The sequence below is a fragment of the Aquibium sp. A9E412 genome (assembly GCF_030398335.1).
In the GTDB taxonomy this organism is placed as follows: domain Bacteria; phylum Pseudomonadota; class Alphaproteobacteria; order Rhizobiales; family Rhizobiaceae; genus A9E412.
Window position 1 is genome coordinate 1 of sequence record NZ_JAOAOP010000013.1, and the last position, 55,733, is coordinate 55,733.

Here is a 55,733-nt window from a genome sequence, read left to right on the forward strand (position 1 = left end):
GGCCGGCCGCTCGTCATCCGCGCCGACGACTTCCGCTACCGGCGCTACCGCCAGCGCACCGAATCGACGGCCATCTTCGCCGTCGACGCCTCCGGCTCGACGGCGCTCGAGCGGCTCGGCGAGGCCAAGGGCGCGATCGAGCTCCTGCTCGGCGACTGCTACGTGCGGCGCGACCATGTCGCGCTCATCGCCTTTCGCGGCGCGCGCGCCGAGATGCTGCTCGAGCCGACGCGCTCGCTGACCCGCGCCAAGCGCTCGCTGACCGGGCTGCCGGGCGGCGGGCCGACGCCGCTCGCCGGCGGCATGATGCGCTCGCTCGAGCTCGCCGCCCATCTGCGCCAGAAGGGCCAGGCGCCGCTCGTCATCCTGATGACCGACGGGCGCGGCAACGTGGCGCTCGACGGCAGCGCCGACCGCGCCGCGGCGCGGCGCGACGCCGAGCGCGTGGCGCGCCAGGGTGCGGCGCTCGGCGTGCGAACGGTGCTGATCGACATCGCGCGCCGGCCGCGCGAGGAGGCGCGCAGCCTCGCCGACGCCATGCACGCCGACTACTGCCTGCTGCCGCGCGCCGACGCGGCCGCCGTCTCCGGCCTCGTCGCCGGCTATCTCAGGGCCGGCTGAGCGTGGCCGGCGCCTCCAGCGCGCGGCCCGACTGGGAGACCGACGGGCGCGACTGGCCGAACCGTTCGGCGAGCCGCTTCGTCGAGGCGGCCGGCTACCGCTGGCACGTGCAGCGCGCCGGCGCGGCGGCCGCTCCGCTCATGCTGCTGGTGCACGGCACCGGCGCGGCCACCCACTCGTTCCGCGACCTCTTGCCGCTTCTCGCCGCGCATTTCGACGTCGTCGCCTTCGACCTGCCGGGCCACGGCTTCACCGCGTCGCTTGGCGGCGACGACCTGTCGCTCGCCGGCATGGCGGCGAGCGTCGGCGGCCTGCTCACCGCGCTCGACGTGGCGCCGGCCTTCGCGCTCGGCCATTCGGCCGGCACCGCAATCCTCATCCAGATGGCGCTGGACGGGCGCATCGCGCCGGCCCGCCTGTTCGGCCTCAACAGCGCGCTGCGGCCGATCGAGGGCAACGCCTTCTTCTCGCCGATGGCCAAGCTGCTGTTCCTCAACCCGCTGGTGCCGCGGCTCTTTTCCTGGCGCGCGCGGCACGGCGGCGTCGCCGGCACGCTGCTGTCGGCGACCGGCTCGTCGGTCGATGCGGCCGGTCAGCGCCACTACACCATGCTGCTCGAGCACCCCGCCCATGTCGCCGGCGCGCTCGGCATGATGGCGCGCTGGGACCTGGTGCCGCTGGTCGAGCGGCTGCCGCGGCTCGCCGTGCCGCTGACGCTCATCGTGGCGGAGGACGATCCGATGGTGCCGGCCGAGGTGTCGCGCCGCGCCGCGGCGCGCGCCGCGCAGGGCGAGGTGGTGGCGCTGACGAGCGGTGGCCACCTCCTGCACGAGGCCGAGCCGGCGCTGATCGTGCGTCTCGTCCTGCAGCGCACCGGCGCGTCGGCGCGGCGTGCACAGGGCGACTTGCGCTAGAACAATTTACAGTCTTAACTGTCAACGAATGATGACAGTCCACGTCCCTTCCGCCACGCTTCCCGGCGCCACGGACCGCCGCCCGCACGCGGTGGTCATCGGCGCCGGTTTCGGCGGGCTGGCGGCGGCCGTCCGGCTCGGCGCGCGCGGCTACCGCGTCACCGTCGTCGACCGGCTCGAGCAGCCCGGCGGCCGGGCGAGCGTCTTCGAGCAGGACGGCTTCCGCTTCGACGCCGGCCCGACCATCGTCACCGCGCCCTTCCTGTTCGAGGAGCTGTGGGCGCTGTGCGGCAAGCGGATGGCCGACCATGTGACGCTGAAGCCGCTGTCGCCGTGCTACACGCTGCGCTTCGCCTGCGGCGAGAGCCTCGCCTGCCACGCCGAGGCGGCGGCGATGGAGGCGGAGGTCGCGCGCCTCAGCCCCGGCGACCTGGCCGGCTACCGCCGCTTCATGGCCGAGAGCGAGGCCTGCTTCCGCACCGGCTTCCAGGGCATGGTCGACCGCCCCTTCCCGACCCTTTCCAGCATGCTGCGGGCGCTGCCGGCGCTGCTCGCCCGGCGCGCCGACCGCTCGGTGCACGCGCTGGTCGCGCGCCACGTGCGCGACGCGCGGCTGCGCATGGCGCTCAGCTTCCATCCGCTGTTCATCGGCGGCAACCCGATGCGCACGAGCGCCCTCCTCAGCCTGATCTCCCATCTCGAGCGGCAGTGGGGCGTGCACTACGCGATGGGCGGCACCGGCGCGCTGGTGCGCGGCCTGGTCGACCTGGTCGCCGGCCAGGGCGGCCGGCTGCGGCTTTCCACCGAGGTGCGCGAGATCGTCGTGCGCGACGGCGCGGCGCGCGGCGTGCGGCTTGCCGGCGGCGAAACGCTTGCCGCCGACATCGTGGTGTCGAACGCCGATGCCGCGTGGACCTACCGGCATCTCGTGCCGGCCCGCCACCGGCGCCGCTGGACCGACCGGCGGCTCGACCGCGCCGCCTACTCGATGAGCCTCGTCGTGTGGTATTTCGGCACGCGGCGGCGCTACGAGGAGGTCGGCCACCACACCATCATGATGGGCCCGCGCTATGGCGGGCTGCTCGCCGACATCTTCGACCGCAAGGTGCTGGCGGAGGATTTCAGCCTCTATCTGCACCGCCCCTCGGCCAGCGACCCGTCGGTCGCGCCGCCGGGCTGCGACGCCTTCTACGTGCTGGCGCCGGTGCCCAACCTCGACGCGGAAATCGACTGGCAGAGCGCCGCCGAGCCCTACCGGCAGCGCATCCAGGCGCATCTCGAGGCCAACCTGCTGCCCGGCCTCGGCGCCGAGCTCGCGACCTCGCGCCTGATGACGCCGCTCGACTTCCGCGACCGGCTGCTGTCGCTCAAGGGCGCGGCCTTCGGCTTCGAGCCGCGGCTCACCCAGACCGCGTGGTTCCGGCCGCACAACGCCAGCGAGGAGATCCGCGACCTCTATCTGGTCGGCGCCGGCACGCATCCGGGCGCCGGCATGCCCGGCGTGCTCGCCTCCGCGCGCATCCTCGACACGGTGCTCGACCATGCCGGCGCCGTACGCTGAGCCGCGGCCGCTCTCGGCCGCCGATCGCGCCGCCTGCCGCGCGGCGATCCGCGCCGGCTCGAAATCCTTCCACGCCGCCTCGCTGCTGCTGCCGCCGCGGGTGCGACCGGCCGCGCGCGCGCTCTATGCCTTCTGCCGCGCCTCCGACGATCTCGTCGACTGCGAGGCCGGCCCGGGCGGCGCCGTCGCCGCGCTGCGCGCGCGGCTGGCCGCCATCTATGACGGCCGGCCGGCCGATCTCCTCGCCGACCGCGCCTTTGCCGCGGTGGTCGCCGCGCACCGCATCCCGCGCACCCTGCCCGAGGCGCTGATCGAGGGCTTCGCCTGGGACGAGGCCGGCCGCCGCTACGACACGCTCGACGCGCTGCTCGCCTACGCCGCGCGCGTCGCCTCGACCGTCGGCGTGATGATGACGCTGATCATGGGCCGGCGCGAAGCGGCGGTGCTGGCGCGCGCGGCCGATCTCGGCCTCGCCATGCAGCTCACCAACATCGCCCGCGACGTCGGCGAGGATGCGCGGCGCGGCCGCGTTTACCTGCCCGCCGCGTGGCTCGCCGAGGTCGGGCTCGACGCCGAGGCGCTGATCGCCGCGCCGCGCCACGGACCGGCGCTCGCCGCCGTCGTGCGGCGGCTGGTGGAGACGGCCGACGGCTTCTACGCCGCCGCGCTCGGCGGCGTCGCCGGCCTGCCGCTCGGCTGCCGGCCGGCGATCCGCAGCGCCGCGCTGATCTATCGCGAGATCGGCCGCGAGATCGCCCGCGCCGGCTTCGACAGCGTCGGCGGCCGGGCGCGCACCGGTACGCTGCGCAAGCTCGAGCTGATGGCCTATGCGACGGCCACGCCGTTCCGCTTCGTGCCGGTCGGCGCGGCCCCCGCCCATCCGGCGGTGCGCGCGCTGGTCGAGGCGGCGGCCGAGCCGGCGGCCGACGCGCCGCGCGGCTTCGACGCCCGGTTCGGCCGCTTCATCGAGCTGATGCACGCCTCGGAGCTGCGTCAGCGGCAGTGGACGGCGGCCGCGCGCGGCCGGGCCTGAGCCGGTGTTCGCGCAGTATTTCGGGCTGATCGAGGCGGTCTTCGTCTTCGGCCTGGCGCTCGCCTTCTATGTCTGGCAGATGCGCAGCCTGAAGCGCGACGTGCGCGCCCGCGAGGCGCGCGAGGCGGCGGCGCGGCGCACGACCGAGGCGGCGCGCGACGAGGCCAAGGACCCGGACGAGTCACACCGCGCGTGAGCCGGTCCGTCGCGGCATGCGGAAGGGCAGCATCAGCTTGACCAGCGGCGAGCCGAAGCGGTGGCCGGAAAAGCTCTCATGCATCATCGTCACCGGCTCGCCGAAGAGCCGCGTGGCGACCAGCGAGCGGGTGTAGAACGGCCCGTCCTCCAGCGTGCGGCGCACCGCCGGCAGCGCGCCGGCATCGCCGTGGCCGTAGCGCGCGACGCCCCAGAAGCCGGCCGCAAGCCGCGTGCGCACCGGCGCGTCGACCGGTTCGGCCTCGCCGCCCGGCGGCACGCGCAGCGCCAGGCAGCGGCGGTGGCCGGTCGCCTCGGTCGTGTCGTAGACGATCGCCGCGCCGCCGTCGGCAAGCCGCGCGCGCGCCCAGTCCCAGCGCGCGAAGCCGGTCTCGAGCGGCGCCTCGCCCCAGTTGCTGTCGAGATAGCCGTGGCCACGCCAGCGCGGCCCGTCTGCGCCGCAGTCGAGCGCGATGTCGGCTGTCGGCGCCACCGGCCACCAGCGGTGCCGGCCCGCCGCGTCGATGTCGAAGACGCGGCCGGTGACGGCTCGCGGCGTCACGCGGATCGTGCCGCGCATGCGCCGCGGCCACCACTGGCGCGGCGGCCGGGGCAGGCTCACCTCGTCGAAGGCGACGGTCAGCGTCGTGCCGTCCCAGGCAAGCGCGCTCGGGCCGACGCGGAACGTGCCGGCGTCGCGCGCCAGCGCCGCCCGGCCGCGCTCGGTCATCGACCAGCGGTCGGCGCCCGGCGCATAGAGCGCGACGTTGATGCACACGTGATCGTCCGGCCGGCGGCGACCGGCCCAGGCATAGTAGGGCGAGAACACCGAGCCGACGAAGGCGATGACGGTGAGGCCGTAGCGGCCGCACGCGCTCAGGCCGTCGACGTACCACCAGAGATAGCCGCCGGGCGGAACCGCGGCGTCGAAGCGCGGTCCGCTGCCAGGCGCTCCGCCGCCAGCCAGCCGGAAAGCGCGGCCATCGGCACGCCCGGCCCCGGATGCACGCTGCCGCCCGCCAGGTAGAGGCCGGGCAGCCGGCTCGCCGCTCCCGGCCGCTGGAAGGACGCCATCCAGCCATGCGCGGCGCGGCCGTAGAGCGCTCCGCCGGTCGCCGGATAAAGCCGTTCGAAATCGCCCGGCGTCGTCGCCGCCGGCGGCGCCGCCGGCTCCAGCGTCAGGCCGCAGCGCGCGGCCTGGGTCAGCGTCCTGTCCAGCCATCGTTCGGTCTCGCTTGCATCGTCGGGGCGCCGGTCGCCGTCGGCCGGCGCGTTGATCAGGCAGAAGAGCCGTTCGCCGGCGGCCGCCCCCGGCGCCTTGGCGTGCCGCGTCTGCGGCCGGCCGGCATCGTCGCGGTCGGGCGCGCACAGATAGACGGTCGGCCGGTCCGGCACGCGGCGCCGGCGGAAGATCGCCTCGAACTCGGCCCGGTAGTCGTCCGAAAACAGCACCGTGTGGTGCGCCGGGGTGAAGCCGCGCGCCCGGCCGGCGAAGGCGAAGGTGACGGCCGACAGCGAGCGCGCCGGCGGCGCAACCGGCTTCAGCCCGGTCGCCAGATCGCCGAGCCGGCCGGCGGCGAGCGCCGAGACGTCGCCGTTGAAGACGACCGCGCCGGCGGCCAGCTCGCTGCCGTCGGCAAGCCGCACGCCGGCGGCGCGGCCGCCGCGGACGGTCACGGCGGCGACCGGGGTGCGGCAGCGGATGACGACGCCGAGACGCTCGGCCACGCGCGCCAGCGCGGCGGCGAGCGCGGCCATGCCGCCCTCGACCAGCCACACGCCGGCCTGCTCGACATGGGCGACCAGCATCAGCGTGGCCGGCGCGGCGAAGGGCGACGACCCGCAATAGGTGGCGTAGCGGCCGAAGAGCTGGCGCAGCCGCGGGTCCGTGAAATGCGTGCCGAGCGCCGACCACAGCGTCGAGAACGGCTTGAGCGCCAGCATCGCCGGCAGCCGCGCGGCGCCGACGCGCGCAGCCAGCTCGAACGGGCCCGGCCGGCTGGCGGCGATGTAGCTCGCCTCGAGCGTGCGGTAGATGCCGGCCGCCTCGGCGCAGAAGCGGCGATAGCCCTCGGCGTTGCGCCGGTCGGAGAAGGCGGCGATCGCCGCCGCGCTGCGCTCCACGTCGGCGAAGAGATCGAGCCGCGTGCCGTCCGGCCAGGCGTGGCGGGCAAGGGTTGCGGCCCGGGCGATCGCGAGCTCGGCTTCCGGCGTCGTGCCGGCGGCGGCGAGGATGCGGTCGAACACCCACTTCATGGTGAACACGGTGGGGCCGGCATCGACCGGACCGGCCGGCGTGTCGCGGGTGCGGACCTTGCCGCCCGGCCGCGCCCGGCTTTCCAGCACCAGCACCTCGAAGCCGCGCGCGGCCAGGCCGATCGCCGCCGTCAGCCCGGCGACGCCGGCGCCGACCACCACCACCCGGTCGCGGTTTCGCACCGCCTGCATCGTCGGGCCAGCCTCCGCGTTGACTTTTCGTCCACCTGTGTCAATCTAATTTTACACTGTTGCTTGTCGATGTAAATTGACGCTTCGCCGGGAGGACGCCATGGAGACGCAACGCATCGAGCGCAGCCTTGAGCGGGCGGTCGCCTTCGCCACGCCCGGCGGCGCGCCGCCCAAGCTCGCCGCCGCGCTGCGCTACGCGGTGTTTCCCGGCGGCGCGCGCGTGCGGCCGCGGCTGTGCCTGGCCGTGGCCGGTGCGTGCGGCGACCCGACGCCGCAGGCGGCCGACGCGGCGGCCGCGGCGATCGAGCTCCTGCACTGCGCCTCGCTGGTGCACGACGACCTGCCGTGCTTCGACGATGCCGGGCTGCGGCGCGGCAAGCCCTCGGTGCACGCGGCCTATGGCGAGCCGATCGCGCTTCTGGCCGGCGACGCGCTGATCGTGCTCGCCTTCGAGACGATCGCGCGCGAATGCGCCACGCTGCCGGCGCGCATGGGGCCGCTGGCGGCCACCGTCGCGCGCGCGGTCGGCATGCCGCACGGCATCGTCGCCGGCCAGGCCTGGGAGAGCGAGGCCGACATCCCGCTCGCCGAGTACCACCGCGCCAAGACCGGCTCGCTGTTCACCGGCGCGGCGGCGGCCGGCGCGATCGCCGCCGGCGCCGACCCGCAGCCCTGGATGGCGGTCGGCGGCACGCTCGGCGCCGCCTACCAGGTCGCCGACGACCTGCGCGACCTCGTCGCCTGCGACGGCGAGACCGGCAAGCCGTGCGGCCAGGACGCGCAGAACGGCCGGCCCAACGCGGCCGCCGCGCTCGGCGTGGCGGGCTGCGTGGCGCGGCTCAACGACCTGGTCGAATCGGCGGCCGCGGCGATTCCCGACTGTCCCGGCGCCGGCATGCTCAGCGAGCTGATCCGCAGCGAGGCCAAGCGGCTGATGCCGGAGAAGCTGGCGCTGAGCGCCGCCTGAGGCGATGCTTCCGCGCGCCGGACCGATCGCCAGCCGGCCGCCGGCCGACGGCCGCACGTCGTCGCTCGGCGCGCGGCTTGCCGCCTGGCGCACACGGCTCGTCGGCGACCCCGCCTTCCAGCGCTGGGCGGCGCGCTTCCTGCCGACGCGCGGCCTGGCCCGGCGCCGCTCGGCGGCGCTGTTTCGCATCACCGCCGGCTTCGCCTACACGCAGGTGCTCGCCGCCTGCGTCGCGCTCGACCTGTTCGGCCAGCTGGCCGGCGGGCCGCGCAGCGAGGCCGCGCTCGCCGCCGCCACCGGCGTGCCGCGCCGGCGGCTGCAGCAATTGCTGGCCGCGGCGCAGGCGCTGGAGCTGATTCGCGCCGGCCGCGACGGCACATGGGCGCTCGCGGATTTCGGCGCCGTGGTCGCCGGCAATCCGGGCATCCGCGCCATGATCGGCCACCACGCCATGCTCTACCGCGACCTGGCCGATCCGGTGGCGCTGCTGCGCGGCGAGGCGGGCGAGACGGAGACGGCGCGCTTCTGGGCCTATGCCGGCCGGCGCGAGGCGGCCGACACCGCCGTCGACGACGACGCGGCGGCGGCCTATTCGCGGCTGATGCGCGCCAGCCAGGACCTGGTGACGGCGGAGGTGCTCGACGCCTACCCGCTCGGCCGGCATCGCGTGCTGCTCGACGTCGGCGGCGGCGACGGCGCCTTCCTGGCCGCGGCCGGGCGCCGGCACTCCCGCCTCGCGCTGCGGCTGTTCGACCTGCCGGCGGTCGCCGGGCGGGCCGAGGCGCGGCTCGCCGCGGCGGGGCTTGCGACGCGCAGCGCGGTGACCGGCGGCAACTTCTTCACCGACCCGCTGCCCGGCGGCGCCGATCTCGTCACCCTGGTGCGGGTCCTGTGCGACCACGAGGACGAGGCGGCGCTGGCGCTGCTCGGCAACGTGCGGGCGGCGATGCGCGGCGGCGACACGCTGCTCGTCGCCGAGCCGATGGCGGCCGGGCGCGGCGAAGGCGACGCGCTCGCGGCAGCCTATTTCAGCGTCTACTTCCTGGCCATGGGCGCCGGACGCAACCGCAGCCCGCAGGCGCTGATCGCGCTTCTGCGCCAGGCCGGCTTCGCCTCGGCCCGGCTGCGCGCCACGCGCAACCCGCTGTTCGCCCGGCTGATCGTCGCCCGCGCTTGACCGGCGCGGCCCGTCCTGTGTGTAAAAATAAATTGACACTTAGTAATGTCCATTTAGGATTACAAGCGAGAGGCAAAGGCCGGCGCCCAATGCCAGGCGGGCCTGAAGCGAAGCGATGAACACAACCGCAGTAGTGCTCGACAAGCCCCGCAGCATCGGCCTGGAAGGCCTGACGCTGCTGGACGCCGGCGAGCGCGACGTCGTCATCGACGTTGCCTGGAGCGGCATCAGCACGGGCACCGAGAAGCTTTTGTTCGAGGGCGCCATGCCACCCTTCCCCGGCATGGGCTATCCGCTGGTGCCCGGCTACGAGGCGGTCGGCCGCATCGCGCAGGCCGGCGCGCAGTCGGGCCGCAGGGCCGGCGACATGGTGTTCGTGCCCGGCGCGCGCTGCTTTCGCGGCGTCAACGGGCTGTTCGGCGCCACCGCCTCGCGGCTGGTCGTCGCCGGCGAGCGCGCGGTCGTCGTGCCCGAGCCGCTCGGCGAGGATGCCGTGCTCCTGGCGCTCGCCGCCACCGCGCACCACGCGCTCCGGCTCGACGGCGCGCCGCCGCCCGATCTCGTCATCGGCCATGGCGTGCTCGGCCGGCTCCTGGCGCGTGTCGCGCTGGCGCTCGGCTTCGCCGCGCCGACCGTGTGGGAGCGCGACGCGGCGCGGCGCGACGGCGCGCGCGGCTATCGGGTGATCGACGGCGCGGCGGACACGCGCAGCGACTATCGCGCCATCATCGACGCGAGCGGCGATCCGCATGTGCTCGACACCGCGATCGCGCATCTGGCGCCGCGCGGCCACATCACGCTGGCCGGCTTCTACGGCGCGCCGCTCGGCTTCGCCTTTCCGCCGGCCTTCATGCGCGAGGCGCGCATCGCGATCGCCGCGGAGTTCACGCCCGACGACACGCGCGCCGTTCTGGCGCTGGCGGCCGACGGACGCCTGCGGCTCGACGGGCTGATCACCCACCGCGCAGCGGCCGCCGACGCACCGGCCGCCTATGCCACCGCCTTCGGCGACCCGGCCTGCGTGAAGATGGTTCTGGACTGGAGGACGAGCGCATGAGCGAGGCAATGGCCGACTACAACAGCCGTGCCGCCTACGAGCGCCTGCGCGAGGAGGCCGCCTTCGAGCCCGACCCGGTGCACACCGGCGAGCCGGCCCGGCAGACGCAGATCATCGCCATCTACGGCAAGGGCGGCATCGGCAAGAGCTTCACGCTCGCCAATTTGTCCTACATGCTGGCCCAGACCGGCAAGAAGGTGCTGCTGATCGGCTGCGACCCCAAGTCGGACACCACGTCGCTCTTGTTCGGCGGGCGCGCCTGCCCGACCATCATCCAGACCGCCTCGACGAAGAAGGAAGCCGGCGAGGAGGTCGCCATCGGCGACGTCTGCTTCAAGCGCGACGGCGTCTTCGCCATGGAGCTCGGCGGCCCCGAGGTCGGCCGCGGCTGCGGCGGGCGCGGCATCATCCACGGCTTCGAGACGCTCGAGAAGCTCGGCTTCCACGACTGGGACTTCGACTACGTCCTGCTCGACTTCCTGGGCGACGTGGTGTGCGGCGGCTTCGGCCTGCCGATCGCCCGCGACATGTGCCAGAAGGTCGTCGTCGTCGGCTCCAACGACCTGCAGTCGCTCTACGTCGCCAACAATGTGTGCTCGGCGGTGCAGTATTTCCGCAAGCTCGGCGGCAATGTCGGCGTCGCCGGCATGGTGGTCAACAAGGACGACGGCACCGGCGAGGCGGCCGCCTTCGCGCGCGCCGTCGGCATCCCGGTGCTGGCCGCCGTGCCGCAGCACGAGGACATCCGCCGCAAGAGCGCCAACTACCAGATCATCGGCCATCCGACCGGCCGCTGGGGGCCGCTGTTCGAGGAGCTGGCGACCAATCTGTGCGGCGCGCCGCCGGTGCTGCCCGAGCCGCTGTCGCAGGACGACCTGATCGGCCTGTTCGACACCGAGCAGACGGGCGGCGACGTGGTGCTCGAACCGGCCACGCCGGAAGACATGTGCCCGGCCGCCGCGCTCGACCGCGCCTCCCTCGAAGTCATCTACGACACGGTGTGACCGGTGATGGACGACCCCCGCCCCGCCCGTGATGCCGAACGCCCGGATGCCGCCGAGCCGGAGAGCGCGGGTGCGGCCGACGGGCTCGGCTGCCACGCCGGCGCGGAGCGCATGAAGGCGGCCGCCCGGGCCGCCGGCAAGGCGCAGATGCTGGAGCGCTTCGAGGCCGACTATCCGAAGGGGCCGCACGACCAGCCGCAGTCGATGTGCCCGGCCTTCGGCTCGCTGCGCGTCGGCCTGCGCATGCGCCGCGTGGCGACCATCCTGTCGGGCTCGGCGTGCTGCGTCTACGGCCTCACCTTCACCGCCCATTTCTACGGCGCGCGGCGCACCGTCGGCTATGTCCCGTTCAGCTCCGAGACGCTGGTCACCGGCAAGCTCTACGAGGACATCCGCGACGCGGTGCACGCGATGGCCGATCCGGCGCTCTACGACGCCGTCATCGTCACCAATCTGTGCGTGCCGACGGCCTCCGGCATTCCGCTGCAGATGCTGCCGCGGGAGATCGACGGCGTGCGCATCGTCGGCATCGACGTGCCGGGCTTCGGCGTGCCCACCCATGCGGAGGCCAAGGACGTGCTGTCGGGCGCGATGCTGCGCTACGCCCGCGAGGAGGCGCAGGCCGGCCCCGTGCAGGCGCCGCGCCAGGCGCGCGGCGACCGGCCGACGGTGACGCTGGTCGGCGAGATGTTCCCGGCCGACCCGGTGAGCATCGGCGCGCTGCTCGAGCCGATGGGGCTTGCCGCCGGCCACACCGTGCCGGTGCGCGAATGGCGCGAGCTCTACGGCGCGCTCGACTGCGCGGCGGTCGCCGCCATCCACCCCTTCTACACCGCCACCTTCCGCGAGTTCGCCGCCGCCGGGCGGCCGGTCGTCGGCTCGGCGCCCGTCGGCGCGGACGGCACCGACGCCTGGCTCAAGGCGATCGGCGAGACCTGCGGCGTCGGCGCGCGCGCCGTCGACGACGCGCGCAACCGCGCGCTCGCCGCCGTCCGCGGCGCGCTGGCCGACAATCCGGTCCGCGGCCGCATCACCCTGTCGGGCTACGAGGGCTCCGAGCTGCTCGTCGGCCGGCTGCTCGTCGAGGCCGGCGCCGACCTGCGCTATGTCGGCACGGCCTGCCCGAAGACGCCGCATTCGGCCGAGGATGCCGCCTGGCTCGAGGCGCACGGCGTGCACGTCGCCTACCGCGCCTCGCTGGAGACCGATCTCGCCGCCTTCGCCGAGTTCCGCCCCGATCTCGCCATCGGCACCACGCCGGTGGTGCAGAAGGCCAAGGAAGCCGCCACCCCGGCGCTCTACTTCACCAACCTGATCTCGGCGCGGCCGCTGATGGGCCCGGCCGGGGCCGGCGCGCTGGCGCCGATCGTCAACGGCGCGATCGCCAACAAGCCGCGCTTCGACGCCATGAGCGCCTTCTTCGAAGGGGTCGGCGCTGGCGACGCGGCGGGCGTCTGGCAGGACGTGCCGGCCGACCGCTCCGCCTTCCGCAAGAAATACGCCGCGCGCACGCGCACCGCGCGCAACGCCGTCGATTCCGGGGAGGCGGTGGGATGCTGATCCTCGACCACGACCGCGCCGGCGGCTACTGGGGCTCCGTCTACGCCTTCACCGCCATCAAGGGGCTGCAGGTCATCATCGACGGCCCGGTCGGCTGCGAGAACCTGCCGGTCACCTCGGTGCTGCACTACACCGACGCGCTGCCGCCGCACGAGCTGCCCATCGTCGTCACCGGGCTCGGCGAGGACGAGCTTGGCCAGCACGGCACCGAGGCGGCGATGAAGCGCGCCCGCGAGACGCTCGATCCCAACCTGCCGGCCGTCGTCGTCACCGGCTCGATCGCCGAGATGATCGGCGGCGGCGTGACGCCGGAGGGCGCCAACATCCAGCGCTTCCTGCCGCGCACCATCGACGAGGACCAGTGGCAGTCGGCCGACCGCGCGCTGAAGTGGCTGTGGACCGAGTTCGGCCCGAAGAAGGGCAAGGCGCGCCCGCCGAAGCCGCGCAAGGCGGGCGAGAGGCCGCGCGTCAACATCGTCGGGCCGATCTACGGCACCTTCAACATGCCGTCCGACCTGGCCGAGCTGCGGCGCCTCGTCGAAGGCATCGGCGCCGAGGTCAACATGGTCTTCCCGCTCGGCAGCCATCTGGCCGATGTCGGACGGCTGGCCGACGCACAGGCCAATGTGTGCCTCTACCGCGAGTTCGGCCGCGCGCTGTGCGAGGCGCTCGACCGGCCGTACCTGCAGGCGCCGATCGGCATCCACTCGACCACCGCCTTCCTGCGCAAGCTGGGCGCGATCCTCGACCTCGACCCCGAGCCCTTCATCGCGCGCGAGAAGCACACGACGCTGAAGCCGATGTGGGACCTGTGGCGCTCGGTCACGCAGGACTTCTTCGCCACGGCGAGCTTCGCCATCGTCGCCGGCGAGACCTACGAGCGCGGCATCCGCAACTTCCTGGCCGAGGAGATGGGCCTGCCGTGCACCTTCGCGGTGCAGCGCCGCCCCGGCGTCAAGCCGGACAATGCGCGCGTGCGCGCCCTGGTGCGCGACAAGCCGCCGCTCATCCTGTTCGGCTCCTACAACGAGCGGCTCTACCTCGCCGAGGCCGGCGGCCGGGCGATCTACATTCCGGTCTCCTTCCCCGGCGCCATCATCCGGCGCCACACCGGCACGCCGGTGATGGGCTATTCCGGCGCCGCCTGGCTGATCCAGGAGGTCTGCAACGGCCTGTTCGACGCGCTGTTCAACATCCTGCCGCTCGGCAGCGAGCTCGACGCCATCGAGCCGACGCCGGCGCGCCCGGAGATGGCCTGGGCCGAGGCCGCCAAGAGCGCGCTCGACGAGAGCCTGGCCAGCGAGCCGGTGCTGATCCGCATTTCCGCCGCCAAGCGCATCCGCGACGCCGCCGAGGCGGCGGCGCGGCGCGAGGGGCACGAACGAGTCGAGGCCGAGCATGTGCGCTCGGCCCGCCGGACGGTCGCTGTGGGGGCGGCCTGACGGCACGGGTGCGGGCGGCGAACGGCCGCGCCCGCGAAGGCAAGGAGGAACCTCGCAATGGCCATCGCAAGATCCAGGCGCGCCGGCCTGCCGCGCGCCGCGAATGCCCGGGACCGGCTGGAATACCGGCTCCTGGTGGCGCTGTCCTTCGTGTTGTGCCTCGGCGTGGCCGCGGTGCGGCGCCTCCTGTCGGGCGGCCGCGCCGCCGAGGGAAGCGGCCGCCAGTCGGTCATCGCCGAAGCACGGTCTGCGGCCCATGCGGCCGTCGGCTACGCCTTCATCGCGTAGCCATTCGCCCTTGCCGGGGTCCAAACCCGGCAGACGCCGTAGGCGGGTCGCTGCGCGTCCGTCGCCGGCACCCGCGTCGCGGGGGGAACCGCGGCAGCTCAAGACTGGAGGTGACGTTAATGGCTGGTCCGAACGACGTCTCACTTTCGGGTCTGACCGAAAGCGAAGCGCAGGAGTTCCACAAGTACTTCATCCAGGGCTTCCTGATATTCACGGCGATCGCGATCGTCGCGCATATCCTGGTCTGGATGTGGCGCCCGTGGATCCCGGGCCCCGACGGCTACGCCGCCCTTGACGGCGTCAGCCAGACGGTCTCGGCGCTCCTGCCGATGGTCGCATAGGAGGAACGCAAATGTGGAGAATCTGGATGCTGTTCGACCCGCGCCGCGCGCTGGTCGGGCTCTCGGTCTTCCTGTTCGCGCTTGCGCTCCTGATCCACTTCATCCTGCTGAGCACGGAACGCTTCAACTGGCTCGAGGGACAAGCCGTCACCTCGAGCGTTGAGCAGACCCTCTCGGCGCCGGTTGAAGTGCCGCGGCTCATCGGATGACCACCCGATAGGGCGGCGGGCGGGGCTCCTGCCGGCCGGACCCCGGTCCGGCGGCAGCCCGCCCGCCGCCAAACCGCCTCATCCAGCGGCAGGCACGTCCTGCCGATGCCTAGCGTGGAGGGACGACCATGGCGTTGCTCAGCTTCGAACGGAAGTACCGCGTGCGCGGCGGCACCCTCGTCGGCGGAGACCTGTTCGACTTCTGGGTCGGGCCGTTCTACGTCGGCTTCTTCGGTGTCACGACGATCTTCTTCACGGCCCTCGGCACGGCGCTCATCGTCTACGGCGCCGCGCTCGGGCCGACCTGGAACATCTGGCAGATCTCGATCGCGCCGCCCGACATCAGCTACGGCCTGGCGCTGGCGCCGCTCACGGAGGGCGGGCTGTGGCAGATCATCACGATCTGCGCGCTCGGCGCGTTCTGCTCCTGGGCGCTGCGCGAGGTCGAGATCTGCAGGAAGCTGGGCATCGGCTACCACGTGCCGGTCGCCTTCGGCTTCGCCATCTTCGCCTACTTCACACTGGTGGTGATCCGCCCGCTGCTGCTCGGCGCCTGGGGGCACGGCTTTCCCTACGGCATCTTCAGCCATTTGGACTGGGTGTCGAACGTCGGCTACCAGTACCTGCACTTCCACTACAACCCGGCGCACATGATCGCGGTGTCGTTCTTCTTCACCACGACGCTGGCGCTGTCGCTGCACGGCGCGCTGATCCTGTCGGCGGCCAATCCCGGCCGCGACCGGCTGGCGCCCGGCCGCCAGGCCGAGGTCAAGACGCCGGAATACGAGGACACCTTCTTCCGCGACACGATCGGCTATTCGATCGGCACGCTCGGCATCCACAGGCTCGGCCTCGTGCTGGCGCTCAACGCCGGCTTCTGGAGCGCCGTGTGCATCGTCATCAGCGGTCCGTTCTGGAACGAGGGCTGGCCGCAGTGGTGGTCGTGGTGGCTCGACCTGCCCTTCTGGAGCTGAGGAGACCGGCCATGCGCGAATATCAGAACATCTTCACGGCGGTGCAGCTTCGCGGACCGATCGAGCCCGGCATCCCGCTGCCGGCGGGCGACAGCCCGCGCACCGGCCAGGGCGGCGTCGAATACTGGTTCGGCAAGATCGGCAACGCCCAGGTCGGGCCGATCTATCTCGGCTTCATCGGCACGATCTCGATCGTGTGCGGCACCATCGCCTTCGTCATCATCGGCCTCAACATGTGGGCCTCGGTCGGCTGGGACCCGATCCAGTTCGTGCGCCAGCTCTTCTGGCTGGCGCTCGAGCCGCCGCCGGCCGAGTACGGCCTCGAGATCCTGCCGCCCCTGCAGGAGGGCGGCTGGTGGCTGATCGCCGGCTTCTTCCTCACCACCTCGGTGATCCTGTGGTGGGTGCGCATGTACCGGCGCGCCCGCGCGCTGGAGATGGGCACGCACGTGGCCTGGGCGTTCGCCTCGGCGATCTTCCTGTTCCTCAGCCTCGGCTTCATCCGGCCGCTGCTGATGGGCAGCTGGGCCGAGGCGGTGCCGTTCGGCATCTTCCCGCATCTCGACTGGACCGCGGCGTTCTCCATCCGCTACGGCAACCTCTACTACAACCCCTTCCACGCGCTCTCGATCGTCTTCCTGTACGGCTCGGTGCTGCTGTTCGCCATGCACGGCGCCACCATCCTGGCCGTCAGCCGCTACGGCGGCGAGCGCGAGATCGAGCAGATCGTCGACCGCGGCACCGCGTCGGAGCGGGCGGCGCTGTTCTGGCGCTGGACGATGGGCTTCAACGCCACCATGGAATCGATCCACCGCTGGGCCTGGTGGTTCGCCGTGCTGACGCCGCTGACCGGTGCCATCGGCATCCTTCTGAGCGGCACCGTGGTCGACAACTGGTACCTTTGGGGCATCAAGCACGGCATCGTGCCGCCGGCGCCCGACCTGTGGCCCGACGTCGCCGATCCGGCCCTGTCAGGAGGCACACAATGAGACTGTGGATTCCTTTCGCCGCCGGCGCCGGCGCGCTGCTGACGATCGCCAGCATCGTGGGGGCCGACTGGGACCTGCCGCCGGTCGAGACCGTCGGGGTCGGCTATCCGGGCTCCGGCATGGTTCTGGTGCAGGATGTCGAGGAGAGCGCGGCGCTGGCCGCCGCCAACGTGCCGCCGCCCTCGCCCTACACGCCCGATCCCGAGGGCGAGCGGGCCTCCGAGTTCTACGAGAACGTGCAGGTGCTGGGCGACCTGTCGGTCGACGAGTTCAACCATCTGATGGCCTCGATCACCGAATGGGTCTCGCCCGAGCAGGGTTGCGCGTACTGCCACGACATCGAGAACCTGGCCTCCGACACCGTCTACACCAAGGTGGTCGCCCGCCGCATGATCCAGATGAACCAGACGGTCAACGCCGACTGGACGGACCATGTCGGGCAGGCCGGCGTGACCTGCTACACCTGCCACCGCGGCAATCCGGTGCCGGAAAACGCCTGGTCGACCGGCGCGCCGGAGCCGGCGCCGGCCGGCGGCATGGCCGGCTACACCGGCAGCCAGAACCGCGTGGCCGAGGTGACGGCCTACTCGTCGCTGCCGCACGAGGCGCTCGAGGCCTACCTGCTCGAGGACCGGCCGATCCGCGTGCATTCGTCCACGGCGCTGCCGACCGGCGAGAACCAGGCGGACATCAAGGACACCGAATGGACGTGGGCGCTGATGATGCACATGTCGCGCGGGCTCGGCGTCAACTGCACGGCCTGCCACAACTCGCGCGCCTTCAACGACTGGGACGAGAGCCCGCCGCAGCGCGTCACCGCCTGGCACGGCATCCGCATGGTGCGCGAGATCAACAACGCCTATCTGACGGGCCTGGCGCCGGTGTTCCCGGACAACCGGCTCGGCCCCGAGGGCGACGTGCTCAAGGCCAACTGCGCGACCTGCCACAACGGCCAGCTCAAGCCGCTCAACGGCGTGTCGATGCTGGAGGACTACGTCAACTCGCTGACCCGCAAGATCAGCACCGAGGTGCCCGACTTCGAGAGCTACCGGCCGGGCGAGACCGAGCTGCTGGCGCCGGGCTCGACGTCGGACGCCGGCCCGGCGCGGCCGGCGGCCTCGTCCTACGCCGCGGCCGAGTAGCCGGGCGACGACAGGGCGCCGCGCCCCGCGGGGCGGCGCCGGCTTCGGGGCGCGACCGCCGGTCGCGCCCTTCTTCTTGCGTGCGATGCTGCGAAAAGGCCGCGCGGGCTGCCGGCGGCCAGGGCGCGCGCCACGCCGCCCCTCAGATCACCAGGTCGGCGAAGCGCTCGACGTAGATGCGGAACCACGGGGTGAAGGCGTCGGGCCGTGCGGCGATCTCCTCGCGCAGCGCCGCCGGGGCGACCCAGCGCGTCGCCGACACCTCCTGCGGGTCGGGGCGGATCGCCAGCCGCGCACGGTCGGCCTGGCCGACATACATCGTCACCTTCTCGTGCTCGTGCAGCCCGCCGCCGACATCGGCGGCATATTCGACCACGCGGCGGCGCTCGAGCGGCACCGAGAAGCCGAGCTCCTCGCGCAGCCGCCGGTCGGCGCAGTCGGCCAGCGATTCGTTCCAGTGCGGATGGGTGCAGCAGGTGTTGGCCCACAGCCCGCCGCAGTGATACTTGCGCGCCGCGCGGCGCTGGATCAGCAGCTCGCCGCGGTCGAACACGAAGACCGACACGGCCAGATGGAAGACCGCGTCGGCATGGGCGCGCAGCTTCTCGATGGGAAACAGCGAGCCGTCGGCCGCGATCGCGGGAATGATGATGTCGCTCAAGGCTTCGCCCTCGCGCTTGCGGACAGCGGGCGGACGGCCATCTGCCGGCCGCTGCGGCTGCCGGCGGGCGAGGCCGCCCGGCCGGGCCGGTCCTGCCGCCCCTGCCCCGTCAGGCCACCGCGCGGGCGAGCGCGCAGCGCGACCACAGCTCGTTGAGCGCGCCGACCAGATGGTCGATGTCGGCGTCCGAGTGCAGCGGGGTCGGCGTGATGCGCAGCCGCTCGGTGCCCTTGGGCACCGTCGGATGGTTGATCGGCTGCACGTAGATGCCGTGGTTCTCCAGAAGCAGGTCGGAGATCCACTTGCACTTGGCCGCGTTGCCCACCATCACCGGCACGATGTGGCTCGGATTGGGCATGTGCGGGATGCCGGCGGCGTCGAGCAGGCTGCGCACCCGGCGCACCCGCTCCTGGTGGCGGCGGCGCTCGAACTCGCTCCGCTTGAGATGGCGGATCGAGGCGGCCGCGCCGGCCGCCAGCGCCGGCGGCAGCGCCGTCGTGAAGATGAAGCCCGAGGCGAAGGAGCGCACGAAGTCGACCAGCGCGGACGACGCGGTGATGTAGCCGCCCATCACGCCGAACGCCTTGCCGAGCGTGCCCTCGATGACGGTGAGCCGGTCCATCAGGCCCTCGCGCTCGGCCACGCCGCCGCCGCGCGGGCCGTAGAGGCCGACGCCGTGCACCTCGTCGAGATAGGTCATCGCGCCGTGGCTGTCGGCGACGTCGCAGATCTCCTTGATCGGCGCGATGTCGCCGTCCATCGAGTAGACGCTCTCGAAGGCGACCAGCTTCGGCCGCTCGGGGTCGTCGGCCGACAGCAGCCGGTCGAGATCCTCGGGCGAATTGTGCTTCCACACGCGCTTGTCGGCGCGGCTGTGGCGGATGCCCTCGATCATCGAGGCGTGGTTGAGCGCGTCGGAATAGACGATGCAGCCGGGAATCTTGCTCGCCAGCGTGCCGAGCGCGGCCCAGTTGGACACGTAGCCCGAGGTGAAGATCAGCGCCGCCTCCTTGCCGTGCAGGTCGGCGAGCTCGGCCTCGAGCAGCGCATGGTCGTGCGTCGTGCCGGAGATGTTGCGCGTGCCGCCGGCGCCCGCGCCGCAGCGGTCGATCGCCTCCTTCATCGCGGCGCGCACGATCTCGTTCTGGCCCATGCCGAGATAGTCGTTCGAGCACCACACCGTCACGTCGTGCGTGGAGCCGTCGTCGCGGTAGCGGGTGGCGCGCGGAAAGTCCCCGGCGTGACGCTCCAGCTCGGCGAAGACGCGGTAGTTGCCCGCCTCGCGCAGGCCGTCGAGCGCCTGTTCGAAAAACCGGTTCATGTCCATGACGTGCCTCCCGTTCTAGGCGCGGCCGGGGCTGGACCGCGCCGCTTCGCATAATCGACTGGAAGGGCGGCGCGGTGGGGCGATGTCGCCCGCGCCCCCTTCAACACCACACGCCTGCCGATCGCAAGGGGCGCGTGGCCCCCTGCGGCATCACGTTCGTCCGCGGCCGGCGCCATCCACGCCCAAGACAGCGCGTCGGGCACCGGCAGCACCAGGAAGAAATGCTCGGCGATCGCCAGGCCGGCAAGGGCGGCGATCAGCGTCGCGGCGACCGCCAGGTGCAGCGCCTCGGCCGTCGCCGCCAGGTAGCAGAAATAGCCGAACGGCACCGCCGCCAGCGCGATGATCGCGGCGAAGGCGCGGCTCGTGCGGTCGGTGCGGAAATAGCTCGTCAGGTAGTCGAGATGCGGCGGGATCAGGCCGCTGACGGAGAACGGCGCGCCGAGGAAGATCGTCAGCTTGGCGCTGACGCGCATGCCCCACAGGACGAGGAAGGTCCACAGCCCCGCCTGGTTCGGCGCGCCCCACACGAGCAGCGCCACCAGGCCGGCCGACGCCAGGATGGCGAGCTCGTGGTCGCGCAGCGTGGCGAAGGCGGCTGCGAAGCGCCGCCAGCCGGTCAGCTCCGGCGGACAGGGCGTGCGCCGCGGGCCGGTGACGAAGCCGAAGAGGAAGGCGATCTCGTGCCAGGCCCACACGGCGAGCGCCGACAGGAAGGCGAGGTAGACGCCGGCCAGGCTCTCCTGGCGCGCCGTCCAGGCAAGGCCGGCGAGCCCGGCCAGGGCGAGCGCGGTGAAGCCGGCAAGGACCAGCCGCGGCCGCGCCGCGCCGCGCCGCGCGGCGAGGAAGACGAAGCCGGTGGAGACCCACCAGACGACGACGGCGACCAGCACTGCGGCGGCGAGATGGGCCACCGGCGCCTCCCTTCCTACCAGACCGGCTCGAGCCGGCCGTCGGCCGGCACGGCGTTGTGCTTGGCCGGAATGGCGTACAGGCGGGCGAAGTTGAGCGCGGCGGCCGCGCCCCAGAAGCCCTTGCGCAGGCGCCCGCCGAGGCCGCCGTCGGCATCGGCGCGCGCCATCGCCTGGCCGATGCGGTTCATCCGCTTCAGCCCGGCCACGAAAGCCGGGTTGTCGAGATCGAGCACCAGCGGAAAGACCTGGCGCGAGATCTCGCTGGTCAGCCGGAAGACGCGCATGTCGTACTCGTCGATCTCGATGCCGAGGCCGCGGTGGAAGGCCGGGCGGGCATGGTCGCGCACATACATGGTGGCGAAGACGGCGAGCAGGAAGAACTTGATCCACAGCTTGTTGCGCCCGGAGGTCAGCCGCGGGTCGGTGCGCATCAGCAGCGAGAACGCCTCGCCGTGGCGGAACTCGTCGTTGCACCACTTCTCGAACCACTTGAAGATCGGGTGGAAGCGGTTTTCGGGATGCCGCTCGAGGTGGCGGTAGATCGTGATGTAGCGCGCGTAGCCGATCTTCTCCGACAGGTAGGTGGCGTAGAAGATGAACTTCGGCTTGAAGTGGGTGTACTTCTTGGCCTTGGCGAGAAAGCCCATGTTGACGCCGATGCCGAACTCCTTGAGCGCGTCGTTGATGAAGCCGGCATGGCGCGACTCGTCGCGGCTCATGAAGCCGAACAGCTCGCAGATGTCCTTGTTGGTGCCGCGCCGCTTCATCTCCTTGTAGAGCACGCAGCCGGAAAACTCGGCCGTCAGCGAGGAGACCAGGAAGTCGATCAGCTCCTTGCGCAGGTCCTCCGGCAGGCTGTCGAGGTCGAGCGTCTCCCACTCCTCGGTGCGCTTGAAGTGGCCCTTGTTGGGGTCGGCGCGCATCTCGGCGAGCAGCGCGTCCCATTCGGCGCGGATCGGCGACACGTCGATGCGGTCGAGCTCGTCGAAGTCGGTCGTGTAGAAGCGCGGGTTGAGCATCGTCGATTCGAGCGCGGTGCGCGTCGTCTCGTTCTGCTCATCGAAGCCAGCGGCCGGGGCCGCGGGGTTGACGTGCGTGTTCATAGCGTCGCCCTTTCGGAAAAGGAGAATTCGCACAGCTCCATGAACTCCAGGTCGCCGGTGGCGCGCGTCCAGGCGCGCTCGAGCCGGCTCGCCCGGGTGATCGTGGCGTTGCGGCGGAAGGTCTGCGCCTGGCCATAGGGCACGGCCACGGGCGCGCCGTGCACCAGCACCTCGTCGCCGGGATGCACCACCACGCCGCCGTCGAAGCGCACATGCGCGGCCAGGCTGTCGAAGGTGTTGTTGATCTCCACCGTGCAGGGCACTTCGATCCGCTGCCGGCGGAAGGGGCTCTTGAGCTTCATCGCGCGATCCTCCCCGGGCTGTCGAGAAACTGGGCGAAGGCGGCCGCATTGTCGGCCCCGAAGGCGTCGAGATAGATGCGTTCGCCGGTTGCGGTGTCGGACAGCGAGATCGCCCCGCTGTCCCAGCGGATCAGCCGGTAGGGCTTGTCGGCGGCCGCGCCGGCGGCCAGGCGCATGCGCGCCAGCGGGCGCAGCGCGCCGCGCACGAAGCCGCCCTCGCCGGCCGGAAAGACGGCGACGGTGGCGCCCGAGCGCGCGTCGGCGACGACCACCGTGTCGTCGTCGTGGCGGGTCAGCACGATGTCGCGGATCGCCTGCGGCGTGCCGAGCGCCACGCGCACGGTGCCGATGCCGGTCGTCTGGCCGAACACGATGGCGCCGGCGGCGAACAGCACCAGCCCGATGGCGGCGAACAGCGGGTAGCGCGGAAAGCGCGGCGCGCGGCGGCCGGGCGCGATGGCGGGAACGCGGGCGGCTGCGGTCATCGTCTTTCTCCTCCCTGCCCCGGCTACTCGGCCGCCAGGCGCGCGGCGGCCAGCACCTCGCCGTCGATGTCGGCGCAGGCCGGACGGCCGGCCGGCCGGTCGGCCACGCCCACCGTCTTCTCCAGCTCGGCGGCGAGCAGCGCGGCCACCCGGTCGACGTCGGCAAGGCAGATCAGCGCCGGCTCGGGACGGGCGAAGCGCCACGGCCGGTTGTGCGGCCACAGCATCAGCCAGGAGAACTTGTAGTCCTCCTTGAGCGCCAGCGTGATCGTGCCGCTGCCGTCGCGCTCGCGCTGAACCGCGGCCGACGCGATGTTGGCGAACGGCACGTTGAGCGTGATCGACAGGCCGACACCGATGCGCATGACGATGCGCGCATTGGTGATCGTGTAGAGCGTCGTCTTCTGCACGCCGAGACCGAACAGCTCGAACAGCGCCAGCCCGATGGCGCCGAGCAGCGCCAGCACGCCGACGGCGAACAGGATCGAGCCGGCGGTGCGGCCGTCGGCATAGCCGGCCAGCGCCGCCCAGCCGGCCAAGAGAACGAAGTAGCCGGCGAGCCAGCGCGTCTTCAGGATGCGGCGGGCGACGAGACGGCCGGACGGACGCCCCTGCCAGACGATGAACTCGCCCTCGGGCGGCCGTTCGGGCAGGCCCGGCAGCGGCTCGTGGTCGTGCTCGCGGGCGACGGGCTCGGTCATAGCAGGGCCTCCTGGCGCTTCGGCGTGGCGTAGAGCTGGCCGCCGCCGTAGTAGGCGACGACGCGCTCCTCCTCGAGCCGCGTCACCTGGTCGGGGGCGGCGAGGCCCGGCACGTTGGCGAACTGCGCCGCGGTGATGGCGTGCACGTAGACCACGCGCTCGGCCCCGCGGGCGCTGCGGAAGACGCTGAAGTTGATCGGCAGCAGCACGCTGCGCGCCTCCTCCCCGCCGTCGGTCAGCGCGACCTCGAGATAGCGGATCAGATGCTCCTCCATGTCGACCCAGATGTCGCGGACGGTGCCGGCCAGCACGCTGTCGCAGCCGACGACCCGCATGCCGCGCGGATCGGGGTCCTCGCTCGCCACCGTGACCTCGGGAGCGACCCGCATCGGCACGATGCGCGGCGCGCCGCGCGCGGTGACGTCGGGCCGGTCCGCGCGCTCGGCCCACGAGCCGGGGCCGACGCCGGCCAGCATCGGGTCGCCGGTCGGCACCGAGGCCGCGCCGGAAAAGGCGGCGGTGCGGGTGGTCGAGATGGCGCGGGTGTCGCGGCTGCCGTCGGGCACGCGCACGTCGGGGTGGCCGTGGCCGATGACGAAGGTCTTGGCCGGCGGCACGAACAGGAAGCCGTGCTTGTTGTAGCGGCCGGTCACGTCGTCCTCGAGCGGATAGCCCTCGCGCCGGTCCTCCTGGCGCAGATACCAGATGAGGCCCGCGAAGAAGACCCAGAACGCGTACAAGGTGACCTGCGCAACGTCGATATTCCCGACAATCGATCCGGTTTCCATGACGGACCTCCCGTGGCTAGCGGCTCATCCCGGCAGATCGGCGAGGCCGAAGCGGGACAGCCGGTCACGACCCTTCGCGAACCGCCTTCCGGCGAGCGGTCCGAGAACGGCCAAACTGACGAAAAGCAATGCGATCTCCAGATGGTAGACGGTGTTGTAGCCGGTCGACGGCGTGACCAGCGCGGCACCCAGCGCGCCGTCGAGGGCGAGCGCGTTGACCGCATCGCGGATGATGCCGCCGAGCGCTAGGCCGACGCCGATGGCCGTCGCCTGCACCGCGCTCCACGCGCCGATGGCAAAGCCGCTGTCGGTGCGCTCGGCCAGCTCCATCGCCGCCAGCATGGTGCCGACGGCGAACAGGCCGCTGCCGAAGCCGATCACCGCCGTGCCGGCGCGGAACAGCGCCGCCGAGGCGAGCGGCCCGGCGAAGATGACGGCCGAGAAGGCGGCGATGCCGGCGAGCGCGCCGAGGGCGGCGACGCGGTGCATGTCGAAGCCGCCGGCGAGCAGCCGGCCGGCGAGCGCGAAGCCGGCCAGCGTGCCGGCCGCCCACAGCGCGGTGAGCAGCGTCGTCTGCGCCACGGTGAAGCCGAGGATCTCCGCACCGTAGGGCTCGAGCAGCACGTCCTGCATGCTGAAGGCGGCCGAGCCGAGGCCGACGCCGACGAGCAGCCGCGGCGTGCGCGGATCGGAGCGGTAGAGCGCGAAGACCTCGGCGAAGCGCGGCCGCGGCCGGTCGGGCCGGGTGCGCTGCGGGTCGCGCGGCTCCTGCTTCCACAGCGCGGCGACGTTGAGCAGCACGGTGACGACGGCGGCCCCCTGCACGACCTGGATCAGCCGCTTGGGCGAGAACTCGGCAAGCAGCAGGCTGAAGGCGAGCGAGGCGGCGATCATGCCGACCAGCAGGACGACGTAGACCAGCGCCACCACGCGCGGCCGGTTGCGCTCGGCCGACAGGTCGGTGGCGAGCGCCAGGCCGGCGGTCTGCGCCATGTGCATGCCGAGGCCGGTGAGCAGGAAGGCGGCGGCCGCGGCGACCGGACCGGCCCATGTCGGCCCCAGCGTCTGCGACTGCAGAAGCAGCAGCGCGAAGGGCATGATGGCGAAGCCGCCGAACTGCAGCAGCGTGCCGAGCCAGACATACGGCACGCGGCGCCAGCCGAGCACCGAGCGGTAGGTGTCGGAGCGGTGGCCGATCAGCACGCGCAGCGGCGCGGCGAGCACCGGAATGGCGACCATCAGCGCCACCAGGCTGGTCGGCACGCCGAGTTCGACGATCATCACCCGGTTGAGCGTGCCGGTCAGAAGCACAGCGGCCATGCCGACGGAGACCTGGAACAGCGACAGCCTGAGCAGCCGGCCGAGCGGCAGGTCCGGCGAGGCGGCGTCGGCGAACGGCAGGAAGCGCGTTCCCACCGACTGCCAGAACGCCACCATGCGTCCGCCTGCAGAGGCCCGACCGATCATCGCCTGGCCACCTCCATCGCATGCGAGATGTAGAAGCCGCAGTCGACGCGCTCCACCGGGCGCGGCTGCCAGCCGCCGAGCGCCGGCTCGGCCGAAAGCCGGCGGACCATGGCGCGCGGCGCCACCGGCTCGATGGCCGGCGCGCGGTCGGCGCGCGGGAACAGGCGGCCGGCCATGTGCATGGCGAGGAGCAGCGGCGTCGCCGGCGCCACGGTAAAGACGATCGCGCGCTCGGTGCGCTCGGCCAGCCGCGCCACCGCGGCGACCGCGTCGGCGGCGCGATAATGAATGAGCGAATCCATCGCCACCACCGCGTCGAAGCGGCCGTGCTCGGGCGCCAGCATGTCGCCGGCCCGGAACGTCACGCGGCCCGGCCCGGCGATCGCCGGCGCGGTCTCGGCGGCGAAGCGCACCATCTCCGGCGACAGGTCGATGCCGGTGACGTCGGCGCCGCGGCGCGCCAGCGCGACGGCGAGATGGCCGGCGCCGCAGCCCGCGTCGAGCACGCGCCAGCCGGCGAGGTCGTCCGGCAGCCGTGCGGCAAGCGCGCGGCGCATCGCCGCGCGGCCCTCGCGCACCGTCGCGCGGATGCGGCTCAGCGGCTCGTCGGAGGCGAACCTCTTCCAGGCGTCGACCGCCGTGCGGTCGAAATAGACCTCCAGCTCGCCGCGCCGTCTGAGATAGCTCGCTCCGGCCATCGTCCGCGTCCTATTCGAAGCCCAGGAACTCGAAGATGTCGCGATCCTTCATCGGCGACGCGTCGAGCTCGTCGGAGCCGTTCCACAGATGCTGCGCCAGGCGCAGATACTCCTCCTGGATGGCGCGCACCTCCGGCGTGTCGTCCATCTCGAACAGCGTGCACTTCTTCAGCCGGCTGATGCGCACGGTGTCGGAATCGGGCACATGCGCCAGCCGCTCGAGGCCGATCGCGGCGTTGAAGCGGTCGATCTGGTCGGTCTCGCGCGAGCGGTTGGCGATAACGCCGCCGAGCCTGACGTCGTAGTTCTTCGACTTGGCCTTGATGGCGGCGACGATGCGGTTCATCGCGAAGATGGAATCGAAGTCGTTGGCCGCCACGATCAGCGCCCGCTCGGCATGCTGCAGCGGCGAGGCGAAGCCGCCGCACACCACGTCGCCGAGCACGTCGAAGATGACGACGTCGGTGTCCTCAAGCAGCCGGTGCTCCTTGAGCAGCTTGACCGTCTGGCCGACGACGTAGCCGCCGCAGCCGGTGCCGGCCGGCGGGCCGCCGGCCTCGACGCACTGCACGCCGTTGTAGCCCTCGAAGACGAAGTCCTCGGCGCGCAGCTCCTCGGGGTGGAAGTCGACCTCCTCGAGGATGTCGATGACCGTCGGGATCAGCGACTTGGTCAGCGTGAAGGTGGAATCGTGCTTGGGGTCGCAGCCGATCTGCAGCACGCGCTTGCCGAGCTTGGAAAAGGCGACCGACAGGTTGGACGAGGTCGTCGACTTGCCGATGCCGCCCTTGCCGTAGATCGCGAAGACCTTGGCGCCCTCGATCTCCAGCGACGGGTCGAGATGCACCTGCACGCTGCCTTCGCCGTCGCTTCCGCGGGCCGCCTCGCGCAGCGCCCGGGCGTCGCGGGCGGCGGTCTTGGGATGGGTGTAGACGTTCATGCTGCGGCCTCCACGGTGATGCCTTCCACCCGGTCCTCCAGCTCGTCGCCGGCCGCGCGCAAGGCGTTCCAGGTGTCGTCGTCGGGCGTCCAGTAGCGCCGCTCGCTGGCCTCGATCAGCCGGTTGGCGAGCTTGGCGCTGGCGCGCGGGTTGAGCGCGGCCATGCGCCGGCGCATCGTCTCGTCGAGCACGAAGGTCTCGGCCAGGTGGCGGTAGACCCACGGCGCCACCTGGCCGGTGGTGGCCGACCAGCCGAGCGTGTTGGTGACGTGGCTCTCGATCTGGCGCACGCCCTCGTAGCCGTGCGCGAGCAGCCCCTCGTACCATTTCGGATTGAGCATGCGGGTGCGCGTCTCCAGCGCCACCTGCTCCGACAGGGTGCGCACCTTGCCGGTGCCGCAGGTCTGGTCGCCGACATAGACCGCCGGCTCGCGCCCGCCGGCCCGGCGCACCGCCCGGCTGATGCCGCCCAGCGTGTCGAAATAGTGGTCGATCGAGGTGATGCCGAGCTCGAGCGATTCGATGTTCTGGTAGGCCGCCTCGACGTCCTTGAGGATGGCGCCGAGCAGCTCGGGCTGCTTCACCGGCCGGCCGTCCACCGCATAGGCGAAGCACTTGCGGCGCGTGTAGGTGTCGGCGATCTCGTCCTCGTCGTCCCAGGCGCCGCTGTCGATCAGCATGTTGACGTTGGAGCCGTAGGCGCCGGCCGCGTTGGAGAAGACGCGCAGCGCCGCCGTCTCGAGCGGGCAGCCATGCGCCTCGGCATAGGCCAGCGCATGGGCGCGCACCGGGTTCTGGTCGAGCGGCTCGTCGGCCCTGGCCGCCTCCAGGCTCGCCTCGGCGAGCAGCCGCGTCTGCAGCGGCAGCAGGTCGCGGAAGATGCCCGACAGGGTGACCACCACGTCGACGCGCGGCCGGCCAAGCGCGGCGAGCGGGATCAGGTCGGCGCCGGCCAGCCGGCCGAAGCCGTCGAAGCGCGGCGTGGCGCCGATCAGCGCCAGCACCTGGGCGATCGGCGCGCCCTCGCTCTTCAGGTTGTCGGTGCCCCAAAGCACCATGGCGAGCCGCTTGGGCACCGCGCCGGTGTCGCGGGCCAGCCGCTCCAGCAGGCGCTCGGCCTGGCGCTGGCCGTCGGCGACGGCGAAGGCGCTCGGCAGGCGGAAGGGGTCGAAGCCGTGCAGGTTGCGCCCGGTCGGCACGATGTCGGGCGAGCGCACCAGGTCGCCGCCGCTGACCGGGCGCACATAGCCGCCGCCGAGCGCGTGGATCAGCGCCGGCAGCTCGTGGTCGACGGACAGGTCGGCGGCCAGCCGGGCGAGCCGCCGGCCGGTCTCGGCCGCCGCGCGGTCCTGGGTCGCCGGCGCGCGGCCGGCGGCGATCGCGGCAACGGCGGCATCGTCGAGCCGGTCCTCGCCCATCGCCTCGTTGACGGCGGCCAGGAGGTCGGCGCGCGCCTCGGGCGCCGGCGGACGGCCGACGACGTGCAGGCCGTGCGGGATCAGCGTCGTCTCGAACTCGCGCACCCGCTCGGCGAGCGCGGACACCTCGGCCGCGCCGTCGGCGCTCCATGCCGCGTCCTCGGCGACGAGATCCAGCGCGGCGGCCTGCGTGCGGATCGCCTCGGCGAGCCGCACGCGCTCGTCCTGCGCGGCCGGCGGCAGCGCGCGCCAGCGGTCGAGCGCGCTCTTGAGGTCGATGAGCCCCTTGTAGAGGCCGGCATGGCCGACCGGCGGCGTCAGGTGGCTGACCAGCGTGGCGGCCGAGCGGCGCCGCGCGATGGTGCCTTCCGACGGGTTGTTGGCGGCGTAGAGATAGACGTTCGGCAGGTCGCCGATCAGCCGGTCCGGCCAGCACGCGCCGGACAGGCCGACCTGCTTGCCCGGCATGAACTCGAGCGCGCCGTGGGTGCCGAAATGCAGCACCACGTCGGCGGCGAAATCCTCGCGCAGATGGCGGTAGAAGGCGGCGAAGGCGTGCGTCGGCGCGAAGCTCTTCTCGAACAGGAGCCGCATCGGGTCGCCCTCGTAGCCGAAGGCGGGCTGCACGCCGACGAAGACGTTGCCGAAATGCCGCCCGAGCACGAACAGCCGGGCGCCGTCGCTCTGGTGGCGGCCGGGCGCCGGGCCCCACTGCGCCTCGATCTCCGGCAGGAAGGTCTCGCGCCGCACATGGGTGTCGGCGTCGACGAAGGCGGCGACGTTGGCCGGCATGCCGTGGCGCTCGGCGTTGCCGCCGAGCACGGCCGCGCGCAGCGCCTCGGCGTCGGCCGGCAGCGCGACCGTGTAGCCGTCGGCCTGCAGCGCGGCGAGCGTGTTGAACAGCGAGGCGAAGACGTCGAGATGGGCGGCCGTGCCGGTGGCGCCGCCATTGGGCGGGAAGTTGTAGATGACGGCGGCCACCTTGCGCTCGGCCGCCGGCTTGCGGCGCAGGCGCACCAGCTTGTCGACGCGGGCCGCGAGCATCGCCGCGCGCTCGGCGTCGCAGCCCATGTCGCGCGCCGCCCGGCCGCCCTCGCCGCCGCGCCGCCCGCCATAGAGCATCGGACCGGTGGCGCCGTCGATCTCCGGCAGCGCCACCATGATCGTCGTCTCGACCGGCGTCAGGCCCTGCTCGCCGGCCTGCCACTCGGGCAGCGACTGGAACTCGGTGGCGAAGGCCGACAGGTAGGGCACGTCGAGGCGGGCGAGCATCGCCTCGGCGGCGGCGGCGTCGTTGAAGGCCGGTCCGCCGACCAGCGAGAAGCCGGTGAGCGAGACCACCGCGTCGACCGTGGCGCGGCCGTCCTTCATGAAGAAGCGCTCGATCGCCGGGCGCGCGTCGAGACCGCTGGCGAAGGCCGGCACGACGGCGAGCCCGCGTGCCTCCAGCGCCCGGATGACGCCGTCGTAATGGGCGGTGTTGTCGGCCAGCACGTAGGAGCGCATGACGATCAGGCCGACCGTGCCGCTCGTCCCGGCGCGCGCCTTGCCGCGCAGGCGGGCAAGCGCCTCCGGATGGTCGGCGACGCGGGCGGCGAGGTCGGGGTGGTAGAGGCCGACGTCGGGATAGTGCACCGGATCGGCCGCGCGCACCGTGCGGCGCAGCGCCGCCCGCGGCCCGGCGGCATAGCGCGAGACGAGGAAGCGCACCAGGTTGACGATGTTGTCGTCGGAGCCGGCGAGCAGATATTGCAGCGTCAGGAAATAGGCGCGCACGTCCTGCGCCTTGCCGGGAATGTACTTCAGCAGCCGCGGGATCGAGCGCAGCAGCTTCATCTGGCCGCGGCCGGCCGAGGCGCCGCTCCTGTGCTGGCCGCGCAGCCGCTTCAGAAGGCCGATCGCGCCGCCGCTCGGCTGCGCCATGGAGAAGTCGCCGATGCGCGTCAGCCGCACGATCTCGGCCGCTGCCAGGCAGCCGACCATCGCGTCGCAGGCCTCGCGGCGGGCCGCCAGCCAGGGGCCGACGCGGCGCACATGCTCCTCGAGGAAGATCATGTTGGCGACCACGATGTCGGCACTCTCGATGTCCTTGCGGCAGCGCTCGGCCGCCGCCTCGTCGCCGCCCCATTCCGTCACCGCGTGCAGCGTCAGCTCGAGGCCCGGCAGCTCGCCGCGCAGCACCGCGCGGGCCCGGGCGACCGCGCTCGCCATATGGCTGTCGAGCGTGACGATCGTCACCTTCACGGCAGGGTCCGCCGGCGCCGCGCCGGCGCCGCGCTCAGCGGCCGAAATGCGCTTTTGCGTCATAGAGCGTCTCGACGGTGATGGGGTTCAGACCGCGCTCGGCGGCAAACAGCTCGGTGTTGCGGCGCGCCCGGCCGCGCACGAAGAACGGGATCTTCTTCAGCTCGCTCTCGGCGTCGGAGGTCCAGGCGGGCGCGCGCTCCTCGGCGCCGTCGGCCGGCGGCGCGGCGGCCGGCGCCGCCGTCTCGAGCGCGGCCAGATGCGAGGCGTCGGCCTGGTCGTTGAACTCGAAGTCCTCGCGGAACATGCCGAGCAGATGCTCCTCGAGGCCCATCATCAGCGGGTGCACCCAGCTGTCGAAGATGACGTTGGCGCCCTCGTGGCCCATCTGCGGCGAGTGGCGGGCGGGAAAGTCCTGCACGTGGACGGGCGCCGAGATCACCGCGCAGGGCACGCGCAGGCGCTTGGCGACGTGGCGTTCCATCTGCGTGCCGAGCACGAGCTCGGGCTGGCTGGCGACGATGGCGGCCTCGACGTCGAGATGGTCGTCGGTGATCAGCGGCTCGACGCCGTGCTCGGCGGCCGCCGCGCGCACCTGGCGGGCCTGCTCGCGCGCATAGGTGCCGAGACCGCAGACGCGGAAACCGAGCTCGTCGCGGGCGATCCGCGCGGCGGCGACCGCGTGCGTGGCGTCGCCGAAGATGAAGACGCGCTTGCCGGTCAGATAGTTGGAATCGATCGAGCGCGAGTACCACGACAGCCGCTCGTCGGCGCCGTCGAGCGCGGGCGCGGGATCGACGCCGGCCAGCTCGGCCACCTGCATGACGAAGTCGCGCGTCGCGCCGACGCCGATCGGCACCGTGTCGACCGCCGGCTGGCCGTATTCGCGCGTCAGCCAGCGCGCCGCCGGCTCGGCGATCTCGGGATAGAGCACGATGTTGAAGTCGGCCTCGGGCAGCCGCGTCAGGTCATGCGGGCTGGCGCCGAGCGGCGCCACCACGTTGACCGGCACGCCGATCGCGTCGAGCAGCTTTCGCACCTCGACGAGGTCGTCGCGGTTGCGGAAGCCGAGCGCGGTGGGGCCGAGGATGTTGCAGCGCTTCGGCGCAGCGGCTTCGCGCTGCGGCCGTTCGCGACCGCCGGCGAAGCCGCGCACCAGGCGGTAGAAGGTCTCGGCCGCGCCCCAGTTCTCCTTCTTCTGGTAGGAGGGCAGCTCGAGCGGCACCACCGGAATGTCGAGGCCGAGCGCCTTCGACAGGCCGCCGGGGTCGTCCTGCAGCAGCTCGGCCGTGCACGAGGCGCCGACCAGCATGGCCTGCGGCCGGAAGCGCTCGGCCGCCTCGCGGCAGGCGCGCTTGAACAGCTCGGCGGTGTCGCCGCCCAGATCGCGCGCCTTGAAGGTGGTGTAGGTGACCGGCGGCCGCGCCTTGCGCCGCTCGATCATGGTGAACAAGAGGTCGGCATAGGTGTCGCCCTGCGGCGCGTGCAGCACGTAGTGCAGGCCGTGCATGGCGGTGGCGACGCGCATGGCACCGACATGCGGCGGGCCCTCGTAGGTCCATACGGTGAGCTGCATGGCCTAGACCTCCACCTTGAGGGCGGCGCGGCGCACGAAGGGGCGGGCGAGCAGCTCGGCCAGGTCGCCGGCCTGCTCGTAGCCGTGGATCGGCGAGAAGACGAACTCGATCGACCACTTGGTCGTCAGGCCCTCGGCCTCGAAGGGGTTGGCCAGCCCCATGCCGCAGATCACCAGGTCGGGCCGGGCGGCGCGGCAGCGCTCGATCTGGCGGTCGACGTCCTGGCCCTCGCTGACGGCGATGCCGGCCGGCAGCAGCGCGAACTCCGGCTCGGTGTGACGGCGGTGCAGGAAGGGGCTGCCGATCTCGACGATCTCGGCGCCGGTCTCGCGCGCCAGGAAGCGGGCGAGTGCCGGCTCGAGCTGCGAATCGGGAAACAGGAAGACGCGCCTGCCCTCGAGCCGGTCGCGGAAGCGGGCGACGGCGCGGCGGGCGCGCTCGCGGCCCGGCGCGGTGATCGCGTCGAAACGGTCGTCGGCCACGCCGAACGCCTCGGCGGCGGCGCGCAGCCAGGCGGTGGTGCCCTCCTCGCCGAGCGGCATCGGCGCGGCGATGCGCTGCGCGCCACGCGCTGAAAGCGCGCTCGCGGTGGCGCCGAGATAGGGCTGGGCGAGCAGGAAGCGGGTGTTCGGCCCGACGGCCGGCAGCGCGGTGCTGCGGCGCGCCGGCAGGAAGGCGACGCGCGCGATGCCGAGACCGTGGAAGATGCGCAGCATCTGGTCCTCGACGACGTCGGCGAGCGCGCCGGCGACCACGAGCGACGGCGCCGCACCGGCCGGCTCGCCCGGCATCTCGGCGACCAGCGCGGTGAGGAAATTGTCCTCGCCCTCGGTGAAGGTGGTCTCGATGCCGCTGCCCGAATAGCTGATGACGCGGCGCTCGGGCGCGTGCTGGCTGTCGAGGCGCTGCGCGGCGCGACCGAGGTCGAGCTTGATGACCTCGGAGGGGCAGGAGCCGACGAGCACCAGGAGCCGGATGTCGGGCCGGCGCGCGACGAGCCGGGCGACGACGCCGTCGAGTTCCTCGTTCAGGTCGGCCATGCCGGCCAGGTCGCGCTCGTCGATGATCGCCGTGGCGAAGCGCGGCTCGGAAAAGATCATGACGCCGGCTGCCGACTGCATGAGATGGGCGCAGGTGCGCGAGCCGACGATCAGGAAGAAGGCGTCCTGCATCTTGCGATGCAGCCAGATGATCGAGGTGAGCCCGCAGAACACCGCGTGCTGGCCGCGCTCGCGCAGCGGCTCGGCGGCGCTGCAGGCCGCCGCCGCCGGGCCGTCGCCGGCCGGGCCGGCCCTCTGGGTGCGGGCGGGGGCGTTCACGGCGCCGGCTCCGGCAGCGCGCCGGCGCGCGGCGCGGCCGCCGCGCCCTGAAGCCGCGCCTGGCGCAGCTTCCACAGGAACTGGCCGGCATTGACGAGATAGGCGGCGTAGGCGGCGAGCGCCAGCGCCATCAGCCCCGCCGGCGGCAGCAGCGCGTATGCGTAGGCGACGAGATAGGCGGTGTGCAGCGCCAGCACCGCCATGGAGAAGACGTCCTCCCAGAAGAACGGCCGGGCGAACAGGTAGCGGCCGAAGACCTGCTTCTCCCAGATCGAGCCGGTGACCATGATGGCGTAGAGCGTGGCGGTCTTGGCGACGACCGAGAGGTTGGCGGCGGCAAGGCCCGTCCCGGTGACGAGATAGCGCGCGATCAGCACCAGGCTGACGGCGAAGACGAGGAACTGCACCGGCGCCAGCACCCCCTGCACCACCGTCCATGGCGAGGCGTCGCGGCGGCGCCGCTCCTCGGCCGTGTAGAGCGGGCCCGGGCTCCGGTCTGTGCTGCGGCGGCTGGACATGGCGCTCGAAATCTCCGCCTCCCTCGGAAAGCTCGAGGGGAACTGTAAACCCGGCCAATCTGGAGTGTCAACTTTTCTTGACGTAATGCAGTATTTACAAACCCGCCTGCCTGCGTCATTCTGATCCTGTTAACTGGACCCGCCGACAGGGCAGAGCGTCCATCCGGGGCCGCAACCGCGCGAGGCGCGCACCAGGCCCGACGCTCCCGCTCCGCTTGACGCGCCCAGGCATCACGCGGGGACCGAGCGTCGCGCCCGCGGCGCCGTCCGCCATCCGGCCCGAGGATGGACCATGAACGACGACAGCCTGCACACCGAGCGCACCTGGCAGCCCGCCCCGGTCGACGACTTCGCCTGCTTCGAGGCGGCGGCGCGGCCGACCGCCGAGATCCTCGCCGAGGCGATTCGCGGCGAGGTGCTGCGCGAGGTGGCCGTGCGGCTGAGCCGGCGGCTGGCGCTGCTCGAATCGCCGCGCCGGCAGACGGAGATGCGCGTCGAGGAGTTCAAGAAGCTGCTGCTCGCGCCGCCCGATGCGAGCCGCTTCGACCCGCTCGCCTATCTCGACACCATGCGGCTGGAGACCGACGACAAGCTGATGTTCCTGGAATCGGTGGCGCGCAGCCTGGGCGACGACTGGGCCGAGGACAGCCGCAACTTCCTGGAGGTGACGATCGCCATGGGCCGGCTGCAGTGCGTGCTGCGCCGGGTGTGCCAGTCCGAGCGGCGGTTTCTCGCCGGCGACTGCGCCGGCTCGGTGCTGCTCGCCGTGCCGCCGGGCGAGGAGCACGGCTTCGCGCAGTGCCTTCTGGAGGAGCTTTTCCGCGCCTGCGGCTGGGACACGATGCTCGTGCAGCCGCAGTCGACGGCCGACATCCGCGTCCACCTGGAGCGGGCGCGGTTCGACATCGTGTGCTTCTCCTGGGCGAGCGGCTTCCTCGCGCCGCAGGTCTCCGAGACGCTGCGTCTGGTCGAGCGCATGCCCCGGGCGCGGCGGCCCGTCGTCATCGCCGGCGGCTACTCCGCCGAGCGCCGGTCGGGCTGGCTCGTGCGCCACGGCGTTGACTGCATCTGCGAGACCACTTATCTCGCATTGAAACGGGCTCAGGAATGCGTGGCCGCGCGACGCTCAACCGCCGCGCTGCCGCTGCGGGTTCAGGGCCCCTAGAGAACCGGGACCGAAAGCGCATATGGACGATCGGATCTCACGATCAACCCATCGCACCTTCAGCGAATCTGAAGAGCTCTTCGCTTCGGTCGGCGGCAACATCGCTTCCTATCTGGCCTCGATCGGCTCGGACATCTCGCTGGTGCTGAGCCTCGACGGCGTGATTCGCGACGTCGCCTACCGCGACGCCGGTCTCGAGCGCTACGGCATCGACGACTGGATCGGCAAGCGCTGGCAGGACACCGTCACGCCGGAGAGCGTGGAGAAGATCTCCGCGCTGATCGACGAGAGCGCCAAGGGCATGACGACGCGGCGCCGGCAGGTCAACCACCCGGCCAAGGGGCTGCCCGACCTGCCGGTCGACTACACCGTCATCGCCATCGAGGGCCTGCCCTACCGCGTCGCGCTCGGCGACGACCTGCGCACGCTGGCGGAGATCCAGAGCCAGCTCGTGCGCGCCCAGCTCGAGCTCGAGCGCGAGTACCGCAAGATCCGCGAGGCAGAGACGCGCTACCGCACCGTGTTCCAGAAATCCGATCAGCCGATCCTGATCGTCGACGGCGCGGAGCGGCGCATCGTCGACGCCAACCTGTCGGCGGTCAAGCTGCTCGGCCGGCCGCTGCAGAAGCTGATCGGCGAGGCGCCGACCAGCTTCCTGGAGCGCTCGGAGCGCGAGAGCGCGGCCGAGGCGCTGAGCGAATCGCAGCACAGCGGCACCGCCAAGCTGATCCGCTCCAGGCTCAGCGAGCCCGGCGCCGAGCAGCTCATCTCCATCGATCCGTTCCGAGAGAACGGCCGCAACAACCTGCTCCTGCGCTTCATCGACAGCGAGCCGGGCGAAGGCGTGCCCGGCGAGGACCTGTTCCAGACCCTGCCGGAAGGCCTGGTGCGCACCGACATGAAGGGCGTGGTGCGCGACACCAACGACCAGTTCCTCGACCTGGTCAGCGTGCTCAACAAGGACCGCATCGTCGGCCGCAACCTGAACAACTGGCTGGGCGCCTCGCCGGTCGACATGAACGTGCTCCTGTCGCGGCTGCGCGAGGAGGGCCAGGTGCGCCAGTTCTCCACCGTGGTGCGCGACGAGCTCGGCGGCAGCCGCTCGGTCGTCGTCTCGGCCGGCGTCTACCACGGCAACGGCGAACCGATGATCGGCCTGCTGATCGCCGAGGCGCCGCGGCGCGAGAGCGCGGTGCCGGCCATGCAGCCCGGCGGCCTCGCCTCCGGCTCGTCCGACTTCTCGCAGCTCGTCGGCCGCGTGCCGCTCAAGGAGCTGATCCGCGAGGCCGTCGACGTCATCGAGAAGATGTGCATCGAGGCCGCGCTGCGCCAGACCGACAACAACCGCGCCTCGGCGGCCGACATGCTCGGCCTCAGCCGGCAGAGCCTCTACATCAAGCTGCGCCGCCACGGGCTGGAGAACTTCGGGTCGGGAAGCTGACGCAGCCGACGGGCGTCAACTTTTTTTTACATGCGCCGGCCGCCGACATGTCAATATAGATTGACACTCGACCATGCCGCGCCTAGCATCCGGGCATGGTCGCGCCTTCCGTCACACGGCCGGCCGCGACGGTGCCCGCACCCGGCGCGGTGCTGTCGCTGCTCAAGCCGATCACCTGGTTTCCGCCGATGTGGGCCTATGGCTGCGGCGCGCTGTCGGTCGGCGCGGCGAGCGGCGCGCGCTGGCCCTACGTGCTGGCCGGCGTGCTTTTGGCCGGGCCGCTGGTGTGCGGCACCAGCCAGGCCGTCAACGACTGGTTCGACCGCGAGGTCGACGCCATCAACGAGCCCGACCGGGTGATCCCGTCGGGCCGCGTGCCCGGCCGCTGGGGGCTCGGCATCGCCGTCGCCTGGACGGCGCTGTCGCTCGCGGTGGCGAGCCTGCTCGGACCCTGGGTGCTGGTCGCCGCGGCACTCGGCCTGGCGCTCGCCTGGATGTACAGCGCGCCGCCCTTCCGCCTCAAGCGCAACGGCTGGATCGGCAACGCCGCCGTCGGCTTCTCCTACGAAAGCCTGCCGTGGCTGACCGCGGCGGCGGCCGCGCTCGGCGGCTTTCCGCCGCTCGAGGTGGTGCTCGTCGCGCTGCTCTACGGCCTCGGCGCGCACGGCATCATGACGCTCAACGACTTCAAGTCGATGGAAGGCGACCGCCGCATGGGGCTCGCCTCGCTGCCGGTGCAGCTCGGCGCGCGCGGCGCGGCGGCGCTGGCGAGCGGCGTCATGGCCGCCGCCCAGCTCGCCGTCGTCGCCCTGCTCGTCCTGTGGCAGCAGCCCTGGCACGCCGCCGCGGTCGGCCTGCTGCTCGGCGCGCAGGTGGCCTGCATGGCCCGGCTGCTGCGCGACCCGGCCCGCTTCGCGGTGTGGTACAGCGCCGTCGGCGTCGGCCTCTACGTGCTCGGCATGGCGGTCGCAGCGCTCGCCCTGGCGGCGCTCGGCGCCAGCGCGGCGGCGGCGGGCGCATGACCGCGCCGGCGGCATCGGGCGCGGCGCGCGGCCTCGGCTGGGTCGCCATTGCGCGGCTCGGCCTGGTGCAGGCCGCGCTCGGCTCGATCGTGGTGCTGACGACCTCGACGCTCAACCGCGTGATGGTGGTCGAGCTGGCGCTCGCCGCCGTGGTGCCCGGCCTGCTCGTCGGGCTGCACTACGCGGTGCAGATCGCGCGGCCGCTGTGGGGCCACGGCTCCGACGTCGGCGGCAGCCGCACGCGCTTCATCCTCGGCGGGCTGGCGCTGCTGGCGCTCGCCGGCACCGGCGCGGCCGCCACCACCTTCCTGTTCGAGCGCGGCTTCTGGCCGGGCTTCCTCGCCGCCCTCGCCTGCTTCACGCTGATCGGCGTCGGCATCGGCGCCTCCGGCACCTCGCTGCTCGCGCTGCTCGCCAGCCGCACCGCGCCGGCGCGCCGGCCGGCGGCGGCGACCATCGTGTGGATGATGATGATCCTCGGCATCGTCGTCACCGCGCTGGTGTCGGGCAGCTTCCTCGATCCCTACTCGCACGGCCGCCTGGTCGCCGTCACGGCCGCCGCCGGCACGCTCGCGCTGGCGATCGCCGCGCTCGCGGTGACCGGCATCGAGCGGCGCGCGGCGGTCGCGGACAGGCCGGCCGAGGCGGGGCCGGCGCCGCGCTTCTCGGAAAGCCTGGCGGAGACCTGGGCCGATCCGCGGGCGCGACTGTTCACCGTCTTCGTCTTCGTGTCGATGCTCGCCTACAGCATGCAGGACCTGATCCTGGAGCCGTTCGCCGGCTTCCTGTTCGCCATGACGCCGGGCGAGACGACGCGGCTTTCGGGCACCCAGCACGGCGGCGTGTTCATCGGCATGGCGCTGGTCGGGCTGGTCGGCAGCCTGCTGGCGCGGCGCCGGCCGGAGGTGCTCAGGCTGTTCACCGTCGGCGGCTGCATCGGCTCCGGCCTGGCGCTCGCCCTGCTCGCCGTATCGGCCTCGCTGGCGCCGGCCTGGCCGCTCAAACTCAACATCTTCGCGCTCGGGCTGGCCAACGGCGCCTTCGCCGTCGCCGCCATCGGCACCATGATGGCGCTCGCCGGCGCCGGCCGGCCGGCGCGCGAGGGCATCCGCATGGGGCTGTGGGGCGCCGCGCAGGCGGTCGCCTTCGGCCTCGGCGGCTTCCTCGGCACCGTGGCGGTCGACGTCACCCGCGCGCTGACCGGCGACGTGGCGCTGTCCTTCGCCATCGTCTTCACCGGCGAGGCGGCGCTGTTCGTCGCCGCCGCCCTCATTGCCCTGCGCGTCGGCGTGGCGACGCGCGGCGAAGGCCCGGCGCCCGCCGCCGCGGCCCCCCTCCAGCCCGCGGAGTAGCGCCATGACCGGAAGCGCCTGGGACGTCATCGTGGTGGGCGGCGGCCCGGCCGGCGCCACCGCCGCCGCGCGGCTCGCCGGGGCCGGCCGCAGCGTGCTGCTCGTCGACCGCGAGGGCCGCACCAAGCCGTGCGGCGGCGCCATCCCGACGCGCGCCATCCGCGACTTCGCCATCCCGCCGGAGCTGCTCGCCGCGCGCGTGCGCAGCGCACGCATCATCGCGCCGAGCGGCCGCGCGATCGACATGCAGATCGGCGACCTCGGCTATGTCGGCATGGTCGACCGCGACGTGTTCGATCCGTGGCTGCGCGACCGCGCGGCCGCCGCCGGCGCCACGCGGCTTGCCGGCACCTTCCGCGCGCTCGCGCGCAACCGCGACGGCACGGTGACCGTGACCGTGGCGCCGAAGGACCGCAGCCCGCCGGTGCACCACCGGGCGCGCGCGGTGATCGGCGCCGACGGCGCCAACTCGGCGGTGCGGCGCGCCGTCTTCGGTCCGGCCAAAACGCCGCCCTACGTCTTCGCCTACCACGAGATCGTCAAGTCGCCGGCCGGCGCGACGGAGGCCTTCCGCCCCGACCGCTGCGACGTCGTCTACGACGGCGCCATCTCGCCCGATTTCTACGGCTGGGTGTTTCCGCATGGCGGCCAGACGAGCATCGGCTGCGGCACCGCGGTCAAGGGGCACAGCCTCAAGGCGGCGACGCGGCGGCTGCGCGCGGAGGCCGGCCTGGCCGAGGCCGAGACGGTGCGCGAGGAAGGCGCGCCGCTGCCGCTCAAGCCGATGCGGCGCTGGGATGACGGGCGCAACGTGGTGCTGGCCGGCGACGCGGCCGGCGTGGTGGCGCCGTCGTCGGGCGAAGGCATCTACTATGCCATGCTCGCCGGCACGCTGTGCGCCGAGGCCGCCGAGAGCCTGCTCGCCACCGGCCGCGCCGGCGCGCTGAAGGCGGCGCGGCGGCGCTTCATGCGCGAGCATGGCCGCGTCTTCCTGGCGCTCGGCCTGATGCAGTGGATCTGGTACCGCAGCGACAAGCGCCGCGAGCAGTTCGTCGCCATGTGCGCCGACGCCGACGTGCAGCGGCTGACCTGGGAGGCCTATCTCAACAAGCGCCTGGTGCGGCGCGAGCCGATGGCGCACATGCGCGTGTTCTTCAAGGACCTGCAGCAGCTCCTCGGCCTGGCGGCGCGCTGAGGCATGGCGGGGCGCGCACGGCCGGCCCGGCGGGCTTCGCCCCGCGGCACCGCGGCGCGGCCGGCCGCCGGCCGGACGGCGTGATGCCCGGCTGGCTCGAGCCGCTGTTTGCCGGCGGGCGCATCGCCGAGCTGGCGATGGCGGTGCTCGTGGTGGAAGGCGCGCTCCTCGCCTGGCTGGTGCGGAGCGCCGCCTGGCGGCGGCTTCTGCTCGTCAACGCGCTCGCCGGGCTCGCCCTGCTCGGCGCGCTGCGCGCCGCGCTGCTCGACGCCGGCCCGGTGTGGCTGGCGCTGTGGCTGGCGGCCGGGCTTGCCGCGCATGTCGCCGACGTGATCCTGCGGCTGAAGCAGGCGCGCGCCGGCCGGCCGAAGCCACGCGCCCCGTAAGGAACGCGCGGGTCCCCCTCACGCACCGCGCACGGCCTCGCGCGGGTTCATGCTCCAGACCTGCCAGTTGAGCGCGCCGGCCAGGCTGACCCACACCAGATAGGGCACGAAGCACAGCGCCGCCCACAGCGAGACCGGCCAGGCGACCAGGATGAAGCCGGCGATCGACAGCCAGAGCAGCGTGACGTCGGCAAACGCGATGTCCATGCGCCGGCGGCCGAAGAACAGCCACGACCAGGCGGCGTTGAAGACAAGCTGCGCGCCCCACAGCGCCACCGCCAGGCCCCAGCCGACCTCGCGCCACACCAGCCAGCCGGCCAGCGCGATCAGCACGTAGAGCGTCGTCCAGACGACGGGAAACGCCCAGTCGGGCGGCGTCCAGCCGGGCTTGTCCAGCGATTCGTACCACGCCCCCGGCTTGAAGATGGCGCCGGACGCCGCCGCGGCGACGACGAGCACGACGAAGACGGCGAGACTTGCAAGGTCACTCATGGCGTCCCTTCTCCGGCCGGTGCGGCGCGTTCGAGCGGTCCCGGCGCCGGCCGGGCCGCGTCCGGTCCGCGCGCGTCGGCCGAGTTCGGCCCGCCGCGGACGGGTTGTCAAGCGCCGTCGGCTTCCACGCCGGCGGGACGCGCCGGTTCCGCCCGCGCCGCCCGGCGCGGGCGATGCGCTGGCAAGCCGCAGCGCCAGCACCAGGAGACCCACGCCGAGCAGCGCCGGCCAGCCCGGCACCTCGCCGAACAGCAGCACCGACAGCGCCGCCCCGCCGACCACGGCGACGTAGTTCGCCTGCGCGGCGAAGCTGCCGCCATGGCCACGCGCCAGGCGGAAGAACAGCACCAGCGCGACGAGCTCGGCCGCCACGATCAGCCAGACCGACGGCAGGCCGGCCAGGGCGACCAGATCGCCCCCCGTTCCGCCGCGCATGACGGCGAGGCCGGCGAAGACGGCGAGCGCCACATAGGCCTGGCCCTGGGCGACCTGCAGGTTGTCGGCGGCGCCCGGCCAGGCGGCGGCGATGAACAGCACATAGGCGGCGTAGAGAACGGGAATCGCGAAGGCGGCGACGATCCACAGCGGCGCCGCGCCGGCCGGCGCATCGGGTGCGGCCGGCAGCGCGGCGATGACCAGCGCCGTGGCGAGGAAGCCGGCGACCACGCCGACGACGCGCCGCGGGCCGGCCGGCTCGAGCCGCAGGACGAGCGCGATGAAGACGGTCCAGACCGGCGCGCTGGTCACCACCAGCACGAACAGCAGTCCCGGCAGGTGGCGCGCGACGATAAGCTCCACCGCGAAGGGCGCCCCGAAGCCGACCACGCCGGCCACGAGGTAGAAGCGCAGGTGCCGGCGCGTGGCCGGCGGCCAGCGGCCGCGCAGCCCGTTGACCAGCGTCACCAGCAGCGCCACGCCGGCGGTCGCCACCAGCGCCACGTCGAAGGCGGCGGCGCCATGCGCGGTGGCGGCCTTGATGGCGATCAGCCGCACCGCCCAGGCGAGGCCGAGCGCGACGAGCAGCGCCAGCGCCACGGTCCCCGGAGCGCTGCCGGAGATGCCGATGCCGGCGGCTGCATCGCCGCCTGGCGCCTTTTTCCTCGGTGAGACCATCGCGATCCGGCTCCGTGCATTGCGGCCGGCGGCTTTCGCGCCGCGGCAAGGCGTGGCACCCTGCCACCTCAACCTTTCTTGAGGTCAAGGGGAAAGAACCGCATGCCGAACGCAAGACCGCGGGCCACCGATGCCCTGTCGGTGGGCGAGCTCGCCGCGCGCAGCGGCGTCGCCGTCTCCGCCATCCATTTCTACGAGCGCGAGGGGCTGATCGCCGGCTGGCGCACCGGCGCCAACCATCGGCGCTTTCACCGCAGCACGCTGCGCCGGCTCGCGGTCATCCGCATCGCCCAGCGGCTCGGCCTCCCGCTTGCCGAGATCGGCAACGCGTTCCGGGCGCTGCCGGACGACCATGCGCCCGACGCGCGGGCCTGGCAGCAACTGTCGGGCCTGTGGCGCGGCGATCTCGACCGGCGCATCGCCGAGCTCACGCGGCTGCGCGACCAGCTCGACTTCTGCATCGGCTGTGGCTGCCTGTCGATGAAGACATGCCCGATTTACAACCCAGACGATGCGCTCGCCGAACGCGGGCGGGGCGCACACCGCTTCTGACGCGACGCATGGCCGTGCGCGGCGGGGGCGGCGCGGGGTAAGAAAAAAATATTGCATCTGCATATGCTTGCAAAAAAACGGTACGGAACCGCACTGAGATACCACACTGGTGTGCTCGGCCACTTCCCCAACGTCACACGCGGACAGTTTTAACAGCCCGCCTTACGGGCGATTAATCTATCCATGGTTGCATGTCCCGGACGAGGAGGTGGGGCATGTCATCCATGAAGATTCAGTCGTTCTGCCGACGGTGCGAGGGAACCTCTGCCGTCGAATTCGCACTGATCGCGCCGGTCTTCGTGCTGATCCTGATGGGCATGACGGCCTTCGGCATCTATCTCGGCGCGAGCCACTCGATCCAGCAGATCGCCGCCGATGCGGCGCGCTCGGCGGTCGCCGGCCTCAGCGCCGACGAGCGCGAGACCATCGTGGCCGGCTTCGTCAGGGAGCGCGCCGGCGGCTATCCCTTCGTCGAGGCCGACCGGCTTGCCGTCAGCGTGATCGACAGCGATGACGGTCGCGCCGTCTCGATCTCGGTGCGCTACGACGCGCGCAACCTGCCGATCTGGCGCTTCGCCGCCGGTCTGCCGCTGCCGCCGGTCGAGATCGGCCACCAGTCGGTGATCACCGTGGGAGGCGTGTGATGCGTGCGCTGCTCCATCGTTTCGGCCGCCGGGTCGCCGGGTTCGTCCGCGCCAGCGGCGGCAACGTCGCGCTGATGACGGCGGCGACCGCACCGGTCGTGCTCGGGCTGGCGGCGGTCGCCGTCGACGAGGGCACGCTTTATCTCGAGCGCCGCCAGGTGCAGGCGGCAACGGACCTAGCCGCGATCATGGCCGCCGCCGAGATCGACACCGCCGAAGCGGCCGCCCGCGCGGTCCTGCGCGACCAGGGCCTGCTGGCCCGCGTGTCGGACGGCAGCGAGACCGCCGGCGGCGACGGCGAGGATCCGCTCGCGGTGGTCAAGGGCCGCTACACCGCCGATCCCACGCTGACGGTCGAGCAGCGCTTCGTGGCCGGCGCGGAGCCGGCCAACGCCGTCAAGGTGACCTTCGCGACGACGGGCACGCGCCATTTCTCGCAGCGGCTGTTCGCGCCGCCGCGGCTGTCGGCTTCGGCGGTCGCCAGCACCGAGGCGCATGCCGCCTTCTCCGTCGGCACCCGGCTCTTGCGCCTCGACGGCGGCATCGTCAACGCGCTGCTCGGCGGACTGACCGGCTCGGAGATCGCGCTCGACGTGATGGACTACGAGGCGCTGCTCGACGCCGACGTCGACCTTCTGACCGTGCTCGACACGCTGGCTCTGTCGCTCGACCTCGAGGCCGCCACCTATGAGGACCTGCTCGACACCGAGATCGGCATCAATGCGCTGGCGACGGCCATCGAGGCGGTGCCGGGGCTCGAGCGCGGCGCGCGCAACGCGCTCTCCCGGCTGGCGCGGCAGACCGCCGGCGCCGACCACGGCATGTTCCTGCTCGGCGACCTGGTGACGCTGGCGCCGCTCGCCGACAAGCAGATCGGCCTGCGCAGCCCCGGCCTGGCGCTGAAGGCCGGCGTGCTCGACCTCGTGCAGGCGGCGGCGGTGGCGGCCGGCGGCGGCCACCAGCTCGCCCTCGACCTCGGCGCCGGCATCCCCGGGCTGCTCGAGGCGCAGGTCGAGCTGGCGATCGGCGAGCCGCCGCAAAACTCCGCGCCGTTCGGCGTCGGCGAGGTGGGCGACACGGTGCACACCGCCCAGACGCGGCTCTACGTCGCCCTGAAGATCGGCGGCGAGGGCGTCCTGCGCGGGCTCGCCGTGCGGCTGCCGATCTATCTGGAGGTGGCGCACGCCCAGGCGCGGCTGACCGACATCGCCTGCGGCAGCTCCGGCGCCAGCGCGACCGTCGCGGCGAGGCCCGGCGTCGCCGACCTGCGTGTCGCGGGGCTCGACATGCATCGCTTCGCCGACTTCTCGTCAAAGCCGCATTTCGACGACGCCGACATCGTGCGCGCGCCGCTGATCCGCGTCACCGGCTCGGCCCGCGTCGCGGTCGAGGAGCAGACGGCGACGTCGCTGCGCTTCACCGCGCGCGAGATCGCCGACGGCGAGACGAAGACGGTGTCGACGCGCGATCTGGTGACGTCGATCGCCTCGTCGCTGATCGAGGATCTCGACCTCGACGTGCGCATCCTCGGCCTCGATCTCGGGCTGTCGGGCCTGGTGCGGCTGACGGTCGGCAACCTGCTGCTCGCCGTCGCGCCGGCCGTCGACGGCGTGCTCAACGCCGTGCTCGACCTCCTCGGCGTCTCGGTCGGCCAGGCCGACGTGCGGGTGACCGGCGCAAGCTGCGGCCAGGCGGTGCTGGTGCAGTAGGCGCCGCTGCGGCACGCCCCTCGCGAAGCCGTCCTTACCGCGCCGTCGCGTGATAGGCGCGGAACCAGGCGACGAAATCGGCGATGCCGTCGGCGAGCGGCACCGTCGGGCTGTAGCCGAGGTCGCGCGCGGCCAGCGCGATGTCGGCGCAGGTGCGCGTCACGTCGCCGGCCGGCTTCGGCGCCATCTCCATCACCGCGCGGCGGCCGGCGGCGCGCTCGATCGCGGCGATGAAGTCGAGCAGCCGCACGGGCCGGTTGTTGCCGAGATTGTAGAGCGGCGCCGTCGCATCCGGCCGCGCCAGCAGCCGGTCTGTCACCGCCACCACGCCGGCGGCGATGTCGTCGACATGGGTGAAGTCGCGCTCCATGTCGCCGCCGTTGAACACCTTGATCGGTCGGCCGGCGAGGATCGCGTCGGTGAACAGCCACGGCGCCATGTCGGGCCGGCCATAGCGGCCGTAGACGGTGAAGAAGCGCAGCCCGGTCGTCGTCAGCCCATGGATCTGGCCGTAGGCGTGGGCGATCAGCTCGCCCGAGCGCTTGGTCGCCGCGTAGACGGAGACCGGCCTCGCGGCCGGCGCGTCCTCGGCGAACGGAACCGGCGAATCGTCGCCATAGACCGACGAGGACGAGGCGTAGACCACCGGCAGGCCGCGCGCGGCGGCCAGCTCGAGCACGGACACCTGGCCGGCCACGTTGGCGTGAACGTAGGCGTGCGGGTTCTCCACCGAGTAGCGCACGCCCGCCTGGGCGGCCAGATGCACGATCGCGTCGAGCTTTGCCGTCCCGTCGCCGAGCGCCCCGGCCAGGTCCGGCCGCGCCACGTCCATCTCGTGGAAGGTGAAGCCCGCGTGCCCGGCGAGCTCGGCCAGCCGCGCCCGCTTCAGCGCGACCGGGTAGTAGGGGTTGAGGTCGTCGAGCCCGACCACGGTGTCGCCGCGCGCCAGGAAGCGGCTCGCCGCGTGGAAGCCGATGAAGCCGGCCGCGCCGGTGAGAAGCACCCTCACCGGCCCGCCTCCGCACGGCGCGGCGCGCCCGGGCGGCGCGTCACATTGCCTTGCGCGCGGGCATGTGCAATGGGAGCCGCGCAAGCGCGGACCAGCAGCAGGAACAGGGGCGGCTCGATGCGAATATCCATGATCGGGACCGGCTATGTGGGACTGGTTTCGGGCGTCTGCTTCGCGGAGTTCGGCTACCACGTCAACTGCGTCGACCAGAACCACGGCATCATCGACCGGCTGAACGGCGGCGAGCTGACCATCTACGAGCCGGGGCTGGAAGACCTGCTGCGCAAGAACGTGGCCGAGGGGCGGCTCACCTTCACCACCGATCTGGCGGCGGCCGTGGCGGAGTCCGACGTCGTGTTCATCGCCGTCGGCACGCCCTCGCGGCGCGGCGACGGCGAGGCCGACCTGCAATACATCTTCGCCGCCGCCGAGGCGATCGCCCTGGCGATGCGGCCCAACACCACGGTCGTCATCAAGTCGACCGCCACCGTCGGCACCGCGGCCGCCGTCGCCGAGCGCATCGCCGCCGCGCGGCCCGACGTGCCGTTCTCCATGGTGTCGAACCCGGAGTTCCTGCGCGAGGGCTCGGCGGTGGAAGACTTCATGCGTCCCGACCGGGTGGTGGTCGGCGCGCGCGACGACAACGGCCGCGCCGTCATGCAGCGCGTCTATCGGCCGCTCTACCTGCGCGAGACGCCGCTCGTCGTCACCTCGCTGGAGAACGCCGAGCTGATCAAGTACGCCTCGAACGCCTTCCTGGCGATGAAGGTGACCTTCATCAACCAGCTCGCCGACCTGTGCGAGCGGGTCGGCGGCAACGTGCAGGACGTCGCCAAGGCGATCGGCATGGACCGGCGCATCGGCTCGAAGTTCCTGCATCCGGGGCCCGGCTTCGGCGGCTCGTGCTTTCCCAAGGACACGCGCGCCTTCGCCGCCATCGGCCGCCGCTTCGAGGCGCCGCAGCGTCTCGTGGAGACCGTCGTGGCGGAGAACGAGCAGCGCAAGAAGCGCATGGGCGAGCGCATCCTGTCGTTCCTCGCAGAGCCCGCCGCGGCCACGGTCGCCGTGCTCGGCGTCTCCTTCAAGCCCAACACCGACGACATCCGCGAGGCGCCCTCGCTCGACATCATCGCCGCGCTCACGGCCGCCGGCGTCACCGTGCGCGCGCACGATCCCGCCGCGATGGCGGCGGCCAGCCGCGCCCTCGACGGCGTTGCCTGGTGCGGCTCGCCCTACCAGGCGGCCGAGGGGGCCGACGCGGTGGCGCTCCTGACCGACTGGAACGCCTATCGCGCGCTCGACCTGACGCGCATCGCCGGGCTGATGCGCGGCCGCATCTTCTTCGACGCGCGCAACGTCTACCAGCCGGCCGACCTCACCGACACCGGGCTCGCCTACCACTCGGTGGGCCGCCCGCCGATCGGGTAGCGCCGGCGATGCCGGCCGGCCCGTCATGAGCGTGCTCGTCACCGGGGCGAGCGGCTTCATAGGCGGCGCCGTCGCCCGCCACCTCGCCGCGCAGGGCCGCACCGTACGTCGCGCCGGCCGCGCGCCGCTGCGCCCCGGCATCGACGTCGCGCTGCCGCCGGCCGACGCGGCGGACGCCGCCTTCGACGCGCTGATGGCCGGCGTCGACGACGTGGTGCATTGCGCGGGGCTGGCCGATGCGCGCGGCCGCACGGAGGCCGAGCTTCACGCGGCGAACGCGCGGCTTGCCGAGCGGCTCGCGGCGGCGGCGGCGCGTGGCGCCGGCGGCCGCTTCGTCCTCGTCTCGTCGATCCGCGCGGTGGCCGGCGCCGGCTTCAGCGGCACCATCGACGCGGCCACCGCGCCTCAGCCGGCGGGCGCCTACGGCCGCTCCAAGCTTGCCGGCGAGCGCGCCGCGACGGCCGCCTACGCGGCGCGGCCGGGCGATCTCTCGGTGCTGCGCCTGCCGGCCGTCTACGGGCCGGGCATGGGCGGCTTCCTGGGCCGCCTGCTGGCGCTGTCGGAGACGCCGCTGCCGCTGCCGCTCGCCGGGCTTGCCGGCCGCCGGCCGCTGGTCGACGTCGCGGCCGTGGCCGGGGCGGTCGCCTGCCTGCTCGATGCCGCGGTGGCGCCGCAGCCGGTGCATGTGGCAAGCGACCAAACGGCGCTGACGCCGGGCGAGATCGTCGCCGCCTTCCGCCGCGGCCGCGGCCGCTCCGCGCGGCTGTTCGCGCTGCCCGGGCGGCTCGTCGGCGCGGCGGCGGCCGTCACCGGCAGACGGGCGCTCTGGCAGGCGCTGCAGGCCGACCAGAGCTGCGACGCGCGGCCGCTGGCACTGCTCGGCTGGCATCCGGTGGCCGACAGCCGGCCGCGGCTCGCCGCGCTGGCCGCCGCGCACGCGCGTCAGTTGGGATAGGCGCCCTGCTCCTGCGCGCCCGGACCGGCCGGCCACAAGGCGGCCTCGCCCTCGCCCGCCGGCTGCTCGATCAGGAAGTCGAACAGCAGGCGCCGCACCTCCGCCTCGTCGCTGCGCTCCACCGCCTCGCGCATGCGCGCCAGCATCAGCGGCACCCGGTCCGACAGGCCGTCGGGCCGGCGCGCGCGCAGGATCTTGGGATGCGGCGTGCGCGCGACGCTGGCGCGGTGGTAGAACAGCTCCTCGTGGATCTTCTCGCCCTCGGCGAGGCCGATCGTGACGATCTCGATGTCGCCATGCGGATTGTCCGGGCCGCGCACGGTGAGACCGGCCAGCATGATCATGTCCTCGGCGAGATCGCGGATGCGGATCGGATCGCCCATCTCGAGCAGCAGCACGTCGCCGGCCTCCGACAGCGCGCTCGCCTGGACGATCAGCTCGGCCGCCTCGCGCACCGACATGAAGTAGCGCGTCGTCTCATCGTGCGTGATCGTCACCGGGCCGCCGCTGGCGATCTGCTCCTTGAACAGCGGCACGACGGAGCCGCTCGAGCCGATGACGTTGCCGAAGCGCACCGCCGCATAGCGCGTGCCGTGGCCGCGGGTCGCGGTCTGCTGCGCGTAGTGGCGCACGATGAGCTCGGCCCAGCGCTTGCTGGCGCCCATCACGCTCTTCGGATGAACCGCCTTGTCGCTTGAGATCAGCACGAAGTTGTCGACGCCGAACTCCTGCGCGGCATCGGCCAGCACATGCGTGCCGAAGACGTTGTTGCGCACGCCCTCGATCTTGTTCCGCTCGACCATCGAGACGTGCTTGTAGGCGGCGGTGTGGTAGATGGTGTCGACATGCTCGGCGCGCAGCGTGCGCCGCACCAGCGCGGCGTTGGTGATGGAGCCCAGCACGGGCACCACCGGGCAGGTGCACAGCGCCTTCAACTCGCGCGACATCTCGTAGAGGCCGTGCTCGTTGACCTCGAGCAGCACCAGCTTGGCCGGATTGTTGCGCACGATCGTGCGGCAGAGCTGCGAGCCGATGGAGCCGGCCGCGCCGGTGACGAGAATGGTGCGGCCCTCGATCATCTGGCGCATCAGGCCGAGATCGGCCGGCACCGGCGAGCGGCCGAGCAGGTCGTCGAGATCGATGTCGCGGATGTAGCTGACCAGATAGCGGCCGGCCGCCAGGTCGGCGATGGCCGGCAGGATGCGCATCTTGACCGGCAGGGCGCCGAGGCGCGCCACCAGCTCGCGGTTGTCGGCCCCCGCCTGGGACGTGATGACCACTTCCTCGATGCCGAAATTGGCCACCACCGACTCGAGCTGCGAGGGCGAATAGACCCGCAGGCCGAGGATATCCATCCCGAACAGGCCCGGATTGTCGCTGACGAAGCCCATCACCTGGCGATCGCCGGCCGAGCGCAGCGCGTCGGCAAGCTGCACGCCGGCATCGCCGGCGCCGTAGATCAGCATGCGCTTGACGCTGTCGCCGTTCTTCTCGCCGTGGCGCAGCAGCCATTTCAGGGTGAAGCGGCTGCCGGTGACAGCGAGCACGGAGATGATCCAGTAGAGCAGCGGAATGCTGCGCGGAATGCCCTCGATGCCGGTCATCTGGGTGAGGAAGGCGAGGCTGACGAGCGCCAGCGTCGCGAAGGTCACCGCCTGGACGATAGTCCAGATGGCGCGCTCGGGCAGATAGCGCAGCACCGAGCGGTAGAGGCCCATGCGCACGAAGATCGGGATCGTGACGAGCGGCGCGGCGAGGAAGAACAGCGCCTGCTGCAGGTTCGGCACGAAGAGCTGGTCGAGGCGGATCGAGAAGGCCGCCCACATGATCGCGATGAGGCCGAAGACGTCGGCCACGAGCAGCACCAGGCGCTTGGCCCGGCGCGGCCGCTCGGCGATCCAATGGCGCATCCTAGAGAGCAAGACACGCCCTCCGATGCATGGCCGGAGACCACCGGCCGCCCATCCCGGGCGCCCCTTCCGGCCTGCCGGCACCGCCGGCCGGGCTCCGGGACACACGGGCAGACAGATCGCCCGTACGCAACCAGCTTCGCAACGTCAAACGCAACCAACCCCCTTCTTCGCAAGCCGCCGCCCCCGCCCCGGCGACGACCTCCGATTGTTCTTGGTTTTGCTTATCTTAGCACATTATGCCACGAACATGCCGCAATTGTGACACGATTGCGGCATTGCCGCCAACGCAGCGGGCAATCGACGCCGTCTCAACGCGCCACGGCATGGCAGCCGGCTTCGGCGACGAACCAGGGATTGGCGAAGTCGCTGTCGTGCGGCTGGTCGCGCTTGCCGTAGGCGAGCGGCCGGCCGTCGAGGGTGAGCGTGCGGCCGCCGGCCGCGCGCAGGACCGCGTCGCCGGCCGCGGTGTCCCACTCCATGGTACGGCCGAACCGCGGGTAGAGGTCGGCGCGGCCGCTCGCCAGCATGCAGAACTTGAGCGACGAGCCGACCGCCATCAGCTCGGCGCCGGGAAAGCGGGCGATGAAGGCATCGGTCTCGGCGGTGCGGTGCGAGCGGCTGGCGACGATGACCGGCGGCTCGGGCGCACCGCGCACCGCGATCGCACCGCGCGCGACGACACGCGCGCCGTCCTCGACCGTGGCCGCCTCGGCCCGGTCGGGCCTGGCCGCGAACAGGGCGCTGCGCGCCGGCGCGTAGACGACGCCGAGCTCGGGCACGCCGCCGCGCACCAGCGCGATGTTGACGGTGAAGTCGTCGCGCCGGTTGACGAACTCGCGCGTGCCGTCGAGCGGATCGACCAGCAGGAAGGCACCGTCGAGCGCCGGCGGCACGCGGCCGGCGGCGACCGATTCCTCGGCGACCACCGGCACCTGCGGGCACAGCCGGGCGAGCCCGCGCAGGATGATCGCCTCGGCCGTGGTGTCGGCCTCGGTGACCGGCGAGGCGTCGGCCTTCTCGCTCACCGACACGCCGCGCGCGTAGCACGCCATGATCGCGCGGCCGGCTTCGAGCGCCAGCTCCTCGAGCCCGGCGACGAGGTCCGCGTCAGCCGGCTGCGCCGGCCGCGCCGCCGCGCCCTCCCCGCTCAGCAATAGCCTTGCTCCCGCAGCCAGGCCTCGATCGCCTCGACCATCTCCTCGGGCGTGCGGTTGAGTGTCTCCAGATGCACCTCGGCCGCCTCCGGCGGCTCGTAGGGCGAATCGACGCCGGTGAAGTTCTTGATCTCGCCCTTGAGCGCGCGGGCGTAGAGACCCTTGGGATCGCGCCGCGCGCACTCCTCGAACGGCGTGTCGACGAAGATCTCGACGAACTCGCCCTCGCCCATCAGGTCGCGCGCCATGCGCCGCTCGGCGCGGAACGGCGAGATGAAGGAGACGAACACCATCAGCCCGGCATCCGCCATCAGGCGCGCGACCTCCGCCACGCGGCGGATGTTCTCCACGCGGTCCTCCTCGGTGAAGCCGAGGTCGCGGTTGAGGCCGTGGCGCACGTTGTCGCCGTCGAGCAGATAGGTGTGCCGGCCGGCGACGTGGAGCTTCTTTTCCAGCAGGTTGGCGATGGTCGACTTGCCCGAGCCCGACAGGCCGGTGAACCACAGCACGACCGGCTTCTGGTGCTTGAGCGCGGCACGCGAGCCCTTGTCGACGTCGAGCGCCTGCCAGTGGATGTTCTCGGCGCGGCGCAGCGGGTGCAGGATCATGCCGGCGCCGACCGTGGCGTTGGTCAGCCGGTCGATCAGGATGAAGCCGCCGGTGGTGCGGTCGTCGGCGAACCGGTCGAAGGCGATCGGCGCCTGCAGCGACAGGTTGCACACGCCGACCTCGTTGAGCTCGAGCGACTTGGCCGCCTCGTGCGCGAAGTTGTTGACGTTGACGCGGTACTTGAGCTCCGACACCGTGGCGCTGGTCTGGTCGACCTCGGTGCGCAGGATGTAGGAGCGGCCGGGGATCATCGCGTGCTCGTCGAACCACACGACGTTGGCGGCGAACTGGTCGGCGACGTGCGGCCGGGCGTCGGGCGCGACCAGCATGTTGCCGCGCGACACCTCGATCTCATCCTCGAGCACCAGCGTGACCGCCTGGCCCTCGACGGCCTCCTCGAGGTCGCCGTCCTGGGTGACGATGCGCGCGACGCGCGAGCGCTTGCCCGACTTGGCGACCACCACCTCGTCGCCGGCGGCGACGCGGCCGGCGGCCACCGTGCCGGCAAAGCCGCGGAAGTCGAGATTGGGGCGGCTGACATACTGCACGGGAAAGCGCAGCGGCCGCGCGGCGGCGTCGCGCTCGACCTCGACGGTCTCGAGATGCGACAGCAGCACCGGCCCCTTGTACCAGGGCATGCGGTCGGAGCGGCCGGTCACGTTGTCGCCGAAGCGCGCCGACATGGGGATCGGCACGATCGACTGGAAGCCGAGATCGGCGGCGAAGCCGCGATAGTCCTCGACGATCTGCTCGAACACGTCCTCGGCATAGTCGACCAGGTCGATCTTGTTGACCGCCAGCACGATGTTGCGGATGCCGAGCATCGCGGCGATGATCGAGTGGCGCCGCGTCTGGCGCAGCACGCCGGCGCGCGCGTCGACCAGCACGATCGCCAGGTCGGCCGTCGAGGCGCCGGTCGCCATGTTGCGCGTGTACTGCTCGTGGCCGGGCGTGTCGGCTACGATGAACTTGCGCTTGTCGGTGGCGAAGAAGCGATAGGCGACGTCGATGGTGATGCCCTGCTCGCGCTCGGCCTCCAGCCCGTCGACGAGCAGCGCGAAGTCGATGTCGGTGCCCACCGTGCCGTGCTTGCGCGAATCGCTCTCCAGCGCGGCGAGCTGGTCCTCGAAGATCAGCTTGGTGTCGTAGAGCAGCCGGCCGATCAGCGTCGACTTGCCGTCGTCGACCGAGCCGCAGGTGAGGAAGCGCAGCAGCGTCTTGCCGGACTGCGCCGCGAGATAGGCGCGGATGTCCTCGGCATCGGGCAGTGCGGCGGCGGTGGCGAGATCGTCCATCTCAGAAATACCCCTCGCGCTTCTTCTTCTCCATGGAGCCGGCCTCGTCCTTGTCGATCAGCCGGCCCTGACGCTCGGAGGTGCGCGCCGTCAGCATCTCGGCGACGATCGCCTCCAGCGTGTCGGCCTGCGAATCGATGGCGCCGGTCAGCGGGTAGCAGCCGAGCGTGCGGAAGCGCACCATGCGCTCCTCGACGCGCTCGTCGGGGCGCAGCTTCATGCGCGCGTCGTCGACCATGATCGTCATGCCGTCGCGGTCGACCACCGGCCGCCTCTTGGCGTAGTAGAGCGGCACGATCGGAATGTTTTCCTGCAGGATGTACTGCCAGATGTCGAGCTCGGTCCAGTTCGACAGCGGGAAGACGCGGATCGATTCACCCGGCGCGATGCGGGTGTTGTAGATCTTCCACATCTCCGGGCGCTGGTTCTTGGGGTCCCAGGCGTGCGCGGCGTTGCGGAAGGAGAAGATGCGCTCCTTGGCGCGCGACTTCTCCTCGTCGCGCCGGGCGCCGCCGAAGGCGGCGTCGAAACCGTGCTTGTCGAGCGCCTGGCGCAGCGCCACCGTCTTCATGATGTGGGTGTGGGTGTTGGAGCCGTGGTCGAACGGGTTGATGCCGTCGCGCACACCGTCCTGGTTGATGTGGACCAGCAGATCGAAGCCGCGCTCGGCCGCCATGCGGTCGCGGAACTCGATCATCTCGCGGAACTTCCACGTCGTGTCGATGTGCATGAAGGGAAAGGGCGGCCGCGCCGGATAGAAGGCCTTGAGCGCCAGATGCAGCAGCACCGAGGAATCCTTGCCCACCGAATAGAGCATCACCGGCTTGGAGAAGGTCGCGGCGACCTCGCGGAAGATGTGGATCGATTCCGCTTCGAGCCGGTCGAGATGGCTGAGGGGCTTGGTCATGCTCGGGCCTCAAACACTGGATTGCGTGCAGGCACGCGCTTTCCGCAACGGCAGCCAGCCTTTTCTATCGGCCGGTGCCGCAAATTCAAGGCGAAGCCTTGCTCGATAGGGGCCGCTCCGCGGCGGTTCGTTCCCGCCCGGCCCCGATGGGGGCAACTTTCTGCCCGGGCCGGCGCGGCGCCTCTCACCGGGCGGCCGCGTGGCGCAGGCCGGCCGGCGCCAGCACGGCGCGCACCGCCTCGATGATGCGGTCCTGGTCGTCGGCCGCCAGATAGGGGTGCATCGGCAGGCACAGGATGCGCGCCGACAGCCCCTCGGAAACCGGCAGCCCGTGCGGCGCGCGCGGACAGTGCGCATAGGCGCGCTGCAGGTGCAGCGGCTTCTCGTAGTAGACCACCGAGGGGATGCCGGCCTCGGCGAGGCCGGCGCGCAGCCGGTCGCGATCCTCGCACTCGATGGCGAACTGCGCCCAGGCCGAGCGGCTGCCGGCCGGCACCCGCGGCACCCTGGCGACGTCGCCCAGGCCGGCGATGTAGCGCCGGGCGACCGCCTCGCGGCGCTCCATCTCGTCGGGCAGGATGGCGAGCTTCTCGATCAGGATCGCCGCCTGCAGCGTGTCGAGGCGCGAATTGAGGCCGACGCGCACATTGTCGTACTGGCCGTTGCCCTTGCCGTGAAAGGCGATCGAGCGCAGCACCTCGGCGAGGTCGGCGTCGTCGGTCATCATCGCGCCGCCGTCGCCGTAGCAGCCGAGCGGCTTGGCCGGATAGAAGCTGGTGCCCGCGACGCGGCCGAAGCTGCCGCAGCGCCGGCCGTCGCGCACGCCGCCGATCGACTGCGCCGCGTCGGAGACGATGACGAGATCCTCGCGCAGGGCGATGCGCTCGAGGGCCGCATAGTCGGCCGCCTGGCCGAACAGGTCGACCGGAATGATCGCCCGCGGCACCAGCCGTCCCTCGGCGCGAACGGCCGCGAGCGCCGCCTCCAGGCTCGCGACATCGATGTTGT

General features: G+C 72.4%; 52 protein-coding genes (1 of these 52 running past the window's edge). 28 read left to right on the plus strand and 24 right to left on the minus strand.

What is annotated here, in order from left to right; genetic code table 11:
• The 5 genes from N1F89_RS07350 to N1F89_RS07370 all read left to right on the plus strand — a co-directional run.
• A partial coding sequence (locus tag N1F89_RS07350) for a VWA domain-containing protein (protein ID WP_290082949.1) occupies positions 1 to 621 on the plus strand: 621 nt, incomplete at its 5' end.
• A 2-nt stretch (positions 622 to 623) separates the two neighbouring features.
• Positions 624 to 1,535, plus strand: coding sequence for an alpha/beta fold hydrolase BchO (gene bchO, locus N1F89_RS07355; protein ID WP_290082951.1), 912 nt, complete (start codon positions 624 to 626; stop codon positions 1,533 to 1,535).
• Between the two features lie 28 nt (positions 1,536 to 1,563).
• Entirely contained in the window at positions 1,564 to 3,096 is a 1,533-nt protein-coding gene (gene crtI / locus N1F89_RS07360; RefSeq protein WP_290082953.1) for a phytoene desaturase family protein, read from the plus strand.
• Positions 3,077 to 4,129: a phytoene/squalene synthase family protein gene (locus tag N1F89_RS07365; protein ID WP_290082954.1), complete on the plus strand. Its 1,053-nt coding sequence runs from the start codon at positions 3,077 to 3,079 to the stop codon at positions 4,127 to 4,129. Before crtI ends, N1F89_RS07365 begins: the two co-directional genes overlap by 20 nt.
• Before the next feature lie 4 nt (positions 4,130 to 4,133).
• A complete protein-coding gene (locus N1F89_RS07370) occupies positions 4,134 to 4,325 on the plus strand; it encodes a hypothetical protein (protein WP_290082956.1) in 192 nt (63 codons plus the stop codon).
• Here N1F89_RS07370 and N1F89_RS07375 read toward each other — a convergent pair.
• Complete coding sequence (locus N1F89_RS07375; protein ID WP_290082957.1) at positions 4,311 to 5,153, minus strand: carotenoid 1,2-hydratase; 843 nt, start codon at positions 5,151 to 5,153, stop codon at positions 4,311 to 4,313. The two genes, N1F89_RS07370 and N1F89_RS07375, sit on opposite strands and share 15 nt — an antisense overlap.
• 47 nt (positions 5,154 to 5,200) lie before the next feature.
• Positions 5,201 to 6,772, minus strand: coding sequence for a 1-hydroxycarotenoid 3,4-desaturase CrtD (gene crtD / locus N1F89_RS07380; RefSeq protein WP_290082958.1), 1,572 nt, complete (start codon positions 6,770 to 6,772; stop codon positions 5,201 to 5,203).
• A gap of 100 nt (positions 6,773 to 6,872) precedes the next feature.
• Here crtD and N1F89_RS07385 point away from each other — a divergent pair, with 100 nt between their 5' ends.
• From N1F89_RS07385 to pufC, 12 genes are all read left to right on the plus strand, one after another.
• On the plus strand, positions 6,873 to 7,739 hold the full coding sequence (locus tag N1F89_RS07385) for a polyprenyl synthetase family protein (RefSeq protein WP_290082960.1): 867 nt from the start codon (positions 6,873 to 6,875) through the stop codon (positions 7,737 to 7,739).
• Positions 7,740 to 7,743: 4 nt separating this feature from the next.
• Complete coding sequence (locus tag N1F89_RS07390; RefSeq protein WP_290082962.1) at positions 7,744 to 8,916, plus strand: methyltransferase; 1,173 nt, start codon at positions 7,744 to 7,746, stop codon at positions 8,914 to 8,916.
• A 115-nt stretch (positions 8,917 to 9,031) separates the two neighbouring features.
• Positions 9,032 to 9,973, plus strand: coding sequence for a chlorophyll synthesis pathway protein BchC (bchC, locus tag N1F89_RS07395; RefSeq protein WP_290082964.1), 942 nt, complete (start codon positions 9,032 to 9,034; stop codon positions 9,971 to 9,973).
• Positions 9,970 to 10,977 carry a chlorophyllide a reductase iron protein subunit X gene (locus N1F89_RS07400; RefSeq protein WP_290082966.1) on the plus strand — a complete coding sequence of 336 codons (1,008 nt, stop codon included), beginning with the start codon at positions 9,970 to 9,972 and terminating at the stop codon, positions 10,975 to 10,977. The genes bchC and N1F89_RS07400 overlap by 4 nt, the downstream gene beginning before the upstream one ends.
• A gap of 6 nt (positions 10,978 to 10,983) precedes the next feature.
• Complete coding sequence (gene bchY, locus N1F89_RS07405) at positions 10,984 to 12,537, plus strand: chlorophyllide a reductase subunit Y (RefSeq protein ID WP_290082967.1); 1,554 nt, start codon at positions 10,984 to 10,986, stop codon at positions 12,535 to 12,537.
• Positions 12,531 to 13,979, plus strand: a complete 1,449-nt coding sequence (gene bchZ / locus N1F89_RS07410) for a chlorophyllide a reductase subunit Z (protein WP_290082968.1) — start codon at positions 12,531 to 12,533, stop codon at positions 13,977 to 13,979. Before bchY ends, bchZ begins: the two co-directional genes overlap by 7 nt.
• A 57-nt stretch (positions 13,980 to 14,036) precedes the next feature.
• On the plus strand, positions 14,037 to 14,267 hold the full coding sequence (locus N1F89_RS07415; protein WP_290082970.1) for a hypothetical protein: 231 nt from the start codon (positions 14,037 to 14,039) through the stop codon (positions 14,265 to 14,267).
• Between the two features lie 119 nt (positions 14,268 to 14,386).
• Positions 14,387 to 14,608: a light-harvesting antenna LH1, beta subunit gene (gene pufB, locus N1F89_RS07420; RefSeq protein WP_290082972.1), complete on the plus strand. Its 222-nt coding sequence runs from the start codon at positions 14,387 to 14,389 to the stop codon at positions 14,606 to 14,608.
• Positions 14,609 to 14,619: 11 nt separating this feature from the next.
• On the plus strand, positions 14,620 to 14,817 hold the full coding sequence (pufA, locus tag N1F89_RS07425) for a light-harvesting antenna LH1, alpha subunit (RefSeq protein WP_290082974.1): 198 nt from the start codon (positions 14,620 to 14,622) through the stop codon (positions 14,815 to 14,817).
• 128 nt (positions 14,818 to 14,945) lie between these two features.
• On the plus strand, positions 14,946 to 15,791 hold the full coding sequence (gene pufL, locus N1F89_RS07430) for a photosynthetic reaction center subunit L (RefSeq protein WP_290082976.1): 846 nt from the start codon (positions 14,946 to 14,948) through the stop codon (positions 15,789 to 15,791).
• An 11-nt stretch (positions 15,792 to 15,802) separates the two neighbouring features.
• On the plus strand, positions 15,803 to 16,780 hold the full coding sequence (gene pufM, locus N1F89_RS07435) for a photosynthetic reaction center subunit M (protein ID WP_290082977.1): 978 nt from the start codon (positions 15,803 to 15,805) through the stop codon (positions 16,778 to 16,780).
• Positions 16,777 to 17,922 carry a photosynthetic reaction center cytochrome PufC gene (gene pufC, locus N1F89_RS07440; protein WP_290082980.1) on the plus strand — a complete coding sequence of 382 codons (1,146 nt, stop codon included), beginning with the start codon at positions 16,777 to 16,779 and terminating at the stop codon, positions 17,920 to 17,922. Before pufM ends, pufC begins: the two co-directional genes overlap by 4 nt.
• A 142-nt stretch (positions 17,923 to 18,064) precedes the next feature.
• On the opposite strand, the gene idi is transcribed toward pufC, so the two are convergent.
• From idi to bchF, 15 genes are all read right to left on the minus strand, one after another.
• Positions 18,065 to 18,583, minus strand: coding sequence for an isopentenyl-diphosphate delta-isomerase (gene idi, locus N1F89_RS07445; protein ID WP_290082981.1), 519 nt, complete (start codon positions 18,581 to 18,583; stop codon positions 18,065 to 18,067).
• Positions 18,584 to 18,692: 109 nt separating this feature from the next.
• Positions 18,693 to 19,910 carry a 5-aminolevulinate synthase gene (gene hemA / locus N1F89_RS07450; protein ID WP_290082982.1) on the minus strand — a complete coding sequence of 406 codons (1,218 nt, stop codon included), beginning with the start codon at positions 19,908 to 19,910 and terminating at the stop codon, positions 18,693 to 18,695.
• Positions 19,901 to 20,824 carry a putative photosynthetic complex assembly protein PuhE gene (puhE, locus tag N1F89_RS07455; protein ID WP_290082983.1) on the minus strand — a complete coding sequence of 308 codons (924 nt, stop codon included), beginning with the start codon at positions 20,822 to 20,824 and terminating at the stop codon, positions 19,901 to 19,903. The genes hemA and puhE overlap by 10 nt, the downstream gene beginning before the upstream one ends.
• A 14-nt stretch (positions 20,825 to 20,838) precedes the next feature.
• A complete protein-coding gene (gene acsF, locus N1F89_RS07460) occupies positions 20,839 to 21,927 on the minus strand; it encodes a magnesium-protoporphyrin IX monomethyl ester (oxidative) cyclase (protein ID WP_290082984.1) in 1,089 nt (362 codons plus the stop codon).
• A complete protein-coding gene (locus tag N1F89_RS07465) occupies positions 21,924 to 22,229 on the minus strand; it encodes a hypothetical protein (RefSeq protein ID WP_290082986.1) in 306 nt (101 codons plus the stop codon). The genes acsF and N1F89_RS07465 overlap by 4 nt, the downstream gene beginning before the upstream one ends.
• Positions 22,226 to 22,714 carry a photosynthetic complex assembly protein PuhC gene (gene puhC / locus N1F89_RS07470; protein WP_290082988.1) on the minus strand — a complete coding sequence of 163 codons (489 nt, stop codon included), beginning with the start codon at positions 22,712 to 22,714 and terminating at the stop codon, positions 22,226 to 22,228. Before puhC ends, N1F89_RS07465 begins: the two co-directional genes overlap by 4 nt.
• A 23-nt stretch (positions 22,715 to 22,737) precedes the next feature.
• Positions 22,738 to 23,415: a photosynthetic complex putative assembly protein PuhB gene (gene puhB / locus N1F89_RS07475; protein ID WP_290082990.1), complete on the minus strand. Its 678-nt coding sequence runs from the start codon at positions 23,413 to 23,415 to the stop codon at positions 22,738 to 22,740.
• Complete coding sequence (puhA, locus tag N1F89_RS07480) at positions 23,412 to 24,203, minus strand: photosynthetic reaction center subunit H (RefSeq protein ID WP_290082992.1); 792 nt, start codon at positions 24,201 to 24,203, stop codon at positions 23,412 to 23,414. The genes puhB and puhA overlap by 4 nt, the downstream gene beginning before the upstream one ends.
• 24 nt (positions 24,204 to 24,227) lie before the next feature.
• Positions 24,228 to 25,640 carry a BCD family MFS transporter gene (locus N1F89_RS07485; RefSeq protein WP_290082994.1) on the minus strand — a complete coding sequence of 471 codons (1,413 nt, stop codon included), beginning with the start codon at positions 25,638 to 25,640 and terminating at the stop codon, positions 24,228 to 24,230.
• A 26-nt stretch (positions 25,641 to 25,666) separates the two neighbouring features.
• Positions 25,667 to 26,368 (minus strand): magnesium protoporphyrin IX methyltransferase, encoded by a 702-nt coding sequence (gene bchM / locus N1F89_RS07490; RefSeq protein WP_290082996.1) that lies wholly within the window; start codon positions 26,366 to 26,368, stop codon positions 25,667 to 25,669.
• A 10-nt stretch (positions 26,369 to 26,378) separates the two neighbouring features.
• Positions 26,379 to 27,308: a ferredoxin:protochlorophyllide reductase (ATP-dependent) iron-sulfur ATP-binding protein gene (gene bchL, locus N1F89_RS07495; protein ID WP_290082997.1), complete on the minus strand. Its 930-nt coding sequence runs from the start codon at positions 27,306 to 27,308 to the stop codon at positions 26,379 to 26,381.
• Positions 27,305 to 31,033, minus strand: coding sequence for a magnesium chelatase subunit H (locus N1F89_RS07500; RefSeq protein WP_290082998.1), 3,729 nt, complete (start codon positions 31,031 to 31,033; stop codon positions 27,305 to 27,307). The genes bchL and N1F89_RS07500 overlap by 4 nt, the downstream gene beginning before the upstream one ends.
• Positions 31,005 to 32,546, minus strand: coding sequence for a ferredoxin:protochlorophyllide reductase (ATP-dependent) subunit B (bchB, locus tag N1F89_RS07505; RefSeq protein ID WP_290083000.1), 1,542 nt, complete (start codon positions 32,544 to 32,546; stop codon positions 31,005 to 31,007). Before bchB ends, N1F89_RS07500 begins: the two co-directional genes overlap by 29 nt.
• 3 nt (positions 32,547 to 32,549) lie before the next feature.
• Positions 32,550 to 33,866 (minus strand): ferredoxin:protochlorophyllide reductase (ATP-dependent) subunit N, encoded by a 1,317-nt coding sequence (locus N1F89_RS07510; RefSeq protein WP_290083001.1) that lies wholly within the window; start codon positions 33,864 to 33,866, stop codon positions 32,550 to 32,552.
• Complete coding sequence (bchF, locus tag N1F89_RS07515) at positions 33,863 to 34,384, minus strand: 2-vinyl bacteriochlorophyllide hydratase (protein WP_290083003.1); 522 nt, start codon at positions 34,382 to 34,384, stop codon at positions 33,863 to 33,865. Before bchF ends, N1F89_RS07510 begins: the two co-directional genes overlap by 4 nt.
• A 292-nt stretch (positions 34,385 to 34,676) precedes the next feature.
• Here bchF and N1F89_RS07520 point away from each other — a divergent pair, with 292 nt between their 5' ends.
• From N1F89_RS07520 to N1F89_RS07545, 6 genes are all read left to right on the plus strand, one after another.
• A complete protein-coding gene (locus tag N1F89_RS07520; protein WP_290083005.1) occupies positions 34,677 to 35,549 on the plus strand; it encodes a hypothetical protein in 873 nt (290 codons plus the stop codon).
• 22 nt (positions 35,550 to 35,571) lie between these two features.
• Positions 35,572 to 36,990 carry a transcriptional regulator PpsR gene (gene ppsR / locus N1F89_RS07525; protein ID WP_290083007.1) on the plus strand — a complete coding sequence of 473 codons (1,419 nt, stop codon included), beginning with the start codon at positions 35,572 to 35,574 and terminating at the stop codon, positions 36,988 to 36,990.
• A gap of 95 nt (positions 36,991 to 37,085) precedes the next feature.
• The gene (gene chlG / locus N1F89_RS07530; protein ID WP_290083008.1) at positions 37,086 to 38,012 is read left to right on the plus strand and encodes a chlorophyll synthase ChlG; all 927 of its coding nucleotides are present in this window, start codon (positions 37,086 to 37,088) and stop codon (positions 38,010 to 38,012) included.
• Positions 38,009 to 39,364, plus strand: coding sequence for a BCD family MFS transporter (locus tag N1F89_RS07535; protein ID WP_290083011.1), 1,356 nt, complete (start codon positions 38,009 to 38,011; stop codon positions 39,362 to 39,364). The genes chlG and N1F89_RS07535 overlap by 4 nt, the downstream gene beginning before the upstream one ends.
• Before the next feature lie 4 nt (positions 39,365 to 39,368).
• Positions 39,369 to 40,559 (plus strand): geranylgeranyl diphosphate reductase, encoded by a 1,191-nt coding sequence (locus N1F89_RS07540; protein ID WP_290083012.1) that lies wholly within the window; start codon positions 39,369 to 39,371, stop codon positions 40,557 to 40,559.
• 83 nt (positions 40,560 to 40,642) lie between these two features.
• A complete protein-coding gene (locus N1F89_RS07545; protein WP_290083014.1) occupies positions 40,643 to 40,945 on the plus strand; it encodes a hypothetical protein in 303 nt (100 codons plus the stop codon).
• A gap of 18 nt (positions 40,946 to 40,963) precedes the next feature.
• On the opposite strand, the gene N1F89_RS20690 is transcribed toward N1F89_RS07545, so the two are convergent.
• Positions 40,964 to 42,550 carry a tryptophan-rich sensory protein gene (locus tag N1F89_RS20690; RefSeq protein ID WP_354670311.1) on the minus strand — a complete coding sequence of 529 codons (1,587 nt, stop codon included), beginning with the start codon at positions 42,548 to 42,550 and terminating at the stop codon, positions 40,964 to 40,966.
• A 102-nt stretch (positions 42,551 to 42,652) separates the two neighbouring features.
• Here N1F89_RS20690 and soxR point away from each other — a divergent pair, with 102 nt between their 5' ends.
• The 3 genes from soxR (at position 42,653) to N1F89_RS07565 (ending at position 45,455) form a co-directional block, all read left to right on the plus strand.
• The gene (gene soxR / locus N1F89_RS07555) at positions 42,653 to 43,102 is read left to right on the plus strand and encodes a redox-sensitive transcriptional activator SoxR (RefSeq protein ID WP_290083016.1); all 450 of its coding nucleotides are present in this window, start codon (positions 42,653 to 42,655) and stop codon (positions 43,100 to 43,102) included.
• A 215-nt stretch (positions 43,103 to 43,317) separates the two neighbouring features.
• Positions 43,318 to 43,746, plus strand: coding sequence for a TadE/TadG family type IV pilus assembly protein (locus N1F89_RS07560; RefSeq protein WP_290083018.1), 429 nt, complete (start codon positions 43,318 to 43,320; stop codon positions 43,744 to 43,746).
• Complete coding sequence (locus N1F89_RS07565; protein ID WP_290083020.1) at positions 43,746 to 45,455, plus strand: pilus assembly protein TadG-related protein; 1,710 nt, start codon at positions 43,746 to 43,748, stop codon at positions 45,453 to 45,455. Before N1F89_RS07560 ends, N1F89_RS07565 begins: the two co-directional genes overlap by 1 nt.
• 34 nt (positions 45,456 to 45,489) lie before the next feature.
• Here N1F89_RS07565 and N1F89_RS07570 read toward each other — a convergent pair whose 3' ends face one another.
• A complete protein-coding gene (locus tag N1F89_RS07570; RefSeq protein WP_290083021.1) occupies positions 45,490 to 46,464 on the minus strand; it encodes an NAD-dependent epimerase/dehydratase family protein in 975 nt (324 codons plus the stop codon).
• A gap of 117 nt (positions 46,465 to 46,581) precedes the next feature.
• Between N1F89_RS07570 and N1F89_RS07575 the strand changes: the two genes are divergently transcribed.
• Both N1F89_RS07575 and N1F89_RS07580 read left to right on the plus strand, forming a co-directional pair.
• Entirely contained in the window at positions 46,582 to 47,892 is a 1,311-nt protein-coding gene (locus N1F89_RS07575; RefSeq protein WP_290083023.1) for a UDP-glucose/GDP-mannose dehydrogenase family protein, read from the plus strand.
• 25 nt (positions 47,893 to 47,917) lie between these two features.
• Complete coding sequence (locus N1F89_RS07580; RefSeq protein ID WP_290083025.1) at positions 47,918 to 48,847, plus strand: NAD-dependent epimerase/dehydratase family protein; 930 nt, start codon at positions 47,918 to 47,920, stop codon at positions 48,845 to 48,847.
• Here N1F89_RS07580 and N1F89_RS07585 read toward each other — a convergent pair.
• From N1F89_RS07585 to N1F89_RS07605, 5 genes are all read right to left on the minus strand, one after another.
• Positions 48,835 to 50,757: a nucleoside-diphosphate sugar epimerase/dehydratase gene (locus tag N1F89_RS07585; RefSeq protein WP_290083057.1), complete on the minus strand. Its 1,923-nt coding sequence runs from the start codon at positions 50,755 to 50,757 to the stop codon at positions 48,835 to 48,837. The genes N1F89_RS07580 and N1F89_RS07585 overlap by 13 nt on opposite strands.
• 311 nt (positions 50,758 to 51,068) lie before the next feature.
• Complete coding sequence (cysQ, locus tag N1F89_RS07590; protein WP_290083026.1) at positions 51,069 to 51,914, minus strand: 3'(2'),5'-bisphosphate nucleotidase CysQ; 846 nt, start codon at positions 51,912 to 51,914, stop codon at positions 51,069 to 51,071.
• On the minus strand, positions 51,908 to 53,818 hold the full coding sequence (cysN, locus tag N1F89_RS07595) for a sulfate adenylyltransferase subunit CysN (RefSeq protein ID WP_290083028.1): 1,911 nt from the start codon (positions 53,816 to 53,818) through the stop codon (positions 51,908 to 51,910). Before cysN ends, cysQ begins: the two co-directional genes overlap by 7 nt.
• A gap of 1 nt (position 53,819) precedes the next feature.
• Entirely contained in the window at positions 53,820 to 54,725 is a 906-nt protein-coding gene (gene cysD, locus N1F89_RS07600) for a sulfate adenylyltransferase subunit CysD (protein ID WP_290083030.1), read from the minus strand.
• A 184-nt stretch (positions 54,726 to 54,909) separates the two neighbouring features.
• A protein-coding gene (locus tag N1F89_RS07605) for a DegT/DnrJ/EryC1/StrS aminotransferase family protein (protein ID WP_290083032.1) crosses the window boundary here: on the minus strand, positions 54,910 to 55,733 show its 3' portion. It continues 322 nt past the right edge of the window; the window shows 824 of its 1,146 coding nt (coding positions 323–1,146); the start codon falls outside the window, past its right edge; its stop codon occupies positions 54,910 to 54,912.

What these genes read in the sequence shown, in the direction of transcription:
- crtI (WP_290082953.1), top strand. Translation starts at nt 1,564, where the DNA reads ATGATGACAGTCCACGTCCCTTCCGCCACGCTTCCCGGCGCCACGGAC.
- N1F89_RS07365 (WP_290082954.1), top strand. Translation starts at nt 3,077, where the DNA reads ATGCCGGCGCCGTACGCTGAGCCGCGGCCGCTCTCGGCCGCCGATCGC.
- crtD (WP_290082958.1), bottom strand. Translation starts at nt 6,772, where the DNA reads ATGCAGGCGGTGCGAAACCGCGACCGGGTGGTGGTGGTCGGCGCCGGC.
- N1F89_RS07385 (WP_290082960.1), top strand. Translation starts at nt 6,873, where the DNA reads ATGGAGACGCAACGCATCGAGCGCAGCCTTGAGCGGGCGGTCGCCTTC.
- N1F89_RS07390 (WP_290082962.1), top strand. Translation starts at nt 7,744, where the DNA reads ATGCTTCCGCGCGCCGGACCGATCGCCAGCCGGCCGCCGGCCGACGGC.
- bchC (WP_290082964.1), top strand. Translation starts at nt 9,032, where the DNA reads ATGAACACAACCGCAGTAGTGCTCGACAAGCCCCGCAGCATCGGCCTG.
- N1F89_RS07400 (WP_290082966.1), top strand. Translation starts at nt 9,970, where the DNA reads ATGAGCGAGGCAATGGCCGACTACAACAGCCGTGCCGCCTACGAGCGC.
- bchY (WP_290082967.1), top strand. Translation starts at nt 10,984, where the DNA reads ATGGACGACCCCCGCCCCGCCCGTGATGCCGAACGCCCGGATGCCGCC.
- bchZ (WP_290082968.1), top strand. Translation starts at nt 12,531, where the DNA reads ATGCTGATCCTCGACCACGACCGCGCCGGCGGCTACTGGGGCTCCGTC.
- N1F89_RS07415 (WP_290082970.1), top strand. Translation starts at nt 14,037, where the DNA reads ATGGCCATCGCAAGATCCAGGCGCGCCGGCCTGCCGCGCGCCGCGAAT.
- pufB (WP_290082972.1), top strand. Translation starts at nt 14,387, where the DNA reads ATGGCTGGTCCGAACGACGTCTCACTTTCGGGTCTGACCGAAAGCGAA.
- pufA (WP_290082974.1), top strand. Translation starts at nt 14,620, where the DNA reads ATGTGGAGAATCTGGATGCTGTTCGACCCGCGCCGCGCGCTGGTCGGG.
- pufL (WP_290082976.1), top strand. Translation starts at nt 14,946, where the DNA reads ATGGCGTTGCTCAGCTTCGAACGGAAGTACCGCGTGCGCGGCGGCACC.
- pufM (WP_290082977.1), top strand. Translation starts at nt 15,803, where the DNA reads ATGCGCGAATATCAGAACATCTTCACGGCGGTGCAGCTTCGCGGACCG.
- pufC (WP_290082980.1), top strand. Translation starts at nt 16,777, where the DNA reads ATGAGACTGTGGATTCCTTTCGCCGCCGGCGCCGGCGCGCTGCTGACG.
- hemA (WP_290082982.1), bottom strand. Translation starts at nt 19,910, where the DNA reads ATGGACATGAACCGGTTTTTCGAACAGGCGCTCGACGGCCTGCGCGAG.
- acsF (WP_290082984.1), bottom strand. Translation starts at nt 21,927, where the DNA reads ATGAACACGCACGTCAACCCCGCGGCCCCGGCCGCTGGCTTCGATGAG.
- N1F89_RS07465 (WP_290082986.1), bottom strand. Translation starts at nt 22,229, where the DNA reads ATGAAGCTCAAGAGCCCCTTCCGCCGGCAGCGGATCGAAGTGCCCTGC.
- puhC (WP_290082988.1), bottom strand. Translation starts at nt 22,714, where the DNA reads ATGACCGCAGCCGCCCGCGTTCCCGCCATCGCGCCCGGCCGCCGCGCG.
- puhB (WP_290082990.1), bottom strand. Translation starts at nt 23,415, where the DNA reads ATGACCGAGCCCGTCGCCCGCGAGCACGACCACGAGCCGCTGCCGGGC.
- puhA (WP_290082992.1), bottom strand. Translation starts at nt 24,203, where the DNA reads ATGGAAACCGGATCGATTGTCGGGAATATCGACGTTGCGCAGGTCACC.
- N1F89_RS07485 (WP_290082994.1), bottom strand. Translation starts at nt 25,640, where the DNA reads ATGGTGGCGTTCTGGCAGTCGGTGGGAACGCGCTTCCTGCCGTTCGCC.
- bchM (WP_290082996.1), bottom strand. Translation starts at nt 26,368, where the DNA reads ATGGCCGGAGCGAGCTATCTCAGACGGCGCGGCGAGCTGGAGGTCTAT.
- bchL (WP_290082997.1), bottom strand. Translation starts at nt 27,308, where the DNA reads ATGAACGTCTACACCCATCCCAAGACCGCCGCCCGCGACGCCCGGGCG.
- N1F89_RS07500 (WP_290082998.1), bottom strand. Translation starts at nt 31,033, where the DNA reads ATGACGCAAAAGCGCATTTCGGCCGCTGAGCGCGGCGCCGGCGCGGCG.
- bchB (WP_290083000.1), bottom strand. Translation starts at nt 32,546, where the DNA reads ATGCAGCTCACCGTATGGACCTACGAGGGCCCGCCGCATGTCGGTGCC.
- bchF (WP_290083003.1), bottom strand. Translation starts at nt 34,384, where the DNA reads ATGTCCAGCCGCCGCAGCACAGACCGGAGCCCGGGCCCGCTCTACACG.
- N1F89_RS07520 (WP_290083005.1), top strand. Translation starts at nt 34,677, where the DNA reads ATGAACGACGACAGCCTGCACACCGAGCGCACCTGGCAGCCCGCCCCG.
- ppsR (WP_290083007.1), top strand. Translation starts at nt 35,572, where the DNA reads ATGGACGATCGGATCTCACGATCAACCCATCGCACCTTCAGCGAATCT.
- chlG (WP_290083008.1), top strand. Translation starts at nt 37,086, where the DNA reads ATGGTCGCGCCTTCCGTCACACGGCCGGCCGCGACGGTGCCCGCACCC.
- N1F89_RS07535 (WP_290083011.1), top strand. Translation starts at nt 38,009, where the DNA reads ATGACCGCGCCGGCGGCATCGGGCGCGGCGCGCGGCCTCGGCTGGGTC.
- N1F89_RS07540 (WP_290083012.1), top strand. Translation starts at nt 39,369, where the DNA reads ATGACCGGAAGCGCCTGGGACGTCATCGTGGTGGGCGGCGGCCCGGCC.
- N1F89_RS07545 (WP_290083014.1), top strand. Translation starts at nt 40,643, where the DNA reads ATGCCCGGCTGGCTCGAGCCGCTGTTTGCCGGCGGGCGCATCGCCGAG.
- N1F89_RS20690 (WP_354670311.1), bottom strand. Translation starts at nt 42,550, where the DNA reads ATGGTCTCACCGAGGAAAAAGGCGCCAGGCGGCGATGCAGCCGCCGGC.
- soxR (WP_290083016.1), top strand. Translation starts at nt 42,653, where the DNA reads ATGCCGAACGCAAGACCGCGGGCCACCGATGCCCTGTCGGTGGGCGAG.
- N1F89_RS07560 (WP_290083018.1), top strand. Translation starts at nt 43,318, where the DNA reads ATGTCATCCATGAAGATTCAGTCGTTCTGCCGACGGTGCGAGGGAACC.
- N1F89_RS07565 (WP_290083020.1), top strand. Translation starts at nt 43,746, where the DNA reads ATGCGTGCGCTGCTCCATCGTTTCGGCCGCCGGGTCGCCGGGTTCGTC.
- N1F89_RS07575 (WP_290083023.1), top strand. Translation starts at nt 46,582, where the DNA reads ATGCGAATATCCATGATCGGGACCGGCTATGTGGGACTGGTTTCGGGC.
- N1F89_RS07580 (WP_290083025.1), top strand. Translation starts at nt 47,918, where the DNA reads ATGAGCGTGCTCGTCACCGGGGCGAGCGGCTTCATAGGCGGCGCCGTC.
- N1F89_RS07585 (WP_290083057.1), bottom strand. Translation starts at nt 50,757, where the DNA reads ATGCGCCATTGGATCGCCGAGCGGCCGCGCCGGGCCAAGCGCCTGGTG.
- cysN (WP_290083028.1), bottom strand. Translation starts at nt 53,818, where the DNA reads ATGGACGATCTCGCCACCGCCGCCGCACTGCCCGATGCCGAGGACATC.
- cysD (WP_290083030.1), bottom strand. Translation starts at nt 54,725, where the DNA reads ATGACCAAGCCCCTCAGCCATCTCGACCGGCTCGAAGCGGAATCGATC.